At 37.2% G+C, this 47,180-nt stretch carries 52 protein-coding genes, 2 tRNA genes and 1 pseudogene; 50 read left to right on the top strand and 5 right to left on the bottom strand.

Features of this window, described 5'->3' with window-relative positions:
* Positions 1 to 139: 139 nt before the first annotated feature.
* Entirely contained in the window at positions 140 to 655 is a 516-nt protein-coding gene (locus TJ68_RS01330) for a DUF2529 family protein (RefSeq protein ID WP_040928316.1), read from the bottom strand.
* A gap of 114 nt (positions 656 to 769) precedes the next feature.
* Here TJ68_RS01330 and fsa point away from each other — a divergent pair, with 114 nt between their 5' ends.
* The 33 genes from fsa to yidC all read left to right on the top strand — a co-directional run bounded on the left by fsa (position 770) and on the right by yidC (position 29,438).
* Complete coding sequence (gene fsa / locus TJ68_RS01325; protein ID WP_040928315.1) at positions 770 to 1,411, top strand: fructose-6-phosphate aldolase; 642 nt, start codon at positions 770 to 772, stop codon at positions 1,409 to 1,411.
* Positions 1,412 to 1,437: 26 nt separating this feature from the next.
* Positions 1,438 to 2,697 carry a UDP-N-acetylglucosamine 1-carboxyvinyltransferase gene (locus TJ68_RS01320; RefSeq protein ID WP_040928313.1) on the top strand — a complete coding sequence of 420 codons (1,260 nt, stop codon included), beginning with the start codon at positions 1,438 to 1,440 and terminating at the stop codon, positions 2,695 to 2,697.
* An 81-nt stretch (positions 2,698 to 2,778) separates the two neighbouring features.
* Complete coding sequence (gene glpX, locus TJ68_RS01315) at positions 2,779 to 3,747, top strand: class II fructose-bisphosphatase (protein ID WP_040928312.1); 969 nt, start codon at positions 2,779 to 2,781, stop codon at positions 3,745 to 3,747.
* 168 nt (positions 3,748 to 3,915) lie between these two features.
* Positions 3,916 to 5,208, top strand: a complete 1,293-nt coding sequence (rho, locus tag TJ68_RS01310) for a transcription termination factor Rho (RefSeq protein ID WP_040928321.1) — start codon at positions 3,916 to 3,918, stop codon at positions 5,206 to 5,208.
* Between the two features lie 112 nt (positions 5,209 to 5,320).
* The gene (rpmE, locus tag TJ68_RS01305) at positions 5,321 to 5,545 is read left to right on the top strand and encodes a 50S ribosomal protein L31 (protein WP_040928311.1); all 225 of its coding nucleotides are present in this window, start codon (positions 5,321 to 5,323) and stop codon (positions 5,543 to 5,545) included.
* A 118-nt stretch (positions 5,546 to 5,663) separates the two neighbouring features.
* Positions 5,664 to 6,743, top strand: a complete 1,080-nt coding sequence (gene prfA, locus TJ68_RS01300; RefSeq protein WP_040928310.1) for a peptide chain release factor 1 — start codon at positions 5,664 to 5,666, stop codon at positions 6,741 to 6,743.
* Positions 6,730 to 7,569, top strand: coding sequence for a peptide chain release factor N(5)-glutamine methyltransferase (prmC, locus tag TJ68_RS01295; protein WP_040928309.1), 840 nt, complete (start codon positions 6,730 to 6,732; stop codon positions 7,567 to 7,569). The genes prfA and prmC overlap by 14 nt, the downstream gene beginning before the upstream one ends.
* Positions 7,569 to 8,624 carry an L-threonylcarbamoyladenylate synthase gene (locus TJ68_RS01290; RefSeq protein ID WP_040928308.1) on the top strand — a complete coding sequence of 352 codons (1,056 nt, stop codon included), beginning with the start codon at positions 7,569 to 7,571 and terminating at the stop codon, positions 8,622 to 8,624. Before prmC ends, TJ68_RS01290 begins: the two co-directional genes overlap by 1 nt.
* Positions 8,625 to 8,628: 4 nt before the next feature.
* Entirely contained in the window at positions 8,629 to 9,027 is a 399-nt protein-coding gene (locus TJ68_RS01285; protein WP_040928307.1) for an arsenate reductase/protein-tyrosine-phosphatase family protein, read from the top strand.
* Between the two features lie 61 nt (positions 9,028 to 9,088).
* Complete coding sequence (gene rpiB, locus TJ68_RS01280; RefSeq protein ID WP_040928306.1) at positions 9,089 to 9,517, top strand: ribose 5-phosphate isomerase B; 429 nt, start codon at positions 9,089 to 9,091, stop codon at positions 9,515 to 9,517.
* Positions 9,486 to 10,040 (top strand): TIGR01440 family protein, encoded by a 555-nt coding sequence (locus TJ68_RS01275; protein WP_040928305.1) that lies wholly within the window; start codon positions 9,486 to 9,488, stop codon positions 10,038 to 10,040. The genes rpiB and TJ68_RS01275 overlap by 32 nt, the downstream gene beginning before the upstream one ends.
* Positions 10,041 to 10,081: 41 nt before the next feature.
* A complete protein-coding gene (glyA, locus tag TJ68_RS01270) occupies positions 10,082 to 11,323 on the top strand; it encodes a serine hydroxymethyltransferase (RefSeq protein ID WP_040928304.1) in 1,242 nt (413 codons plus the stop codon).
* An 11-nt stretch (positions 11,324 to 11,334) separates the two neighbouring features.
* Positions 11,335 to 11,964: a uracil phosphoribosyltransferase gene (gene upp / locus TJ68_RS01265; RefSeq protein WP_040928303.1), complete on the top strand. Its 630-nt coding sequence runs from the start codon at positions 11,335 to 11,337 to the stop codon at positions 11,962 to 11,964.
* 14 nt (positions 11,965 to 11,978) lie between these two features.
* A complete protein-coding gene (gene wecB, locus TJ68_RS01260) occupies positions 11,979 to 13,115 on the top strand; it encodes a non-hydrolyzing UDP-N-acetylglucosamine 2-epimerase (protein ID WP_040928302.1) in 1,137 nt (378 codons plus the stop codon).
* A 112-nt stretch (positions 13,116 to 13,227) separates the two neighbouring features.
* Complete coding sequence (locus tag TJ68_RS01255; protein WP_040928301.1) at positions 13,228 to 13,581, top strand: ATP synthase subunit I; 354 nt, start codon at positions 13,228 to 13,230, stop codon at positions 13,579 to 13,581.
* A 13-nt stretch (positions 13,582 to 13,594) separates the two neighbouring features.
* The gene (gene atpB / locus TJ68_RS01250; RefSeq protein WP_040928300.1) at positions 13,595 to 14,326 is read left to right on the top strand and encodes a F0F1 ATP synthase subunit A; all 732 of its coding nucleotides are present in this window, start codon (positions 13,595 to 13,597) and stop codon (positions 14,324 to 14,326) included.
* Between the two features lie 48 nt (positions 14,327 to 14,374).
* Positions 14,375 to 14,590: a F0F1 ATP synthase subunit C gene (gene atpE / locus TJ68_RS01245; protein WP_040928299.1), complete on the top strand. Its 216-nt coding sequence runs from the start codon at positions 14,375 to 14,377 to the stop codon at positions 14,588 to 14,590.
* Between the two features lie 85 nt (positions 14,591 to 14,675).
* Positions 14,676 to 15,194, top strand: a complete 519-nt coding sequence (locus tag TJ68_RS01240; RefSeq protein WP_052327239.1) for a F0F1 ATP synthase subunit B — start codon at positions 14,676 to 14,678, stop codon at positions 15,192 to 15,194.
* Entirely contained in the window at positions 15,194 to 15,733 is a 540-nt protein-coding gene (atpH, locus tag TJ68_RS01235; protein ID WP_052327238.1) for an ATP synthase F1 subunit delta, read from the top strand. The genes TJ68_RS01240 and atpH overlap by 1 nt, the downstream gene beginning before the upstream one ends.
* Positions 15,734 to 15,747: 14 nt before the next feature.
* Positions 15,748 to 17,256, top strand: coding sequence for a F0F1 ATP synthase subunit alpha (gene atpA, locus TJ68_RS01230; protein ID WP_040928297.1), 1,509 nt, complete (start codon positions 15,748 to 15,750; stop codon positions 17,254 to 17,256).
* Between the two features lie 35 nt (positions 17,257 to 17,291).
* A complete protein-coding gene (gene atpG / locus TJ68_RS01225) occupies positions 17,292 to 18,164 on the top strand; it encodes an ATP synthase F1 subunit gamma (protein ID WP_040928296.1) in 873 nt (290 codons plus the stop codon).
* Positions 18,165 to 18,185: 21 nt separating this feature from the next.
* Positions 18,186 to 19,604 carry a F0F1 ATP synthase subunit beta gene (atpD, locus tag TJ68_RS01220; protein WP_040928295.1) on the top strand — a complete coding sequence of 473 codons (1,419 nt, stop codon included), beginning with the start codon at positions 18,186 to 18,188 and terminating at the stop codon, positions 19,602 to 19,604.
* An 18-nt stretch (positions 19,605 to 19,622) separates the two neighbouring features.
* Positions 19,623 to 20,030, top strand: a complete 408-nt coding sequence (locus tag TJ68_RS01215; protein ID WP_040928294.1) for a F0F1 ATP synthase subunit epsilon — start codon at positions 19,623 to 19,625, stop codon at positions 20,028 to 20,030.
* 47 nt (positions 20,031 to 20,077) lie between these two features.
* Positions 20,078 to 20,308: a DUF1146 domain-containing protein gene (locus TJ68_RS01210; protein WP_040928293.1), complete on the top strand. Its 231-nt coding sequence runs from the start codon at positions 20,078 to 20,080 to the stop codon at positions 20,306 to 20,308.
* A 64-nt stretch (positions 20,309 to 20,372) separates the two neighbouring features.
* The gene (gene murA, locus TJ68_RS01205; protein WP_040928292.1) at positions 20,373 to 21,650 is read left to right on the top strand and encodes a UDP-N-acetylglucosamine 1-carboxyvinyltransferase; all 1,278 of its coding nucleotides are present in this window, start codon (positions 20,373 to 20,375) and stop codon (positions 21,648 to 21,650) included.
* Between the two features lie 14 nt (positions 21,651 to 21,664).
* Positions 21,665 to 21,850, top strand: a complete 186-nt coding sequence (locus TJ68_RS01200) for a DNA-directed RNA polymerase subunit beta (protein WP_040928291.1) — start codon at positions 21,665 to 21,667, stop codon at positions 21,848 to 21,850.
* Positions 21,851 to 21,854: 4 nt separating this feature from the next.
* The gene (fabZ, locus tag TJ68_RS01195; protein WP_040928290.1) at positions 21,855 to 22,289 is read left to right on the top strand and encodes a 3-hydroxyacyl-ACP dehydratase FabZ; all 435 of its coding nucleotides are present in this window, start codon (positions 21,855 to 21,857) and stop codon (positions 22,287 to 22,289) included.
* A 480-nt stretch (positions 22,290 to 22,769) separates the two neighbouring features.
* Positions 22,770 to 23,417: a transglycosylase family protein gene (locus TJ68_RS08745; RefSeq protein WP_052327237.1), complete on the top strand. Its 648-nt coding sequence runs from the start codon at positions 22,770 to 22,772 to the stop codon at positions 23,415 to 23,417.
* Positions 23,418 to 23,536: 119 nt separating this feature from the next.
* Positions 23,537 to 25,132, top strand: a complete 1,596-nt coding sequence (locus TJ68_RS01185; RefSeq protein ID WP_040928289.1) for a M20/M25/M40 family metallo-hydrolase — start codon at positions 23,537 to 23,539, stop codon at positions 25,130 to 25,132.
* A gap of 13 nt (positions 25,133 to 25,145) precedes the next feature.
* Positions 25,146 to 25,934 carry a bifunctional hydroxymethylpyrimidine kinase/phosphomethylpyrimidine kinase gene (thiD, locus tag TJ68_RS01180; protein WP_040928288.1) on the top strand — a complete coding sequence of 263 codons (789 nt, stop codon included), beginning with the start codon at positions 25,146 to 25,148 and terminating at the stop codon, positions 25,932 to 25,934.
* 127 nt (positions 25,935 to 26,061) lie between these two features.
* Positions 26,062 to 26,391, top strand: coding sequence for an ArsR/SmtB family transcription factor (locus TJ68_RS01175; RefSeq protein WP_238316004.1), 330 nt, complete (start codon positions 26,062 to 26,064; stop codon positions 26,389 to 26,391).
* Entirely contained in the window at positions 26,388 to 28,475 is a 2,088-nt protein-coding gene (locus TJ68_RS01170; protein ID WP_040928286.1) for a heavy metal translocating P-type ATPase, read from the top strand. Before TJ68_RS01175 ends, TJ68_RS01170 begins: the two co-directional genes overlap by 4 nt.
* A gap of 96 nt (positions 28,476 to 28,571) precedes the next feature.
* Entirely contained in the window at positions 28,572 to 29,438 is an 867-nt protein-coding gene (gene yidC, locus TJ68_RS01165) for a membrane protein insertase YidC (RefSeq protein ID WP_040928285.1), read from the top strand.
* A gap of 42 nt (positions 29,439 to 29,480) precedes the next feature.
* On the opposite strand, the pseudogene cls reads toward yidC, so the two are convergent.
* Positions 29,481 to 30,967 (bottom strand): annotated as a pseudogene (gene cls, locus TJ68_RS01160) (cardiolipin synthase).
* 151 nt (positions 30,968 to 31,118) lie between these two features.
* Here cls and TJ68_RS08570 point away from each other — a divergent pair.
* Positions 31,119 to 31,268, top strand: coding sequence for an Lmo0850 family protein (locus tag TJ68_RS08570; protein WP_168161304.1), 150 nt, complete (start codon positions 31,119 to 31,121; stop codon positions 31,266 to 31,268).
* A gap of 33 nt (positions 31,269 to 31,301) precedes the next feature.
* Here the strand turns inward: TJ68_RS08570 and TJ68_RS01155 are convergent, their stop codons facing one another.
* Together TJ68_RS01155 and TJ68_RS08865 are read right to left on the bottom strand one after the other, a co-directional pair.
* Positions 31,302 to 32,225, bottom strand: coding sequence for an FtsW/RodA/SpoVE family cell cycle protein (locus tag TJ68_RS01155; RefSeq protein WP_420329220.1), 924 nt, complete (start codon positions 32,223 to 32,225; stop codon positions 31,302 to 31,304).
* 5 nt (positions 32,226 to 32,230) lie between these two features.
* Positions 32,231 to 32,503, bottom strand: coding sequence for a hypothetical protein (locus TJ68_RS08865; RefSeq protein WP_420329219.1), 273 nt, complete (start codon positions 32,501 to 32,503; stop codon positions 32,231 to 32,233).
* 134 nt (positions 32,504 to 32,637) lie between these two features.
* On the opposite strand from TJ68_RS08865, the gene TJ68_RS01150 reads away from it, so the two are divergent.
* The 14 genes from TJ68_RS01150 (at position 32,638) to TJ68_RS01085 (ending at position 45,042) form a co-directional block, all read left to right on the top strand.
* Positions 32,638 to 33,930 (top strand): UDP-N-acetylmuramoyl-tripeptide--D-alanyl-D-alanine ligase, encoded by a 1,293-nt coding sequence (locus TJ68_RS01150; protein WP_238316003.1) that lies wholly within the window; start codon positions 32,638 to 32,640, stop codon positions 33,928 to 33,930.
* Between the two features lie 85 nt (positions 33,931 to 34,015).
* A complete protein-coding gene (locus TJ68_RS01145) occupies positions 34,016 to 35,491 on the top strand; it encodes a DEAD/DEAH box helicase (protein WP_040928283.1) in 1,476 nt (491 codons plus the stop codon).
* An 80-nt stretch (positions 35,492 to 35,571) separates the two neighbouring features.
* Entirely contained in the window at positions 35,572 to 36,039 is a 468-nt protein-coding gene (locus TJ68_RS01140; protein ID WP_040928282.1) for a PH domain-containing protein, read from the top strand.
* On the top strand, positions 36,032 to 37,561 hold the full coding sequence (locus TJ68_RS01135; RefSeq protein ID WP_040928281.1) for a PH domain-containing protein: 1,530 nt from the start codon (positions 36,032 to 36,034) through the stop codon (positions 37,559 to 37,561). Before TJ68_RS01140 ends, TJ68_RS01135 begins: the two co-directional genes overlap by 8 nt.
* A complete protein-coding gene (locus tag TJ68_RS01130) occupies positions 37,545 to 38,054 on the top strand; it encodes a PH domain-containing protein (protein ID WP_040928280.1) in 510 nt (169 codons plus the stop codon). Before TJ68_RS01135 ends, TJ68_RS01130 begins: the two co-directional genes overlap by 17 nt.
* Entirely contained in the window at positions 38,047 to 38,391 is a 345-nt protein-coding gene (acpS, locus tag TJ68_RS01125; RefSeq protein ID WP_040928279.1) for a holo-ACP synthase, read from the top strand. Before TJ68_RS01130 ends, acpS begins: the two co-directional genes overlap by 8 nt.
* Positions 38,392 to 38,404: 13 nt before the next feature.
* Positions 38,405 to 39,547, top strand: coding sequence for an alanine racemase (gene alr / locus TJ68_RS01120; protein ID WP_040928278.1), 1,143 nt, complete (start codon positions 38,405 to 38,407; stop codon positions 39,545 to 39,547).
* A gap of 68 nt (positions 39,548 to 39,615) precedes the next feature.
* Entirely contained in the window at positions 39,616 to 39,801 is a 186-nt protein-coding gene (locus tag TJ68_RS08645) for a hypothetical protein (protein ID WP_040928277.1), read from the top strand.
* The gene (locus TJ68_RS01110) at positions 39,802 to 40,185 is read left to right on the top strand and encodes a type II toxin-antitoxin system PemK/MazF family toxin (RefSeq protein WP_040928276.1); all 384 of its coding nucleotides are present in this window, start codon (positions 39,802 to 39,804) and stop codon (positions 40,183 to 40,185) included. It abuts the gene before it with no gap.
* A gap of 36 nt (positions 40,186 to 40,221) precedes the next feature.
* Complete coding sequence (locus TJ68_RS01105) at positions 40,222 to 41,235, top strand: SpoIIE family protein phosphatase (protein ID WP_052327236.1); 1,014 nt, start codon at positions 40,222 to 40,224, stop codon at positions 41,233 to 41,235.
* Positions 41,236 to 41,305: 70 nt separating this feature from the next.
* Positions 41,306 to 41,638: an STAS domain-containing protein gene (locus tag TJ68_RS01100; RefSeq protein ID WP_040928275.1), complete on the top strand. Its 333-nt coding sequence runs from the start codon at positions 41,306 to 41,308 to the stop codon at positions 41,636 to 41,638.
* The gene (rsbW, locus tag TJ68_RS01095; RefSeq protein WP_040928274.1) at positions 41,631 to 42,098 is read left to right on the top strand and encodes an anti-sigma B factor RsbW; all 468 of its coding nucleotides are present in this window, start codon (positions 41,631 to 41,633) and stop codon (positions 42,096 to 42,098) included. The genes TJ68_RS01100 and rsbW overlap by 8 nt, the downstream gene beginning before the upstream one ends.
* Positions 42,079 to 42,861: an RNA polymerase sigma factor SigB gene (gene sigB / locus TJ68_RS01090; protein ID WP_040928273.1), complete on the top strand. Its 783-nt coding sequence runs from the start codon at positions 42,079 to 42,081 to the stop codon at positions 42,859 to 42,861. Before rsbW ends, sigB begins: the two co-directional genes overlap by 20 nt.
* Before the next feature lie 42 nt (positions 42,862 to 42,903).
* A complete protein-coding gene (locus TJ68_RS01085) occupies positions 42,904 to 45,042 on the top strand; it encodes a Tex family protein (protein ID WP_040928272.1) in 2,139 nt (712 codons plus the stop codon).
* Between the two features lie 43 nt (positions 45,043 to 45,085).
* On the opposite strand, the gene TJ68_RS01080 is transcribed toward TJ68_RS01085, so the two are convergent.
* On the bottom strand, positions 45,086 to 46,621 hold the full coding sequence (locus TJ68_RS01080) for a catalase (protein WP_052327235.1): 1,536 nt from the start codon (positions 46,619 to 46,621) through the stop codon (positions 45,086 to 45,088).
* Between the two features lie 237 nt (positions 46,622 to 46,858).
* Here TJ68_RS01080 and TJ68_RS01075 point away from each other — a divergent pair.
* Together TJ68_RS01075 and TJ68_RS01070 are read left to right on the top strand one after the other, a co-directional pair.
* Positions 46,859 to 46,944: transfer RNA gene (locus TJ68_RS01075), tRNA-Leu, on the top strand.
* Positions 46,945 to 47,101: 157 nt separating this feature from the next.
* Positions 47,102 to 47,175, top strand: a tRNA-Gly gene (locus TJ68_RS01070).
* Positions 47,176 to 47,180: the final 5 nt, after the last annotated feature.

The raw sequence follows: 47,180 nt of genomic DNA, 5'->3' as shown, positions 1-47,180 counted from the left end.
TTTTAACACAAAAGTGATTTGCGTAAAAACAGATCCTCGTACGTTTACACAAACGCTCTAATCGTTAAATTAACGAAGCACCCTTTAACGCAAAAGCGATTTGCGTAAAATAGTGACTCAAAATCTTAGTAAAACTAACCTACTCATACTTCGGATTCGTCATTTCTTCGATTAGAATATATAAATGATAATAGATGAATAAAAACGCCGTGCCATAAGGGTTTAATACGCGATCAAAATCCGGCATCGGTACGAGTTTTCGCTTCGATGATAAATCGATGAAGTGATGCTTTTCTTCAAGTTCCGCTTTATTGTCTTTATTCGTATTTGAAACTAGGACGTAGTCGATAAACTCTTCGTCGAGTTGATCGACGAATGCTTTTACTTCTTCTGTATATTCTTTTGTGATGATTAATAGACGGTCTGGTGTTGTGATATCTTCGATGGATTTTAATGGTTGAATCGACGGGATACGTTCTTCATTGTTTAAAAAATAATCTTCAAAAAACGTGGCTTCGTTAAATGTCTTTAATAATATGTTACCTTCAGACATCGCTGCTTGAGCGAGTAATCGTGCAGCGATTTCGATTTCTTCTTCTTGATTTTCTATCGTGTTAAACACATTTGTCATTTGTGTATGTAGTATTTTATCCATAGTAACTCCTTTAGTTATATCGTTTAATATATCGTATCATGTTGTATTCGTTGAAGAGAGAGAAATACTTATTTATAATGACAGTATATATGTGAAAAGGGGAACATAAAAGAGATGAAATATTTTATTGATACAGCGAATATGAATGAAATAGAAGAAATATATAAATGGGGCGTATTAAGTGGTGTAACGACAAATCCATCACTTGTCGCTAAAGAAAAAGATATATCGTTTCACGATCGTTTAGTTGAGATTTGTGAACTTGTCGATGGACCTGTGAGCGGTGAAGTTATTTCATTAGAAGCTGAAGGTATGATCGAAGAAGGACGCGAACTTGCTAAACTACATAAACATATCGTCGTTAAAATTCCGATGTGTGCTGAAGGTATGAAAGCTGTAAAAGTGTTATCTGGAGAAGGTATCAAAACGAACGTGACGTTAATTTTCAATACGGTACAAGCGTTAACAGCAGCGCGTGCTGGTGCGACGTATGTGTCACCGTTTATCGGTCGTTTAGACGACATCGGCTTAGACGGATTACAGCTGATTGAAGATATCCATGATATCTTCTTCATTCACGATATTAAAACAGAAATTATCGCTGCTTCGATTCGTAACGAAGGACATGTACACGGTGCTGCATTAAGAGGTGCGGACATCGCAACGATTCCATTTAAAGTGCTTAAAAAGTTAACGGATCATCCTTTAACAGATAAAGGAATCGAGCAATTTTTACAAGACTGGAATAACCAGTAAACCGAAGACACACAGGAGTGGAAGACATGGAACAAGTCATTCAAATAAACGGGGGTCACACACTTTCTGGTGAAGTGTATGTGAGCGGTGCTAAAAATAGCGCCGTCGCACTGATTCCAGCAACGTTAATGGCGAGTAGCGGTGAAGTGACGCTAAAAGGACTACCGGATATTTCTGACGTGAAAACGTTAGTAAGTATACTAGAAGATTTAAATATAAAAACGAAGTTATCAAATCACACACTTACAGTCGATGCGGAAGATGCTGTAAACGTTCCGCTAGCAGATGAAAAAGTAGAGTTATTACGTGCATCATATTATATGATGGGCGCGATGCTTGGACGCTTTAAAAAAGTGATCATTGGTCAACCAGGAGGATGCCATTTAGGACCTAGACCAATCGATCAACATATAAAAGGGTTTGAAGCACTCGGCGCGACAGTTACAAATGAACACGGTGCACTGCATATCGAAGCAGAAGAACTCGTCGGGACGAAGATTTTCTTTGATATCGTGAGTGTCGGAGCGACGATTAACGTAATGCTCGCAGCGACGATGGCAAAAGGGCGTACAGTTTTAGAGAACGTTGCGAGAGAACCAGAGATTATCGATGTGGCAACACTGTTAAATAAAATGGGCGCAAACATTCGCGGAGCTGGGACAGAGACGATTCGTATCGAAGGGGTTGAGCATTTAAATGGTGCGGCCCATACGATTATCCCAGACCGAATCGAAGCAGGATCATATATTTCACTCGCTGCCACAATTGGAGATGAAGTGAAAGTTAAAAACGTGATTCCAGAACATTTAGACGCGCTGTTTTCTAAACTAGAAGAAGCGGGTGTTGAACTTGAAATTGACGATGACGACGTCATCGTGAGACGACCTAAAGCATATAAGCCAATAGAAATTAAAACTCAAGTATATCCTGGATTTGCGACAGATCTACAACAACCGATTACACCATTGCTATTTTTAGCTGAAGATACGAGTAAAATTACTGAAACGATTTATCCAGCGCGTTTTAGACATATCGACGAACTACGTCGTATGAATGCGCACGTTGAAAATAGAGGCGGTTCGGTCTTTATTCATCCTTCAAAATTAAACGGTGCAGACGTATATGCATCGGATTTACGTGCAGGATTTTGTTTAGTCGTAGCTGGCTTAATGGCTGAAGGTACGACGAGAATTCATAACGTTCACCATATCATGCGTGGATATTCAAATATCATCAATAAATTACAACATTTAGGTGCTCATATCGAATTGATAGATAGAGAGTAAAATTACTCTCTATTTTATTTTAAACTGTTTATGATGGTGTGTTATAATTATCTATGATAAAAACCGAGGGGGAAACTATAGATGGAACGTAGTTTATCAATGGAATTAGTAAGAGTCACAGAAGCCGCAGCACTTGAAAGTGCAAAATGGGTCGGTAAAGGATTAAAAAACGAAGCGGATGACGCTGCAACGACAGCCATGCGCCACGTATTTGATACGATCCCAATGAACGGAACTGTTGTGATTGGAGAAGGCGAAATGGACGAAGCACCAATGTTATATATCGGTGAAGAGTTAGGAACAAAAGAAGGTCCAGATATTGATATCGCAGTAGACCCTCTCGAAGGTACGACAATCGTTGCTGAAGGTGGCTGGAATGCATTAACAGTTATTGCAATCGCAGATCGCGGTAACTTACTGCACGCACCAGACATGTACATGGACAAAATCGCAGTCGGTCCTGAAGCGAAAGGTCACGTCGACTTAGATGCGTCAGTAACAGAAAACGTTAAAGCAGTCGCAAAAGCAAAAAATAAATCAATCGAAGAAGTAACAGTTACATTACTTAAAAGAGATCGTAACCAACACATTATCGATGAAGTGCGTGAATTAGGTGCGCGTATTAAATTCGTTGAAAACGGAGACGTTGCAGCAGCAATTAACACTTGCTTTGACTACACTGGTGTCGATATTTTATTCGGTTCAGGTGGTGCACCGGAAGGTGTAATTGCCGCAGTTGGAATTAAAGCACTTGGTGGAGACTTCCAAGGACGTCTCATGCCTAAAGATGCTGAAGAAGAAGCACGTTGTAAATCGATGGGTGTGGATCCAAAAGAGAAGCTTTTATTAGAAGACTTAGTAAAAGGTGACGACGCAATCTTCGCTGCAACAGCAGTGACAGATGGTGAGTTAATGAAAGGTGTGCAGTTTAAAGGGGACTACGTAAATACGTCTAGCCTTGTCATGCGCGCTAAATCAGGAACTGTTCGTTTCATCGAAGGTAAACACTCAATGAAGAAAAAACCTAAAATGGTCGTTGAAGATAATTAATCGATATATTTTTTAAGTCTAAGATATTTTATCTTAGACTTTTTTTATTCGTTTTAATTTATAAGAATGTTACTGTATAATAATGACTGACTTAATAGACAACATTGAATTTTTAAATAGAAGAGAGTGTAACATATGTCAGAAGAAACTGAAAGAGTACATGAAGGCATGAAATATGAAACGTTTGACGCCTTATATAAAAATAATACGACGAAAGATTTAACAGCGAGAGCGAAAAGTTTAAACGTTCAAAACTATAGTAAATTAAACAAAAAAGAACTTGTTTTAGCAATATTAGAAGCTGAGATGGAACAAGACGGTAACTATTACATGGAAGGTATTTTAGATGATATCCAATCGGATGGTTACGGCTTTTTAAGAACGGTCAACTATTCTAAAGGTGAAAAAGACATTTATATTTCTGCGTCACAAATTCGTCGCTTCGAATTAAAAAAAGGTGACAAAGTTACTGGTAAAGTTAGAAAACCGAAAGACAAAGAAAATTATTATGGACTACTACAAGTCGACTTCGTAAACGATAATAACGCTGAAGAAATTAAAAAACGTCCCCACTTCCAAGCGTTAACTCCACTTTATCCTGATACAAAAATATCTTTAGAAACGAATTCAAAAGATTATTCGACGAGAATTATGGATTTAATTACGCCGATTGGATATGGGCAACGTGGTTTAATCGTCGCGCCACCTAAAGCGGGTAAAACATCGATGTTAAAAGAAATTGCGACGGCGATTACTAAAAATTCTCCAGATGCAAATCTTTTTATTCTTTTAATTGGTGAACGTCCAGAAGAAGTAACGGATATCGAGCGTTCTGTTGAAGAAGCTGAAGTCGTGTACTCGACGTTTGACGAGCATCCACAACATCACGTTAAAGTTGCAGAATTATTACTTGAGCGTTGTAAACGACTCGTTGAAATGGGCGAGGACGTTATCGTATTAATGGACTCTATTACGCGTCTTGCACGTGCGTATAACTTAGTCGTACCGCCTTCAGGGCGTACGTTATCTGGTGGACTAGACCCTGCGTCACTATTTAAGCCAAAAGCATTCTTTGGTGCAGCGAGAAATATTGAAGCGGGTGGTAGTTTAACGATATTAGCTACCGCACTTGTCGATACAGGTTCAAGAATGGATGACATGATCTACGAAGAGTTTAAAGGTACAGGTAACATGGAGTTACACTTAGACCGTAATTTAGCAGAACGTAGAATTTATCCAGCGATTGATATTAAACGTTCAAGTACGCGCCGTGAAGACTTATTATTAGAATCAAAAGAGCTCGAAGTTTTATGGCAACTTAGAAACTTATTTACAGACAAACACGACTTTACAGAGCGATTTATTAAGACAATTAAAGAGACGAAATCAAACGAAGACTTTTTTGAAGTGCTTCGTAAAAAGATGGTTGAATCGAGTAAAACAGGAAAACCATTTATGTAAATTGTAGTGTTGATTTTTTGAAATCATCCGTGTATAATATTTTAAGTATTAGAAAAGGGAAAACCCGAAATAACTCTGTTCCAGATGGTTCAGGGCAAAGGAGATGTGTTTTATGAAACAAGATATTCATCCAGCATATCACAGAGTAAATGTTATCTGTGGTTCATGTGGTACTGAATTTGAAACAGGCTCAACTTTAGAAGAAGATATTAAAGTAGAAGTGTGCTCTAACTGTCACCCATTCTACACTGGACGTCAACGTTTCGCAGCTGCGGACGGACGCGTAGAGCGCTTCAATAAGAAATTTGGTTTCAAATCTCAAAACAACGAAGAGTAATCGATATAAGAGCTACACAGATACGTTCTGTGTAGCTTTTTTTGTGCCGTAAATTACAAGGTAACGTACATAATTTATGATATAATTAACAAGAATCTAGAAGAAAAGGACGAAGGATATGTTTGATCAACTCGATATATTAGAAGATAGATACGAACAACTCAATGAACTGCTCAGTGATCCAGATGTAACTAGTGATCCGGATAAGTTAAGAGAGTATTCAAAAGAGCAAAGTGATTTATCAGAAAAAGTAGAAGTGTATAGAGAATATAAATCACATAAAGAAACGATTGCCGAGTCAAAAGAAATGTTAGAAGAGTCAGACGACCCGGAAATGAACGAATTACTAAAAGAAGAAATTAAAGAATCTGAAGCATTACTTCCTCAGCTTGAAGAAAAACTTAAGTTCTTACTCATTCCAAAAGACCCGAACGACGACAAAAACGTTGTTATGGAAATTCGCGGGGCAGCAGGAGGAGATGAAGCACAAATTTTTGCTGGAGATTTATTCCGTATGTATTCACGCTATGCGGAAACCCAAGGTTGGAAAATCGATGTCGTCGACAAAAGTGCTTCTGACCAAGGTGGTTTTAAAGAAATCAGTTTCGTAATTAACGGTCACGGTGCGTACTCAAAACTAAAATTTGAAAACGGCGCACACCGTGTTCAGCGCGTCCCTGAAACAGAATCAGGAGGTCGTATCCATACGTCAACAGCGACAGTAGCGGTTTTACCAGAGGTTGAAGAAGTTGAAGTTGAAATACGTAACGAAGACTTAAAAATCGATACGTACCGCTCAAGTGGTGCAGGTGGTCAGCACGTTAACACGACAGACTCTGCCGTACGTATTACACACTTACCGACAGGTTTAGTTGTAACGTCACAAGATGAAAAATCACAAATCAAAAACAGAGATAGCGCAATGAAAGTTATGCGCTCTAGAATTTACGATATGATGCAACAAGAAGCACAAGACGAATACAGTGAAAAGCGTAAACTCGCAGTCGGGACTGGTGACCGTTCTGAACGTATTCGTACGTATAACTATCCGCAAAACCGTGTGACAGATCACCGAATCGGTTTAACAATTAATAAACTCGATCAAATTATCGATGGTAACTTAGATGAAGTATTAGACTCACTCATGATTGAAGACCAAAAATCTCGATTAGAAGAGTTAAACAATGCCGAGTTTTAATATTGCTCTAAAAGAAGCGAAAGAATTATTGTCTGCAGCACGTAAAGAAACGCGCGCTGCAGACATATTATTAGACGATTTATTTTCAATGGATACGCTCAGCCTAATTTTAAACGGTCATAATGAAATGACAGATGATGATTACGAGCGATATATGGACGGCGTACAACGACTATTAAACGATGAACCTGTTCAATATATTACGAACACGCAATATTTTTACGGTAGAGATTTTTATGTAAACAGCGACACGTTAATCCCGAGAAATGAAACAGAAGAACTCGTCATGCACGTATTAAAAAACACCGATTCAGGCGTCGTTGCGGACATTGGGACAGGTACCGGAGTAATTGGTATTACACTCAAATTAGAACGTCCTGAATTAGACGTATACATATCCGATGTTTCAAAAGATGCTTTAGAAGTAGCGAAGAAAAATATAGAAAATCTTGAAGCGGACGTTAAAGTTTTAAACGGCGATTTATTTGAACCGTTCATCGAACAGGGGATTAAAGTCGACATACTCGTATCAAATCCACCGTATATTAGTGAAGACGAACTTGAAGATATGTCTTTGTCTGTCAAAAAGTATGAGCCAAAACTCGCGCTCTTCGCTGATGAACAGGGTCTGTATTTTTATCGTAAAATGATAGAGTCGTTAGACAAAATTTTAAACGATGGCGGGAAAGCATTTTTTGAAATTGGCTGGAAAGAAAAAAAGGACGTGCTTGCGCTCGTTGACACATATTGGCCGAACGCTAAGCGCGAAGTTATTCAAGATATAAATGGTAATGACCGCATTTTATATATAGAGTGGGTGAAGTAATGAATACAAAAGTATGGGAAATCACATCTGAAGACGTTAACGCACCACTTACAGAGGAAACAATTGAAAAATTGGACGAAATAAAACTCGCGTTTGAATACGGAGAAATCATCGCAATTCCAACAGAAACGGTATATGGTCTCGGTGCAAATGCGAAAGATCCAGAAGCGATTATTAAAATTTTCCAAGCGAAAAACCGGCCTGGAGATAATCCGTTAATCGTCCACGTGCATAGTTACGAACAAGTTGAGTCGTTCACGTCTTATATCGATGATAAAGTAAAAAAACTCATGGATACGTTTTGGCCTGGACCGATTTCTTTTATCTTACCTTTAAAAGATGGGGTCATCGCTTCAAATACAGTCGCTGAAATGGATAGTGTCGCGGTAAGAATGCCTTCACATCCAGTTGCACGAAAGATTTTAGAGTACACAAATATACCGATCGCTGCACCGAGTGCGAATTTAAGTGGTAAACCGTCTCCGACAGATGCAGAACACGTGCTTCATGACTTAAACGGTAAAATATTTGGTGTGGTCGTATCTGAGAAATCTGAAATTGGACTAGAAAGTACAGTGTTAGACTGCACACAGTTTCCGTATAAAGTCGCTCGTCCAGGACATATATCAATCGAAGAGTTAAGAGACGTATTAAAAGAAGAGGTTTTAGAACATAAAGATATGATGGAACGACCGATTTCTCCTGGTATGAAGTACAAACACTACGCACCACGTCAGCCGATGAGTGTCGTTGAAGGTGGCATTAACTCGAACACGAGACTTCGTGTACCTGAAGGTATAAAAAAGAATAAAGTTGGAGTCATCGCGCCAGAAACTGTCCGCCAATATATCGACAAAGACATGCAGTTTACGAGTCTTTGTCGAGACGAAGAAAGTTACCGTGAAGCGGCTAAAAACTTATACGCCGCACTGAGACATATGGACGCGTCGGATGTTGAAATCATCTATATATACGGATTTAAGCAAAATAGTGAAACAGAAGCACTGATGAACCGTATTTATAAAGCGACAGGTAGTACGATTATTAAAGGGTGATTGCATGATTATATTTGTATGTACAGGTAATACGTGCCGAAGTCCACTTGCTGAAAGTTACGCTAAAACAGTGACGGACAGAGAAGTTGAGTCGAGAGGTTTGTTTGTTACGTCAAATCAAGTCAGTCCGTATAGTGAGGAGATTATCCAAAGAGAAAATTATTCACCTTCTACGCTACCAAAACAGTTGACTTATGAGGACACGCTCGACAATACGCTACTCGTCATGACAAAAAGTCATTATATGCAAGTAAAAATGTTAAATGAGGATGCGGATGTTCATCTCTTAAGTGAGTATGCAGGTGAAAGCGGGGATGTCCTCGATCCATTTGGCGGTAATATGGATGATTACACACGTGTGTTTCATCAGATGAAACAGTATATCGATAAAATAAACTGGTAGTAACGAATGATTTTGAAACTGCATTTTAAGAATGTATAATAATATTTAGGAGATGATTTCAATGAAAGTGATTATCAGTTCAGACCACGGTGGATTCAACTTAAAGTCAGCCATCGTACAGCATTTAGAAGATAAAGGAATCGACGTTAAAGACGTCGGGCCATTCGATACAGATTCTGTCGATTACCCAGATTATGCAAAGCCGGTTGCCGAAGCTGTTCAAAACGGCGAATACGACCGCGGTATTTTAGTATGTGGAACAGGTATCGGAATGAATATCGCAGCGAATAAATATAAAGGTATTCGCGCAGCACTCGTTCACGACACGTTTTCTGCACACGCTACACGAGAGCATAACAACTCTAATATTTTATGTATGGGTGAACGTGTAATCGGAACTGGATTAGCGTTAGATATCGTTGATATTTGGTTAGAAACTGAATTTGAAGGTGGTAGACATGAGCGTAGAATTGAAAAAATTGAACAGTGAGCTTACAACGCTCATTCAAGAGTTAGAAGACGCTAATTTTTTCTTTTCAAATGCCTCACTCGTCATCGGATGTTCAACATCTGAAGTACAAGGAGAACATATCGGTAAACATAGTTCGATAGAAGTTGCGGAAGTGATTTTCAAAGCGTTCGAACCGGTCGTTGAACGATATGATATGGATGTATTTTTCCAAGGGTGTGAACATATTAACCGTGCACTGACTACTACTAAAAAAGCAGTCGAAAGAAATCATTTACAATCACAAATTGTAACTGTCGTTCCTGACAGAAGTGCGGGTGGAAGTTTAAGTGAATATGCGTTTAATCATTTAAAGGATAGTGTCGTAGTCGAGCACGTCGATGTCGATTTAGGCATTGATATCGGTCAAACACTAATTGGTATGCATATTAAACACGTACAAGTTCCTGTTCGAGTAAATACGAAAGCGCTCGGAGAAGCACAACTTACAATAGCGAAATCTCGTCCGAAATTAATCGGTGGAGAACGCGCGCATTATAACTAAATGAATTAATAAAATTTATATATTAAGGAGAGTTATCAAACATGTCTTACATTAAACAATCAGATGAAGCACTATACGAAGCGATTCAAAAGGAATTCGACCGTCAAAATGAAAATATTGAGCTAATCGCATCAGAAAACTTTGTTTCAGAAGCGGTATTAGAAGCTCAAGGTAGCGTGTTAACAAACAAATACGCAGAAGGTTACCCAGGTAAACGTTACTATGGAGGATGTGAGTACGTAGACGTTGCTGAAGATCTAGCGCGTGAACGTCTAAAAGAAATCTTCGGTGCAGAACACGCAAACGTACAACCACACTCTGGTTCACAAGCGAACATGGCAGTGTATTTCTCAGTGTTAAATCCTGGAGATACGATTTTAGGTATGAACTTATCTGACGGTGGTCACTTAACGCACGGTGCACCGGTAAACTTTAGTGGTAAATTATTTAACATCGTAAGTTACGGTGTATCTAAAGAAGATGAAGCAATTGACTACGATGAGTTACGTGAAATTGCGATTAAAGAACAACCTAAACTGATTATCGCTGGTGGTAGTGCATACGCGTTACAAATCGACTTTAAAAAGTTCAGAGAAATCGCAGATGAAGTCGGCGCATACTTAATGGTAGACATGGCACACATCGCTGGTTTAGTTGCAGCTGGTCTACATCCAAACCCAGTTGAGTATGCTGACTTTGTAACTTCAACAACACATAAAACATTACGTGGACCTCGTGGTGGAATTATTTTAACTAAAAAAGAACATGCGAGAAAGATCGATTCAAACATCTTCCCTGGTATTCAAGGTGGACCGTTAATGCACGTAATTGCAGCAAAAGCTGTTGCATTTAAAGAAGCATTACAACCTGAATTTAAAGCATATCAAGAGCAAGTGATTAAAAACGCAAAAGTGCTTGCTGAAAAATTACAAGAGAACGGTTTAAGAATCGTTTCAGGACGTACTGAAAACCACTTAGTGTTAGTAGATACAAAAGTATTCGGCTTAACAGGTAAACAAGCAGAAGAAGCGTTAGATAAAGTTGGTATTACAACGAATAAAAACACAATTCCATTCGAAACTGAATCACCATTTGTAACGAGTGGTTTACGTATGGGAACACCTGCAATGACAACGCGTGGATTTAAAGAAGCAGAAATGGAAGAAGTTGCAGACATTATCATTGAAACATTAACAAAAGAAAAGAACGGAGAAAGCTTAGACGGAATTCATGACAGAGTCGTTCAGTTAACTAGTAAATATCCGTTATATGACCACAAATAGGGAGAGAGACTATGACAAAAGTACGCGTAATGGATCATCCATTAATTCAGCATAAACTCGGATATATCCGAGACAAACATACGTCGACAAAAGAGTTTAGAGAACTCGTTGACGAAGTCGGAATGCTTATGGCATATGAAGTAACAAGAGAATTATCTCTAGAAGACGTTACTGTTGAAACGCCAATCGGCCCGACAACAGCAAAACGTTTAAGCGGGAAAAAGATTTGTCTCGTACCAATTTTACGTGCTGGTTTAGGAATGACTGAAGGAATCCATAAGCTAATTCCATCTGCGCGCGTTGGACATATCGGTTTATACCGTGATCCAGAAACGCTTGAAGCTGTGGAATACTATGCGAAGTTTCCAAGTGATATTGAAGAAAGAGATATTTTAGTCATTGACCCGATGCTTGCTACAGGAGCAAGCGCTGTTGAAGCAATTAGTGCGATTAAAAAACGTGGTGCAACTAAACTGACGTTCATCTGTTTAATTGCAGCGCCTGAAGGTGTAAAAGCTCTAGAAGAAGCACATCCAGATGTGGATATTTACATCGGTGCATTAGATGACTCACTCGATGAAAATAGTTATATCGTTCCAGGACTTGGTGACGCAGGAGATCGTCTATTCGGAACGAAATAATAAGGGGTAATCGTATGAAAAAGCGAATTATGGTCGTTTTTGGTACTCGACCAGAAGCGATTAAAATGGCTCCACTTGTGAATGCATTAAAAGAGTCAAATCATCTAGAGCCGGTCGTTGTCGTAACCGCACAACACCGCGAAATGTTAGATCAAGTACTCAGTGCATTTAACATTACTCCAGACTATGACTTAAATGTGATGAGAGCAGAGCAGACGCTCTCTCACATTACGAGTCAAGTATTAAAAGAGATGGAGTCGATTATACAAAAAGAAACTCCTGATATGGTTCTCGTCCACGGTGATACGACGACTACGTTTTCTGCTGCACTTGCAGCTTTTTATCAGAAAGTAAGTATCGGCCATGTCGAAGCAGGTTTACGTACGTACAATAAATTTGCGCCGTACCCTGAAGAGTTAAATCGACAATTGACGACGCGTTTAGCGGATTTACACTTTGCACCGACTATACGTGCAAAAGATAATTTACTTAAAGAACAAGTCGATGAAAGTACAATTTTTGTGACAGGTAATACAGTGATAGATGCTTTAAATACAACGGTAGATCCAAATTATAAAAGTGAATTATTGTCTCGATATAAAGATAAGAGAGTAATTCTACTTACAGCACATCGCAGAGAAAACTTAGGTGATCCGATGGTTCAAATTTTTAAAGCGATGAAACATATCGCTGATACACACCGCGACGTTGTGATTGTATATCCTGTTCATAAAAATCCGAAAATACGACAGTTAGCAGAACAATATTTACACCATGATCGTATCGAATTAATCGAACCTTTAGATGTAATGGACTTTCATAACTTTGCTGCGGCAAGTGAAATTATTCTCACAGATTCTGGCGGCATACAAGAAGAAGCACCATCACTAAATAAACCTGTACTCGTTTTAAGAGATGTCACAGAACGCCCAGAAGGTGTAGAAAGTGGTGTGCTTAAAATTGTTGGGACAGACTTTGAAAAAATCATCGATGAAACAAATAAGTTATTAAATAACCGAGAAATATACGATGAAATGACTCAGTTGAAAAATCCATATGGTGATGGTCAAGCGAGTCATCGAATCGTCGATATTATTTCACATTATTATGGTTTTATATTAGAAAAACCATCAGATTTTATGAACTCATAATATGTTATTAAAATAACAATAAATGCGTTGACACTTAGGCATGTAATAGGTACACTTTATAAGTGTGCAAACAATACATATATGCCTAAATCACACTTGAGGAAAATGTAAAATGACACTTTTTAAAGGATTTATGAACTTTTTCGCGAAGGCTTTTATTATCATCTTTGTAATAGAGTTCTTGTCATTATTCTTTTTTGATCGAATAATTGTCCAAAGTTTAATCGTTGGAACAATTATATCTGTATTTATGGCATTAAGTTGGTATTCCAACTACTATAAAGCATTGCACAGTCAGCAACGAATGATTACAACAGGAACTGTTACGCGTGTAATACTCGTATTATTAGCGTGCATTATCTGGTATAAATTTCAGGCTGAATTAAATATGATTGCGATTACTGTCGGTTTAATGTCGACTTACGTAATTATATTTGTGAATGCAGTAAGACATTTTAGAAAATGAAAGAGGTGAAGAAATGGATCACGGAACTCCGACTTATGAAGTGAACATCGGTGGCATTCCAATCGTTTTTGATTTAGCAACATGCTTTATGATTGTTGTCACGTGTTTAGTCGTGTTTTTCTTAATGTTTTTCCTTACAAGAAACTTAGCGATTAAGCCAACAGGTAAACCTCAACTCTTTGTTGAGTGGCTAATGAACTTTGTTAAGGGCATTATTTCAAGTAACATTGCTTGGCGTGAAGGTGCACGCTTTCACTTCTTTGCGCTTACATTAATTTCATTTATTTTCATGGCAAACTTTATCGGTATACCATTTACCTTTGTTTCGCCAGAGAATAACCTTTGGTGGAAATCACCAACAGCAGATCCAACTGTTACGTTAACACTTGCAGGTCTTATGATTGTCTTAACACACTACTATGGTGTGAAGATGAAAGGTATCAAAGAATACGCTAAAGACTACGCACGTCCAGTTTGGTTCTTAGTACCAATTAAAATTCTTGAGGAATTTACGTATAACTTAACACTTGGTTTACGTTTATACGGGAACATTTACGCCGGAGAAATCCTATTAACATTACTACTTGGTCTCGTAACGACTGGTGGAGTTTTAGGATTCGTTGGTGGTATCGTACCGATGATGGTATGGCAAGGATTTAAAACATTTATAGGTGCTTTACAAGCATTTATTTTCATCATGTTATCAATGGTATATCTCGCACATAAAATGCAAGATGACCATTAATATAAAAAATAAAAAAATAAACAAACATAATTTAGGAGGAAGTTTTTTATGGCTTTATTAGCAGCAGGTATCGCAGCTGGTCTTGCAGGACTTGGCGGTGCGTTAGGAATTGGTTTAGTTGTTTCAAAAACAGTTGAAGGTGTTGCGCGTCAACCAGAATCTCGTAGTTCATTAATGACAATCATGTTCATCGGTGTTGGGGTAGTTGAGGCGACTCCAATTATCGCGATTGTAATTGCATTCTTATTAATGTTCGCACTATAGATAATTAGAGGCGAAGTCTGTCTAGATTTCGCCGTTTCTTTTGTAACCTTAAGTATTGTGAACTTTCTTGAAAGGAGTGTACATAGTGGAACTATTAATATTAGGCGCTGCACCGTCGTCAATCCCAACGGCTTTTGGTACAGGTCTCGTTTTACTCGGGAGCTTCTTAGTACTACTTTTTGCTCTTTCATATTTCGTATGGGAACCAGTTAAAAAAGTAATGGACGACCGTGAAAAGTTAATTCACGACGACATCGAAAGCGCTGAAATTGCAAAACGAGAAGCAGAAGCGCTTCGTAAAAAGAACGAGGAAATTTTATCTCAAACTCAAGCTGAAGTTAGTGAAATGTTTGAAAAATCTCGTGAAGAAGCGAAAGTACAACAGCAGTCAATTATTGACGAAGCAACAATAAATGCAAAAAGACTTATGTCTGATGCACAAAAAGATATCGAGCAAGAAAAAGAAAAAGCAGTACGTGAAATCAACGACCAAGTCGCTGAGTTATCTGTTTTAATTGCTCAAAAAGTGATTGAAAAAGAATTGTCTCCACAAGATCAAAAGGATCTCATTGACAAGTACCTACAGGAAGCAGGGGATAGATAATGAGTTTAGCTAAACAGTATGCAAATGCCCTGTTTGACGTAGTAAATAAACATAACCAACTTGAAGAAGCACGTTTAGATTTAAATGAAGTATCTAAAGTAGTTTCAACAGTTGAGGATATTAACGAGTTTTTAATCAACCCGAAAATATCTAAAGAAACAAAATTAACGACAATTCGTGACAGCTTCAAGGGAACGAATGAGTATGTATTTAATATGTTACTCGTACTCACTGAGAAGAAACAATTTTCAATTGTGTCACGTATTCACGAAGAATTTACACATCTTTACAATGAACATTACAATCAAGCGAAAGTTGTTGTGGAATCTGTCTACGAATTAGAAGAAGAACAATTAGCTAAAATTGAAGAAATCTTCAAAGCGAAAACAGGTTATGACAAATTGCTGATTGAAAACAAAATAAACGAATCTTTAATCGGTGGATTTAGAGTACTAATCGGTTCGAAAGTTTATGATGAATCAGTCGTACTTCAATTAAGAAAAATTAAAGACCGTTTTAAAACAACGAAAAATATTTAAGGAGTGAAATTTCTATGGCAATCAAGGCTGAAGAAATTAGTGCTCTTCTCAGAAGTCAAATAGAAAACTATGAAGCTGACATGGAAGTATCAGATGTCGGTACAGTAACTGAAGTCGGTGACGGTATCGCAGTTGCTCATGGTTTAAACGATGCGATGGCAGGAGAGTTACTTGAGTTCTCTAACGGTGTGTTAGGATTAGCTCAAAACCTTGAAGAAGACGAAGTTGGTATCGTTATTCTTGGACCATATTATGATATTAAAGAAGGCGACGAAGTTAAACGTACTGGTAAAATCATGGAAGTACCAGTAGGTGAAGAACTTATCGGTCGTGTTGTAAACCCACTTGGACAACCAATCGATGGTAAAGGTCCAATTAGTACAACAAAAGCTCGTCCTGTAGAAAGTCCAGCTACAGGAGTAATGGATCGTAAGTCAGTATTCGAACCATTACAAACAGGAATTAAAGCGATTGACGCTTTAGTACCAATCGGACGTGGTCAACGTGAGTTAATCATCGGTGACCGTCAAACTGGTAAAACGACACTTGCAATCGACACGATTTTAAACCAGAAAAACGAAGATATGATTTGTATCTACGTAGCAATCGGTCAAAAAGAATCTACAGTACGTTCTACAGTTGAAACATTCCGTAAGCACGGTGCATTAGACTACACAATCGTAGTAAGTGCAGGTGCATCTGACCCAGCTCCATTATTATACATCGCGCCATATGCGGGTGTATCTATGGGTGAGGAGTTTATGTTCAACGGAAAACACGTATTAATCGTATACGATGACTTAACAAAACAAGCACAAGCTTACCGTGAAATGTCATTACTATTACGTCGTCCACCAGGCCGTGAAGCATTCCCAGGGGACGTATTCTACCTACACAGTCGTTTACTTGAGCGTGCAGCGAAATTAAATGACGATTTAGGTGGCGGTTCGATTACTGCGTTACCATTCGTTGAAACGCAAGCAGGAGACATCTCTGCATTCGTACCGACAAACGTAATCTCGATTACAGACGGTCAGATCTTCTTACAGTCTGACTTATTCTTCTCAGGTGTGCGTCCAGCGATCAACGCGGGTCTTTCAGTATCTCGTGTAGGTGGTTCAGCACAAATTAAAGCGATGAAGAAAGTAGCAGGTACACTTCGTTTAGACTTAGCTGCTTACCGTGAATTAGAAGCATTCGCTCAGTTCGGTTCTGATTTAGATAAAGCTACAGCTGCTAAATTAGAGCGCGGTAAACGTACGGTTGAAGTACTTAAACAAGGTGAAAACCAACCACTACCTGTTGAAGAGCAAGTAGTAATTCTTTACGCATTAGTAAACGGTTATTTAGATGATGTTGCAGTACAAGACATTACAAGATTCGAAAGTGAATTCTTAGAGTGGTTAAGTGCTAACAACAAAGAATTATTAAACGGTATCCGTGAAACATCAGAGCTTCCAGATCACGAAGCATTTGATGCAGCAATTAACGGATTCAAAAAGTTATTTAACAGTAGTAAATAATAAATAACACTATTTATATAAAGGATGGTGAAATCATGGCTTCATTAAGGGAGATAAAAGGTCGTATTAACTCAACTGAAAAGATGAGTCAGTTAACGAGTGCGATGAACATGGTCGCGAACTCAAAACTCGGTCGTTCAGAACAAAACACTAAAAACTTCCGTCCGTATATGGACCGAATGGAAGAAACAATCCAAGCAATTGGAGCAGGTGGAAATAACGTTCACCCGATGTTAACTGCACGTCCTGTTAAACGTGTTGGCTATATCGTAATCTCAAGTGATACAGGTAAAGCAGGTCCATACAACGCAAACGTTATTAAAGCAATAACAACTGAAATCAATGAACGCCATAACGGTAACCAAGACGAAATTTCACTTATGGTTCTCGGTAAAATGGGATACGACGTACTTAGATTACGTGGCTATAAGATAGATGACTACCGTCTAGGGTTACCAGATCAGCCATCATTTTCGGATGTGAAAAAAATAGCGGCGGCAGCAATTCGTCAATATGAAGATGAAGAAATCGATGAGCTTCATATTATCTATAACGAATTCATCTCTATCCTCGAGCAAAAAGTAACTGTAAGACAGTTACTTCCAATGTCAGAAGACGATTTAGAAACGAAAAATGAGTACACTCATCTCGCTTCTTATGAATTCGAACCAGATAAAGAAACGATTTTAAAAGAATTATTACCACAATACGCTGAAGCTATTATTTACGGTGCTTTACTTGAAGCAAAAACAAGTGAGCATGCTGCTCGTATGACAGCGATGAAAGCTGCTACGGACAACGCAAACGAATTGATTGGTGAGTTAACATTGTCTTACAACAGACTAAGACAAGCAGCGATTACACAAGAAATTACAGAAATTGTAAGTGGTGCACAAGCACAAGAATAATAATTTATAGGAGGAACTCAAATGGCTTTAGGACACGTGGTCCAAGTTATGGGACCTGTTGTAGATGTGCGTTTTGAAGAAGGTCAATTACCTGAGTTAATGAACGCACTTACAATAGATCATAAAGGTGAAACTGAAGAAGATTCAATTGCACTTACGTTAGAAGTTGCGCTTCACCGTGGAGACAACACAGTAAGAACAATTGCGATGAGTTCTACAGATGGTATTCAGCGTGGTATGGAAGTAGTAAACACTGGTCAACCTATTTCAGTACCTGTAGGTAATGCCACTTTAGGACGTGTATTCAACGTTTTAGGTGAAACGATTGACCTAAAAGGTCAGATTCCTGAATCTGAACTCAGAAACCCGATTCACCGAGACGCTCCAGAATTTGAGGATCTGTCAGTAGCGACAGAGATTTTAGAAACTGGTATTAAAGTAGTAGACTTATTAGCACCTTACACTAAAGGTGGTAAAATCGGATTATTCGGTGGTGCCGGAGTAGGTAAAACTGTATTAATCCAAGAATTAATTCATAACATCGCTCAAGAGCACGGTGGTATTTCGGTATTCGCTGGTGTTGGTGAGCGTACGCGTGAAGGAAACGACTTATACTTTGAAATGTCTGACTCAGGCGTTATCGATAAAACAGCGATGGTATTCGGGCAAATGAACGAGCCACCTGGTGCACGTATGCGTGTAGCATTAACAGGATTAACGATGGCTGAATACTTCCGTGATGTGGAAGGTCAAGACGTATTACTATTCATCGACAACATCTTCCGTTTCACACAAGCAGGTTCAGAGGTATCAGCACTTCTTGGACGTATTCCATCTGCCGTTGGATACCAACCGACATTATCTTCAGAGATGGGTCAGCTTCAAGAGCGTATTACATCAACAAACAAAGGATCAGTAACGTCTATTCAAGCGGTATTCGTACCAGCCGATGACTACACTGACCCAGCGCCAGCTCAAACGTTCGCACACTTAGACGCGACGACAAACTTAGAGCGTAAAATTTCAGAGATGGGTATTTACCCTGCGGTAGACCCACTTGCATCAACGTCACGTGCGTTATCTCCAGCAGTAGTTGGTGAAGAGCACTACAACGTTGCACGTGAAGTACAAGCAACATTACAAAAATACAGTGAGTTACAAGACATCATTGCGATTTTAGGTATGGATGAGTTATCAGAAGAGGATAAGGAAGTCGTTGCACGTGCGCGTCGTATCCAGTTCTTCTTAAGTCAAAACTTCCACGTTGCAGAACAATTCACAGGACAAAAAGGTTCGTACGTACCAGTCGCACAAACTGTTGAAGACTTCAAAGCAATCTTAGCAGGTAAATACGACCACGTACCAGAAGACGCGTTCAGACTTGTTGGAGATATGTCACAAGTTATTGAAAAAGCGCGTGAGATGGGTGCAGAAGTTTAATAACAGGAGGTTAGTTGTATGAGTACAATTGCATTAGATGTAGTTACTCCTAACGGTTCTGTTTTTACTGATGATAACTGCGAAATTGTCATCTTGGAATCAACACAAGGTGAACTTGGGGTCATGGCAGGCCACGTCCCAACAGTGACACCTTTAAAGATTGGTAGTGTAAAAGCTAAAATCGATGGACAGTTCGAATATTTAGCGATTACAGATGGATTTGCAGAAATTCGTGGCGACAAAGTTACAGTGTTAACTCAAGCTGCAGAATTCGCGGATGATATCGATACTGATCGTGCACTAGCTGCGCGTAAGAGAGCAGAAGAGCTTCTAAAACGTGCGCAAGAAGAAGAAATCGATGAAGTGCGTGCAGAACTTGCATTCCAAAGAGCAATTAACCGTTTGAATATTGCACAATTTAAATAAACAAAAAGTCTAAGGGAAACCTTAGACTTTTTTTAAGGGGTTTTTAAATGTTTTTATCTCAAATCGCATTGATGAAAATTATTTTACATATCGCATGTTCTATTTTTGCATTTTATATTTTAGACTGTTTAAAAGTAGATATGATTTTTAAAAAAGGTCATTCTGCTAAAATAAGAATGTTTTACATATTGCTCGCGATTCTTTTAGGAACGAGTATGTCGAATTTTATCATCGATATTTTTGTAGAAACACAAAACCTTCAGCTTCTATTTAGCTAAATGCTTTACACTATAAATAGAAGTCTATAGAATTAAATTAATGAGTATTATGTGGAGTGAGAATATGGATAAAATTATTGTTAAGGGTGGACGAAAGCTTGCTGGAAGTGTGAAAATAGAAGGCGCTAAAAACGCGGTTCTACCGATTTTAGCTGCGTCTCTCTTAGCATCAGAAGGAGAGTCAGTAATTACTAATGTTCCGAAGTTATCGGATTGTAAAACATTAGTTGAATTACTTAGCATTTTAAATGCAGATGTTAAAACTGAAAACGATAAAGTATACGTAGACGCAAGTTCAGATTTATCGATATCAGCACCTTATGAATTAGTGAGCAAAATGCGAGCTTCAATGCTCGTTATGGGGCCACTGCTTGGACGTTACGGTAAATGTGAAGTTGCGATGCCCGGAGGATGTGCGATTGGTAGTCGTCCGATTGAACAACATTTAAAAGGTTTTGAAAAAATGGGTGCCACGTTTACAACGTTAGACGGTTTCATTGAAGGTAGAGTAGATGGACGTCTTAAAGGTGCTAAAATACATCTAGATTTTCCAAGTGTCGGTGCCACACAAAACTTAATGATGGGTGCAGCACTTGCCGATGGTGTCACTCATATTGAAAATGCTGCAATGGAACCAGAAATTGTCGATTTACAAAACTATATTAACCGTATGGGTGGTAAAGTAACTGGAGCAGGAACTGGACATATTAAAATTACAGGTGTCGATCAGCTATACGGCACAAAACACCAAGTCATTCCTGACCGAATTGAAGCAGGAACATTTATGATAGCTGCTGCGATTACAAGAAGCCATATTTTAATTCAAAATATCGTCATTGAGCACTTAAGTGCAGTCGTGTCTAAATTAGAAGAAATCGGTGTTCAAATTATTGAAGACGGGGATAACGTCCGAGTAAATGCAACGGAACCGTTACAGCCAACAGACATTAAAACATTACCACATCCCGGATTCCCGACAGATATGCAAAGTCAGATGATGGCATTACTATTAACGATTGAAGGTACGAGTATCGTTACTGAAACGATTTTTGAAAATCGCTTTATGCACGTCAGAGAATTTAATACGATGAATGCAGATATTTCACTGCAAGATAATCATGCTGTAATCCACGGTGGTAAAGAACTTCATGGTGCTCGTGTAAAAGCGACAGATTTACGTGCAGCAGCAGCTCTTATATTAGCAGGACTTGTTGCTGAAGGAGAAACAACGGTGACAGAGCTTCGTCATTTAGACCGAGGATATGTAGATTTTCATAAAAAATTAAAAGCTCTCGGAGCAGATATCGAGCGCATTACAGAAGCTGAACTCGAACACGTTTAATTTAGAGGTGAGTTATGAAAGAGACATCTAAAATTGTACATCGAAAAATTCCGATGATTGTACGTATACTACTCTATTTATACATCGCAATTTTACTCGTCGTCATCGGTCTAATGATTGGATATGGCATATTAGGGAACCCGTTTGAAGTGTTTAGAATTGAAACGTGGCAGCATATAAAAGATCTAATGAGAGGATAAAGATATGTTAACTTATGACCAAATTAAAGCGATTATTCCGCATCGCCCACCATTTTTATTAATCGATCGTATCGTTGAAATTACCCCAGGTGAAAAATGTGTCGGTATTAAACAAGTGTCTGGAAACGAACCATTCTTCCAAGGACACTTCCCAGAATACGCAGTGATGCCTGGAGTGTTAATCGTAGAAGCACTCGCACAAACTGGTGCGGTTGCTTTATTACAAGAAGAACAATTTAAAGGAAAACTTGCATTTTTTGCAGGTATCGATAAGTGTCGCTTTAAACACCAAGTGACACCTGGAGATACTTTAGAATTAACAGTAGAAATTACACGTGTTAAAGGGCCAATCGGTAAAGGTAAAGCCGTTGCTAAAGTCGGAGACAAAGTAGCGTGTCAATGTGAAATTACATTTGCAATCGGAGATCCAGCTGAGTAAAGCTGGATTTTTTTATACTAACTTTGATGAAAAAATGGCGTATTTTAAAAACTGTATGAAATTAAGATTTAAAATTTAAAAATTACAGAGGTTCACTATATAAATTTAAAAAATCGAGATTTGTTGAAAATAATATTTCGCTGTATATTGTGTTTAAGAAAGGAGACACATACATTTCTAGTTCAAATATGAATGGACTAATTCTCTCAAACTTGTCTGATAAAGCTGTAAACTAAATTTTTTAAGATTCTTTTCATACTCACACACACTCACTCGCCTTAAGATTTCTACGCTGCGTAAGAGAAATCTTAAGGCGTTTTTTTTTATGTTATCTGACAACGTTAATGATAGACATCTGATTGTAATGATTTTGTAAAAATAAAGTAAAAGCTTTATATAGCTGTAACCTATGAAATGCTTTAATTTGATAGTATTGTATCTAGTTGAAAAAAGAGACAATTTTTTGGGGGCATATATATAATGAAACGTACAATTTTTGCATTAGGATCAGTTGCGATATTAGCGAGTGGTATGGGGCTTTCTACGCAAGCTAAGGCAGATGAACCAACAGCAAAATCAAGCGAAATAGTTGCTGAAATCGCACAAGAATATAAATCATCAGTTCAATCATTTACAGCTGAGAAAAAAGTAGAAAAAGAAATTGCACTTAAAGAAGAACTAAAAGCAAGCGAATTAAAAGCTGAGAAAAAAGCTAAGAAAAAAGCAAAAGACAAAGCAAATGAAGAAAAAAGCGTTGAAGTAGCATATGAAGATGCTGAAACGAATGAAACAAATTATAACAATGAACAAGAAGAGGCATATGAAGAAACGTATGATGATACATATGACAATTCTAACGCGCATGCATCAGCACCTGTTCAACAAGCGTCTAACGATGGTTTAAACTGGGCAGGACTTGCAGCGTGTGAATCTGGTGGGAATCCAAACATTGTAGATGCATCAGGAACATATCACGGCCTATATCAATTTGACGCTGCTACATGGCAAGCAATGGGTGGAACAGGCGTTGCATCACAAGCTTCTGCTGAAGAACAAACGATGCGTGCACAAATGTTATACGCTCAACGTGGTGCACAACCTTGGCCAACATGTGGTGCTTACTTATAATTACTTGACCGATTAAGATTATTCTTAATCGGTTTTTTTATTTTAAATAAAAACGCTATCAAAAGACGTCAAAAAGTTGTAGTCTTATATATAGAACAAAGTAATGGAGGAATTTAACGATGAACGGTTTATGGCAAACAGAAGAGAGCCGTGTAGAGTTATTAAAAACACTCGTTAAACATGATTCAATCACACATTCAACAGGAGAGAAAAGCTTCCCGGACTTAATAAAGAGTGAATTACTCAAACTCGATTATTTTAATGCACATAGTAATCACATATATTTTGCACATACTGAAGACGATCGACGTGCTGTACTTGCACATTACGCTGGTAGTGAAAATAAGGATACTGTCGTTTTAATTAGTCACTTCGACACAGTCGGTATCGATGACTTTGGAGAATATAAACAACATGCATTTGATATGGATAAAATAACAGATATTTTTAAATCTGATCATACGTACTTAAATGATGATGCCGTTGCTGATATTAAAACGGGACACTATTATTTTGGTCGTGGTAGTATGGATATGAAACCAGGTCTCGTGCTCCATATGTCTTTAATCGAAAAAGCAGCGCTTGAAAACTGGGACGTAAACTTATTACTCGTTACAGTGCCTGATGAAGAAGTTGGCTCTAAAGGAATGTTAGCAGCAGTTAAAAAAATCAATGAAATCCGAAAAGAAAAAGATTTAAATATCGTACTTCACTTAAATAGTGAGCCGACATTCCAACAAGCACCTGGTAACAATACGCACTACGTATATACTGGAACGATTGGAAAGTTAATGCCTGCAGTGTACGTTTACGGTAAAGAAACGCACGTCGGTAATGCGATGAACGGTTTAAGCTCGAATTACATTATGAGCTTCATCAATAAAAATATGGAATACAACAATTCGTTTATAGAGCGCTATGAGGATGAAGAAACACCGTTACCTGTTTCATTGATGATGCGTGATTTAAAGGCGCATTACGACGTTCAGACGCCGTTTAGAACGGTCAGTTTATATAACTTATTTATATTTAAACAAAATGCGAGTGAGATATTTAACACGTTTAACACGATTGTCAAAGACTCGGTGGATGAAGTAAATGAAGTCATTCAAACGTTTGACGATGGTATTTATAAAGAGGAAACTGTAAATGTAAACGTCTGTACGTATGAAGAGTTACTTCAACAAGCGATCGATAAATTTGGGGAAGATAAAGTCAGTGAACTACTAGAAAGTGTTTCAAACAATCAAGATGATCATTTACAATGTATCGAAGCAATCGACAAAATTATGATGTTAATGCGTCATTTAGGGCCAACAGTCGTCACGTTTTTCACTCCGCCTTATTATCCAGCAACGAACAGTTCAGAAGATATACTCGTTCAAAATATCGTCGAAACGATAAAAGAAACGAGTGACACATTGAATCGTAACGTTGAACAAGTACATTTCTTTAACGGTATTTGTGACTTAAGTTACGTGAAATATGCGACGAGTTATGAAAGTGACAGAGTATTTAGCTTAAACACTCCAACGTTTAATAAGACGTATATGATACCATTTGAAGATATTAAAGAAATATCAGCACCTGTATTAAACTGCGGTCCGATCGGTAAAGATGCACATAAAGTCACAGAGAGATTACTAAAACCGAGTGCGTTTAAAGAGTTACCTGTCATATTAGAGACAGTGATTAAACAATATTTTGTGAAGTAAAGGAGGAGTTACAATGACATTACCAATTGTGCTTACTGTGTCGAGCTATGATCCGACAGGAGGGTCTGGTGTGAATGCAGATTTAAAGACGTTTCAAAATTTAGGAGTGTACGGAATGTCTGCAATTACAAGTTTAACGGCACAAAACTCGAGTGGTATAAAAGATGTACTAGAAATACCAGATGACTTTTTAGAAGAGCAGCTTAAAAGTATATTTGATGACACAATTCCATTTGCAATGAAATCTGGAATGATCACGAGCATACCGATGATTGAAATGCTCACACAATATGTTAAACAGTATCATATACCGTTCGTCGTTGATCCGTACATTTTTACACGCGACGGGCAACGTATTATTTCAGAAGAGACGACGAGTGTGTTAAAACAACAATTACTTCATCATGCTGCAGTCGTGACACCGAATATAAACGAAGCAAAATCGTTAACAGGCATCGATATTGAGACTGAAAAAGATATCGAAACAGCAGCGAAAATCTTTTTAAGAGAAATCGGTGTAAAAGCAGTAATTATTAACGATAGTAATATGACCGGTGAAGCATGTGATTATTTATATACGAAGACGACATCGTTAAAACTTACTGAAGAAATCGTTCAAACAAAAAATAAGCGTGGAAGCGGCAGTACGTTTTCAGCGGTCATCACTGCAGAAATCGCAAAAGGGAATAGTTTAGAAGACGCGTTTAGAAAAGCGAAGCGATACGTCACTGCAGGTTTAAAAAATAGTTTAGATATCGGTAAAAAGAATGGTCCACTGAATCATTTTATCGATATCGAATAGTAAGCATTAGAAATGAGAGTCTCATTTGACTCTCATTTTTTTAATTAAACAATCAACAAAATAATTGAATGTTATATAAAAATCAGTTATACTATATTCAAATAAATAATTGAATGAGGGATTTGTTGTGATACATAGTGACAAAGTAAATGAAGTAAAAAAAGAATTAACCGAGTTACCAATCGATCAGATGGTTTCGTTTTTAAAAGCAATCGCAAATGAAAATCGAACGAAAATCGTTACTGCTCTATGTAGTGAGAAAGAGCTATGTGTATGCGATATTGCGTCTATTTTAGATATAACAATCGCAAATGCATCGAGTCATTTAAGAAAACTACATAAAGAAGGAGTCATAAAAGAGAGAAAGTCAGGGAAGCATGTGTATTATAGTTTAGATGATGACCATGTCCGTACCATTATTGAAACGACAGTTACACATATGGAGGAATTATTATGAGTGAGAAAACATATCGAATACAAAACCTCTCATGTGCGAACTGTGCAAAAACATACGAAGAAAATTTAAATCATTTAAACAGTGTCGAAGAAGCAAAAGTCGATTTTAACAGTGCAAAGATTTACATCACTGGAGATGCGACAATTGAAGAGTTAGAGCAAGCAGGTGCTTTTGACAACATCAAAGTAAGGGACGTGCAAGATTTAACCGTCACGCACGAAAAGTTTTGGAAAAAGAAAGAAAATTATCCGGTATATATATCTGCAGTTTTATTAATTGTCACTGTACTCGCTTCTTATTTTTCAGGACAAGACAGTCACTTATTTACGATTGGATATTTACTCTCAATCATCATCGGTGGATATTCGTTATTTATCGCAGGGCTTAAAAATTTAGTGCGCTTAAAGTTTGATATGAATACGTTAATGACAATAGCAGTCATTGGGGCATCACTCATTGGTGAGTGGTTTGAAGCGGCGACTGTTGTGATTCTATTTGCTGTTAGTGAAGCACTTGAACGCTACTCTATGGATAAAGCGAGAGCGTCGATTAAACATTTAATGGAACTCGCACCAAGTGAAGCAATTATCGTTAAAGATGGTATAGAAGTTATAAAAGATGTAAAAGACATTCTAGTCGGTGACGTCATGCGCGTAAAACCAGGACAAAAGTTTGCGATGGACGGAATAGTAATTAAAGGAAGCTCGACAGTAAATCAGGCATCGATCACTGGTGAAAGTAAATCGGTAGACAAAGTAAATGGTGACGAAGTATTTGCGGGTACGTTAAACGAAGAAGGTGTATTAGAAGTTGAAGTGACGAAGTTAATTGAAGATACGGAGTTATCTAAAGTCATTCATCTCGTTGAAAAAGCACAATCTGAACGTGCGTCTTCAGAAGCACTCGTCGATAGATTTGCAAAATATTATACACCGATTATTATACTCATTTCGTTACTCGTCATGTTCGCTCCACCACTTCTATTCAACACACCATGGCACGATTCGTTATATCAAGGGCTCGCGGTTCTTATTATCGGTTGTCCGTGTGCACTTGTAATATCAACTCCTGTCGCTATTGTTACAGCGATAGGGAACGCTGCACGTCACGGGGTGTTAATAAAAGGTGGTATCTATTTAGAAGAAACTGCTCGAATTGATGCGATTGCGTTTGATAAAACCGGCACGTTAACAATCGGTCAGCCTGTCGTTACAGATTTAGTAATGTTTAAAGACAATGCTTTAATAAAAGCTGCAGCGCTTGAGAAAAACTCTCAACATCCAATCGCAGTAGCAATATTAAATGAAGCGGATAAAGAACATTTAGAGTATCGTAATCTTAAAGTTGATGATTTTCAGTCGATTACAGGTAAAGGTGTAAAAGGAGTCATCGATAACCAAGACTATTATATTGGAAGTCCGAAGTTATTTAAGGAATTAGGGTTCGAAATAGATGACACAGTATCACAACTACAAGCTGAAGGTAAAACGGTAATTATTTGTGGAAGTGACAAGATTGAAGTGATTATCGGTGTAGCGGATGATTTAAGAAGTGAATCGATATCAGTATTAGATGATCTTAAGTCATTAAACATTAAAACGATGATGTTAACAGGAGATAATCATAAAACCGCTCAAATCATTGCAGACAAATGTCATATCGATGAAGTGAAGGCAGAACTCATGCCAGCAGATAAACTTAAAATCATTAATGAAGAACAAAAGAAACAAAAAATTATGATGGTCGGTGACGGTGTGAACGATGCACCTGCACTTGCTTCAGCAAATGTTGGAATCGCGATGGGCAGAGGAACAGATACAGCACTAGAAACAGCAGATATCGCATTGATGTCGGATAATTTAAATAAAATTCCTTACATCATTCGTTTAAGTAAAAAGACGTTAACAATTATAAAACAAAATATTACATTTTCATTAGGGATTAAACTAATTGCATTATTACTTGTGATTCCAGGATGGTTAACTTTATGGATTGCGATATTCTCAGATATCGGAGCGACTTTAATCGTTACTCTGAATAGTATGCGATTAATGAAAAAAAGTAGATTAAATATTTCTGAGTAGATTCAAATATATCGCCTATTTTCCTCATGTTTTATCTGTAAATGTGGTTGTAAGTATGGTACAATCACTCTTGTATATAAAATTAGAGGTGAAATTATGGCTAAAAAATGGCTGTTACCGTTAACGATGGGCCTCGTCTTGTTTTTAGCAGGGTGTGACTACTCGAAACCTGAAAACAGAGATGGTTTTTTCTTTAATACATTTGTTCAACCAATGGATAACTTACTTCATTGGCTTGGAGATCACTTAAACCATAATTATGGTCTTGCGATTATCGTATTAACGTTAATCGTGCGCTTAATCATCTTCCCATTCATGATGAAAACATACAAAAATCAAATGTTGATGCGTGAGAAGATGAAGATTGTTAAACCAGAAATGGAAGACATTCAGCGCCGTATGAAAGTTGCGACGACGCAAGAAGAAAAAATGGCTGTTCAACAAGAGATGATGGCGTTATATAAAAAACACGATATTAACCCATTAAATATTGGATGTCTACCAATCTTAATTCAAATGCCGATCGTTATGGCGTTATTCTTCGCATTAAAATATCCATCAGAGGGTGGTATTACTCAATATCCAGACTTCTTATGGATGAACTTAACAGAGCCGAGTGCGATTATGATTGCGATCGCAGTACTCGTATACGCGGTTCAAGCATATGTGTCGATGATGTTCTTACCAGAAGAACAAAAAAAGCAAATGCGACTACTTATGTTTATTTCTCCACTGATGATTCTGTGGATTTCGGTGATTTCACCATCTGCCTTACCATTATACTGGGCAGTAGGTGGTGCGTTCTTAATCCTTCAAACGATTATCGGTAACTTATATTACCGTAAAAAGGTCGATGAAGAAATGGCACCAATTTTAGCAGCACATGAAAAAGAACTTGCTGAAAAAGAAAGAAAATCACAAGGTGCAAAAGTATTACCGAATAAAAACAAAAAGAAGAAATAACAAAAACTCCGTTTAGCTATACTATAGCTAAACGGAGCTTTTTTATAATATAGGCGCGATTAAATTTGCGATTGCTTCTTTAAATTTAATCCACTTACTTCTAGATTGATAGACTTCTTTAGAAAGTATGCGTGAATGTAGCGCATCTCTTTCAAATTGAAGTCTATTTTTTATCGCTTCTTTTTCATCGAATATAAACGCGTTGACTTCGAAGTTTAGTGCGTAACTTCTGTTATCCATATTACATGATCCAATCGATACGACTTCGTCATCGATTATCATTACTTTTTGATGTAGGAAACCACGCTCATAAATGTAGACGTTTGCTCCAATCATCGCAAGCTCTCCAACGTTATGATACGTGCCCCAATATACGAATGGATGGTCTGGAAACGGTGGTATCATAATGTTAACTTCGACTCCTGACAAGAGTGCGATTTTAATCGCTTCTTTCATCGATTGGTCAGGTATAAAGTACGGTGACTGAATATAAATTGACTTTTTAGCCGAGTTAATCATTTTTAAGTATCCGTATTTAATTTGCTCCCATTCTTCATCTGGACCACTTGCTGCGATTTGCATCGTCGTCTCTCCAACGACGGGAATTTCTGGGAAGTAACGTGGATGGTGTTTTAAATTGTCACGCGTTGCGTGAGAGTTCCAATCGAGCATAAAACGTAATTGAAGAGATTTTACAGCATTTCCTTGAACACGTATATGCGTATCTCTCCAGTAACCGAACTTTTTACTTAAACCGATATATTCTTCTCCGACATTTGTACCTCCCGTATATGCAATTTTACCGTCTATAACGACGTTTTTACGGTGATTACGGTTATTCATACGAGGGTTTATAAGAGAGAGGCGGCTTGGGAAGAATGCTTCAACTTTTCCGCCATTATCACGTAACTCTTTAAAGTTTCTAAGTTTTAAAGTACGAGACCCCATATCATCATATAAAATTTTAACATCGATCCCTTCTTTTTGCTTTTTAAGTAGGGCATCATAAATTCTTTGGCCAAGTGAATCTAATCTAAAAATATAAAACTGAAAGTGAATATGGTCTTTTGCATTTTCTATATCGTGTATCATCTGATCAAAAAACTCTGTCGTTTCATAAAATGTCTCTACTTTGTTATTAGACGTTATGAATGACTGATTATTGTTTAATAACATATGGATCAGTTTACGATGTTTTTTTGCTTCTTCTGACGGAAGTATTAGCTTGTCCATCTTAATATCTTCGAGCTGCTCTGTAACGAGTGATTCTAGACCAATTTTATCTTCTTCGGATATTTTAAAATTTCTTTATTATATATCGTACGACCGAATAAGACGTATAAAATAAATCCGATAATTGGCATGAAGAAGAGGACAAATAGCCACGCCCAAACACTTTGAGCATTTTTACGCTCCCAAAAAATCATACCGATGGCGAGTACAAAGTTAATGAGTAAAATGATAAATGTAAAAATCGTTGCATAAGAAAGTGATGAGAAAAAATCAGCAACGGATTGAGAAATATTCATTAATATACTGAAATAATGCAATTTTAAAAATCCTCTCATAAATTTTTAATGTATTCGTGACAAATATGTAAAAAGTTTTTTGAATATCTATAGTAATATTACCACAGTGTCTGTATAATTATAATTAACTCGATAGGAAGGGAGAGTCATTATGAAACAAAATGACACATCCAAACTAAAAGATGCGGTTCGAGTATTGAAAGAACTTGGCATCAAAGTATCTGTTGCCCCTTCAAGACTAGAAATTATGAATCGTATTTCGAAAGTAGAACAGTTAAGATTAAACGAGAATAATATTTAAAAACGCAAACAGCTCACTGAGCTGCTTGCGTTTTTATTTGTTAAATCGAGCTTCTTTTTTACCAGATACTTCATAAAAATAAATACTTAGTACAATACCAATTCCGACCATGTTTGCCCATAAACCACTACCACCGTAACTTAAAAATGGTAACGGTAATCCAGTAATTGGTACGAGTTGAATCGTCATTCCGATATTTTGGAATATATGGAAAAACAGTAACGATAAAAATCCGATTATAAAATATCCACCGAAACTGTCGTGTGTTAACAGTGAGATTCTAAATAGTCGTAGTAATAATGAGAGTAATACGATGACGACAAAAGTCGTTCCAATAAAACCGAACTCTTCACCGACGATTGTAAATATAAAGTCCGTGTGGTTTTCAGGAATATAAATTATACCGTCCTTATACCCACGACCAGTAATTCCACCTGATCCGATTGAAATGAGTGAGTTCATCAGCTGGAAACCACTGTCAGAAACGTATTTTTCTGGTTGTAGCCAAGAGTATATTCTATCGAACTGATACGCGTGTACTCCAAGCTTATCGATTAAATCTGGTCGATATAAAATCCCAAGTATCAGTGACACACCGACTGTCGTAACGACAAATACGACCGGTAAAATGAGCCACCAACTAATTCCAGATATGAGAACCATTCCAAAGAATATCGCAACCATGACGAGCGTTGTTCCTAAGTCGTTTTGTAATAGTACTAACAACATTGGTAATGCGGAAACAACTGCCATTTTACCGAGTAATTTAACGTCTAATGATAAGTCATCTTCTATCTTATATTTGTTATGTTGGCTGATGACGTATGCAAGTGCCATAATATATATGATTTTCATAAATTCAGAAGGCTGAACACTAAAGAAACCGAACTGATACCAGCTTTTTGCACCGTTAATAATAGGGGTAATACTTTCAAATGGAGAAAAGTGTAGAAACACTAAACTCAAAATACCAAAGCATATATGCCCCAAATATAATCTTTATAAAAATGGAACGGAATGAGCATTAAAATAAATGCAATTAAAAATCCAAATAAGTAAAATAATAATTGTCGTTGAGCGAAATTTGTTGAATACTGTTCGCTCGTCATCGCACTGCTAATAATGAATATGCTAATCGCTGCGAGCATAATAAGTATAAAAATAAGTGTCCAATCAATACGAGATAATATATTTAAACTTTGACGGGAATACTTTTTTTGATTCAATAGCTTCACCTAAATCTGTGGTAATCTAATATGTAGGACTCGTGTCCGTCTAATAATTATAACAGTATTTTATTAAAATTATAGGAATGAATATCATGATATCATTAACAATTAAAAAAATCTCCGAACTATGCGGAGGTAAGTTGAACGATAAAGCAAAAGAAATTGAAAATACAGAGATTCACGGAGTCTCAATCGATACGAGAACGATTGAAACAAATAATATGTTTGCACCGTTCGTCGGTGAAAATGTCGATGGACATGATTTTATATTGAATGCGATTGAATCAGGTGCATGTGTTTCTTTATCTGAAAAAGAAAATGTTGATGCACCACTAATTATAGTAAAGGACGTTCAAAAAGCACTTGGCGACATCGCAAGAGGATATTTAAACACGTTAAATACAAAAGTCGTTGCGATTACTGGGTCTAACGGTAAGACGACGACAAAAGATATGATAGAATGTGTATTAGCACCTCATTTTAACGTTCAAAAAACGATTGGAAATTACAACAATGAAATTGGAATGCCACTGACGATTTTTAACACGAAAGCCGATACGGATATTTTGATACTAGAAATGGGAATGGATAATCTCGGAGACATCCATTATCTATCATCTATTGCTCGTCCTGACATTGCGATTTTAACGAATGTTGGAGAATCTCACATTGAAAAGTTAGGGTCTAAAGAAAACATCGCAAAAGGGAAGTATGAAATTGTCGATGATTTAAAAGACGACGGGTTATTTATCTACTCTAATGACTATGTCGAACTTGAAAAACTTGTTAATAAAGATACACCTTATGAACAGGTTACAGTCGGTTTAACTGATAAAAATGACCTCGTCGTAAAAAACATTAAAGAAGATAAAAACGGTGTGAGTTTTATACTAAATGGACTTGAGTATTCAATCCCGTCACTTGGTAAGCATAACGCCGTTAACTCGAGTTTTGCGATCGCTCTTAGCAAGCATTTTAATATTAGTGAATCGGATGTAAAGAAAAGTTTAGAACAGTTAACAATCACAAATATGCGTATGGAACAGCATATCGATGAGACTGGTGCTTTAATTATTAACGATGCGTATAACGCAAGTCCTTCATCGATGAAAAGTGCAATTGATACAGTACGTCACTTAGATTATAAAAATAAAGTACTCGTTTTAGGAGATATATTAGAACTCGGTAGTTATAGCAACCAACTTCATGAGTCTGTTGGAGCATATATAAATGAGGATAACAACTTTACGCATATTTTCACTTATGGTGAACATGCGAAAACGATTCATGATACGATTCAAAAAGAAAATACACAACATTTCGAGTCGATAGAACAGTTAAAAGATACTTTGAATTCGTTAAAAGATGAAAATACAGTCGTACTATTAAAAGCATCTCGAGGTATGAAACTCGAAAGACTAATCAGTGAATAGTTGTTGTACAATGATGTTTAAAATGATAGCATTAAGTAGTTATGCATTATGAGATAATAGTTAAGAGTCAAAGGAGACTATACATTTGAAATTTTTTGAAGCACTAGGTGTAAGTGATGAAACAATACTTGCACTTGAAGAAATGGGGTTTGAAACTCCAACTCCGATTCAAGAGGAGAGTATTCCTTTCGCATTAGAAGGAAAAGACATATTAGGACAAGCACAAACAGGTACAGGAAAAACTGGAGCGTTCGGTATTCCACTCGTTGAAACAATCGAGCGTGGACAAGGAACGCAAGCGTTAATTTTAGCGCCGACAAGAGAACTTGCGATGCAAGTGAGCGAGCAGCTAAAGCATTTCTCTAAATATAAAAAGTTAAAAGTATCTGTTATTTTCGGAGGCGTATCAATCGAACGCCAAATTTCAGAGTTAAAAAGACACCCTGAAATCATCGTCGGGACTCCAGGACGAGTCATCGACCATATTAAACGTCGTACGTTAAAACTAAAACACATCACTAAATTCGTATTAGACGAAGCGGATGAAATGATGAACATGGGCTTTATCGACGATGTTAAGTTTATAATGGACCGTTTACCTGAGGGTGATCGTCAAACGTTACTATTCAGTGCAACGATGCCTAAAGCGATTCAAGAACTCGTCACACGTTTTATGGATGAACCGAAAATCGTAAAAACGATGAATCAAAACCAATCTGATCCACAAATCGAAGAGTATTATACGATTGTGAAAGAGTTAGAAAAACTCGACGTATTCGTCGACTTTTTAGACGTTCATCGCCCGAAACTTGCGATCGTATTTGGTCGTACGAAACGTCGTGTAGATGAACTGACGAGTGCATTAATCGCTAAAGGATATTTAGCAGAAGGACTTCACGGAGATATTACTCAGTCAAAACGACTCGAAGTGTTAAAGAAGTTTAAAAATGACGCACTACAAATTTTAGTTGCAACAGACGTTGCTGCACGTGGACTCGACATTACAGGTGTTACACACGTGTATAACTTTGATATTCCTCAAGACGCTGAAAGTTACACGCATCGTATCGGTCGTACAGGACGTGCTGGTGAGAGTGGTGTCGCGTTAACGTTTGTTAACCCAATCGAAATGGGGTACCTACGTTTAATTGAAGAGACGAAAGGTAAACCGATTCGTCCGCTACGTCCGCCATTTAAAGAAGAAGTAAAAGCGGCGCAAGCAGAAGTCATGATCGATAAAGTAAGAAAATACGAAGGAAAAGAAATTGACGAAGAAGTATACGAATTATCTAGAAAATTAGTCGAAACGTTCGATCCTTTAGATATTATTACTGCTTTTGTGAGTGAATATGTCAACGAAAAAGAAGACGACGCGATTCAATTATCATTTGAAAAGCCTCTACCAAGACGCGCAACAGCAAAACAGTCTGGTGGAAAACGTCGTGACTATAATCGCGGTAAAAAAGGTGATAGAAACAACCGTCGTAAACCGCAAAAACGTGACAACCGCAACCGTGACAGATCGAATCATAAGAAAACATTTAAACAATTTATGAAGTAGTTTAGAGCGCCGTCTGGCGCTTTTTTTAATTTATATTAAAAAATAACTCATGTATAATAGATTAAAAAAGGAGTGTTCGCATGGAATCTGTCGATAAAAATCTACGTCCGTATATGCAACTTAGAGCAGTGCTCGACGGATTAGTTATCTTTTTACTTCCGACGATTTATATCGTCGTGTCTTATATATTAGATTTTCATTTTAAATTATCATTAATCATTTATGTCGTACTGATTTTACTTTATGTCGTATTCCGTGTTTTATTACGTCCGATTTTATATACGAGAATTACAAAAATCGGTGTATATGATGACTATTTAATCGTTAAAAAAGGCTTTTTCTTTATAGAAACGGTATTGTATCCGATTGAACGTGTACAAATCGTTGAATTAGAAAAAGGATTTATTGCAAGACGATTTAATCTCGCAAAAATAGAATTAACAAATGCTGCATATACCGTTCGTTTACCAGAAATTGAAACGGTTCGGGCCGAGAAACTAAAAGATACGATTATCACGCGTTTAAAAGAGGTGGATAGTGATGTCTAACGTTCATAAATTACATCCTGTATCTTATGTTTTAACTATAATCGATGTATTTAAAAGATATTGGTACGTATTCATATTGACTATTTACAACCTCGTGACGAGTAAATTACAAGAAGGTGTACTAACAGATAACGCTTTTGGAATCATCTTAATGATCATCAGTATCTTTTTAATTATTACCGGTATCATTGAAAAGTGGACAGTGCGTTATTGGTTTGAAGCAGACAAGGTCATTTATAAATCTGGGCTGTTCGTTAAGAATGAACGTGAGTTAAGTATCGATCGTATTCAAAGTATCGATATTACTCAACCAATACTCGCTCGACTATTTAACGTCGCAGTTGTGCACATTAAAAGCCCAGCTGAAAGTATTTCCCTACCTGGTGTGAAATACGATATGGCAGAGTCGATTCGAACATATGTGTATCAGCAAAAAGAAGATGAAAACTCTTCTCAAGTACATGAAGAAGTCGAAAATGAATCGTATGAAACTAACAAGAGTACAGATTTTAAATTAAATGAAGCAGAAGTCGTCTACGAAATTTCGCCAAAAGAAATGCTATTGCTTATCGCAACGAGTGGAGGGCTAGGAATGTTTTTAGCAGCTGTAGCTGGGGGACTTGGGTACTTCGGGTTTGATAAGATTATTGTAAATGCAATTGAATCACTCCAAGGACTCGTGGGATCGTTATTTATACCGATTCTAATTGCGATAGGAATTGTCATTTTATTTATTGGAATAATTATCGGTGGCATCATCATATTTGCCAGATACTACGGTTACCAAATTAAAAAGCATAAAGAAGACTTTATTATTCAGTACGGTTTACTCGAGAGAAAAACAATTACGATTAATAAGAAACGCATTCAAAATATTTCTGTAAGAGAAGACGGATTATTTGAGCGTCTATTTAAAATTCATGCGTTATATGTCGGAATTACGAGCAACGACTTTTCTGATGAAGACGTTGGAGACGTTGTGTTGACTCCTGTTATTAGACAAAGAGAGAGTTATAAATTTTTAAATGAACATTTTAGTGAGTATAATATCAAACGACCTGAACCGAGTGTTCCGATTAGGGCATATAGGAGATATTTCCAAGTCTCGCTCTTTGTACTTTTTATGGTCTTTTCAATCACGAGTGGTATTCTTTACTACTATGATCAAATGATCGCATTATATATCGTACTTCTAGTCGGTGTGTTTATAATAGTTTTAACTATTATTAGTGGCATATATTCAGCTAAAAATAGCGGTGTTCGTATCGAAAATGGAGATTTAAATATGTTAACGACGTCTTCATTTAAACGCAGTCATTACATTTTTAAACGCAGTAAAATTATCGACTGCGCGATTCGCCAAACGATATTTACAGAGCATGCAAACCTCGGAACTATTGAAGTGAAAACAGCGTCTGGTCTTATACCTACAACGGTTGACGTAAAACATTTAGAGTATAAAGAAGCAAGTGAAATATTCGACTATGTGAGAAAGGGAGTTCAGAATGGAGAAAGTATCTAGAAAAGCGATTAACTACTGGAGAATTCAAGCTGTATTCGGACTTCTAGTCGCACTCGTCGTTATTATCATTTGTGGTGTTCTAGCATATTTCTTTGACTTTCTACACATTCCAGCGATGATTGTCGGAGGAATTGCGGGACTTTATCTTCTATATGAAGTGATCTATAAAATGTGGGTTCATCCGAGTTTATTTTATAAGTATTTTGAATTTAAATTTACAGATGAAGTACTCATCGTTAACGATGGTATATTTAACCGTAAGCACACGGTCATCCCACTTTTTAGAATCCAAAATGTAGACGTAACAGAAGGTCCAATCATGAGTAAATTCGGGTTAAAAGGCATTAGTATCTCGACTGCAGGTGGGGGTACGTACCTCCCTGAATTAGAAAAGGACCGTGCCGATGAAATTCGTACGATGATTAGAAGTATCGTAAAAGCAAACCGAAAAAGAGAAAAAGCAATTCTTAAAGAGGATGAAGTACATGATTAATGGTCTCGGCACAGATATTATCGAAATTGAACGTATTCAATCAGTGAATAAAGACAACCGTTTGGCACGTCGTATTTTAAGCGATGAAGAACTCGCAAAGTATGATTCAATTAAAAATACCGAGCGAAAACTTGAGTATTTAGCCGGGCGCTTTGCAGGGAAAGAAGCATACGCAAAGGCAGTTGGAACAGGGATAGGCACTTTAAACTTTAAACATATTGAGATTTTAAACGACGATGATGGAAAACCGTATATAGTAAATACAAATTCACTGATTTCAATATCCCACTCTAAACAATACGCGACAGCGACTGTCATTATAATGAGTGATAATTAAGGAGAGTATAATTATGGAAAATAGATTTTATCGAGATGCATACGTTGAAGTCGATTTAGATCGAATATACCGTAACTATTTAGAAGTTCAGCGACTACACGAAGATAAGACATTTATTGCTGTTGTGAAATCTAATGCATACGGACATGGTGCTGTAAGAGTAAGTCAATTTTTAGAAGAAAAAGGGGTAGACTTTTTTGCGGTTGGAACACTCGATGAAGCGATTGAACTAAGAATGCACGGTATAAAATCTAAAATACTCATTCTTGGAATCATCAACCCAGAACATATAAATAAAGCGATCCAGCATCGCATCGCGCTCACAGCTCCAAATTTAGAGTGGCTTGAAGCGGCATTAAAACATAATACCGGTGAGTATGACAAAAACGTATGGATTCATATTAAAGTGAATAGCCATATGAACCGTTACGGTACAGATGATGTAGAAGAAATTAAAGAGATGATCAAAAAAATAGAAGCGTCAGATCACTTTGTATATGAAGGTATTTTTTCTCATCTTGCACTTGCTGCATCGACGTCTTATGGTGCACAAAAAGAAATTGACAAATTTAAAACAATTGTAGAATCAGTAAAACGTCCACAATTTGTACACGTATTAAATTCAGCGGGTTCATTACTGTTTAATAGTGATTTTACAAATGCAGTCCGAGTAGGAATTTCATTATATGGCTATTATCCAAGCTTAATGGTCAAAGAGAAATCACAAATTCCACTTAACCCTGCGTTACGACTGATCACACACGTTGTCGATACGCACGACTTAAAGAAAAACGACTTTGTCGGTTACGATGAGACATTTATCGTCGATAGCGATACGAAAATTGCGACGATTCCGATCGGATACGGCGATGGCTTATTAAGAAAACATACAGGATATACTGTAAAAGTGAACGAAAAAAACCATCCATTTGTCGGCCGTATTTGTATGGATGCTGCGATGATTGAAGTAGATGCTAAAGTAGGTGATGAAGTCATCGTTATTGATAACCATTACGATAGTCCACAATCACTTGAGCGCTTTAGTGCACACGTCGGCACAATACCGTATGAATCGACAAATTTACTAACGAGACGATTACCACGCGTATACAAACAATCTGGCGAAATGGACGTATCCAATGAAATCTTAAAATAATTCAGAGAATGTTACTTATTATGTTAAAATATAAGTAATGTTATAGGTGATAAAGGGAGAGGATTATTGTGAGTTCATATATGTTAGACAAATCAATACAACAGTCTATGAAAGACGGTTATCTAGAGATGTCTGAACTTAACTTAATAATCGCTAGAGAAGGTTTTCATCTTGAATGTGAGGTAGAACATATTTACTCCCAAAAGCTTCAAAATGAACAAAATAAAAACAATAACAAAAGAGATGGTGAGTAGATGAAACGTGGAGAAGTATACCTAGCTGATCTTTCTCCAGTTCAAGGCTCTGAACAGGGCGGTAAACGCCCTGTTGTTATTATTCAAAATGATACGGGGAACAAGTTTTCACCGACGTTAATCGTTGCAGCGATAACGGGTAAAATTGATAAAGCGAAAATACCGACACACGTCGAAGTAAATGCTGAAAAGTATAACTTTAAGACCGACTCGGTAATATTGCTAGAGCAAATTCGAACGATAGATAAGACTAGGTTACAAGAAAAACTTACATATTTAGATGATGAGAAGATGAAAGAAGTAGATAAGGCGATTCAAATCAGCCTTGGTCTAGACGATGATTCAAACAAAAAGCAAAAGAAGAAACATCGTAAATCGAAGTAAGCATTACATACATATTAATGAATAGGAGGAGCACTATTGACCTACATTGACAAACTTGCAAAAGAATACGAAACGATACTACAACTATTTATTTATGAAAATGCAGTAGATGAGGCAATCGCACGATGCCAAACGTTCAGTCAAAATGTCATTGAAATAGACACTTCTCCTGAAGAAATCGTATCTTTACATATTCAAATGCTCAATCATTTACATATTAACGACGGTGAAGAAATAAAAAAGTCGTTAGAAATTCTTGAAGAAGTCATGATATCATTCGGATTTACGTACCGTGATTATCGAGCAATGCTCGATCAAATTAATCATCATGATCAAGAATTAGAAGTCGCTGCAAGTGTTCAGCGCACGATGTTAAAGTCGGAAATTCCAATCATCGATAACTCACAGCTCGGTGCGATTAGTGTCGCTGCAGGAAAAGTAAACGGAGATTACTTTAACATATTAAAACAGTATGACGATAAAGTAGGTATCGCAGTTGCAGATGTCATCGGGTCAGGTATCCCTGCATCTATTGCGATGGCGATGTTAAAGTTCTCATTAGAACTCTCACATTTAACGTATAGTCCTCACCGCGTGTTAGAAAAAATCAACGACTTAGTCGAACAAAACATCAATAAAAATATGTTTATTACGATGTTTTATGCCGTTTATGATTATAAAAATTTTGAACTTACATACGCAAGTGCTGGTCACGAGCCCGCATTAATATATCGATATGAAGACGACATTTTTGAAACACTCGATACGAGAGACCTTGTCCTCGGTGTGATGCATGGCGTTTCCTATAAAGAAAGTACAGTTTCACTTAATGATAAAGATATGATTTTCATCTACACTGATGGAGTCTCAGAATTAAGAAAACACGACGGTACATTTATAGATATGGAAGACGTTAAAAATATGATTCGTGATAATCGCGACGAACATCCGCAAGATATCGTCCGAAATCTCTATCAGCATCTTACTCGTATGCAAGATCAGACTCGAAAAGATGATTTAACGTGTATTTTAATTAAGACGCTACATTAACGTTTATTAAAAAATCAAAACGGGTATCGTATTACTATATATTTGTCTGAAATGGAGTAGGATTACTGTTATGAATATTAAAATTGAAGTAAAAGAGGCACAAGAAGTATTTTTTGTGAAAGTCGGAGGAGAACTCGACATTTATACAGTGCCCGAATTAAAGAAAGTATTTAACCCGATTGTCTCAGAAGGCTCTCATAACTTACACGTCGATTTAAGTGACCTTACATATATGGATTCAACAGGACTTGGCCTTTTTGTTGGAACACTCAAAGATTTAAATCAGTTTAATAATGAGTTAAGAATTTCAGGTGCAAACGATCGTGTTATGAAATTATTTGAAATAACAGGACTAAGCGACTTGATTCAAATCACGCAATCGGGAGCGAATGTAGATGAGTAAAAATTATGAATATATAGAAATGAAAATACCTGCAAAACCAAAATACGTAGGGCTCGTTCGCCTAACGTTATCTGGTATTTTAAATAGCGCTGGCGCGACATACGAAGAAATTGAAGATACGAAGATTGCTGTTAGTGAAGCGGTAACGAACGCAGTGAAGCATGCATATTCTGATAGTGATAATGAAATTACAATCGGATTTGCGGTATCAGCGGGTCGTGTTGAAATTATCGTTCAAGATTCTGGAAAAAGTTTTGACTATGAAACGGTAAAAAAAGAACTTGGACCGTACAAAGAGTCTGATTCTGTAAGTTTTTTAAGAGAAGGAGGACTTGGGCTTTTCCTAATTGAGACACTAATGGATGATGTGAACGTTAGACGTACACAAGGCGTGACAATTAGTATGGTGAAGTACATTGGTGAAGGTCAGGTGCAAAAAGATGGAGCAATCACAAACTAGAAAAGAACTTTCACGTGATGAAATTAATCGCTTAATTACTGAATATCAAGAAACTGGAAGCGATGAAGCACAGACGCGTTTAGTTTATCATTATGAAAAACTCATCGAGTCACTCGCATATCGATATTCAAAAGGGCAATCGCATCACGAAGACCTCGTACAAGTCGGTATGATTGGATTGCTCGGTGCAATTAAACGATTCGATTTATCTTTTGAGCGTAAATTCGAAGCATTTCTAGTACCGACAGTTCTCGGAGAAATCAAACGTTATTTAAGAGATAAAACGTGGAGTGTTCATGTCCCGAGGCGTATTAAAGAGCTTGGTCCAAAAATCAAACGTTCTACAGATGAGTTAACGAATGAGCTAGAGCGATCACCATCTGTTAAAGAAATCGCAGAATATATCGGTGCAACAGAAGAAGAAGTACTCGAAGCGATGGAGATGGGACAAAGTTACAATGCGTTAAGTGTGGATCACTCGATTGACGCAGATAACGAAGGTTCATCTGTGACGTTACTCGACGTAATGGGTGAGGAAGATGATAATTATGCTCAAACCGAGGAACGTTTACTCATAGAAAAGTTATTACCGATTTTATCTGAACGAGAACAACAGATTATACGATATACATTTTTAGAATCTCTAAGTCAAAAAGAGACTGGCGAAAAAATCGGTTTAAGCCAAATGCATGTATCAAGATTACAACGTGCAGCACTTAAAAAGTTGAGAGATTCTGTTAAAAATACTGATATAGATATTTAAGCCTAATCATAATGATTAGGTTTTATTGTTTAGGAGGACATTATGAACGAAGCATTAGTTAAAGAGTTATCGAGTAAATTAAAAATTAAATCAGAGTATGTATTAAACGTACTCAATATGTTAGAAGAAAATGCGACGGTGCCTTTTATCGCACGTTATAGAAAAGAACAAACTGGCGGTCTCGATGAAGTTTCAATTAAGCAAATTTCTGATGAGTACAACTATCTAGAAGAATTAGAAAAAAGAAAAGAAGATGTCATTCGTTTAATCGACGAACAAGGACTACTCACTGAGGATCTAAAAAATCAAATATTTCGACAAACATCTCAAGCACGTGTTGAAGATTTATATCGTCCGTTTAGACAGAAGAAGAAAACACGCGCAACAGAGGCAAAACGTAAAGGGTTAGAGCCACTTGCTGAAATGATTTATAAACAAGATGTTGATCCTAAAGATATTTATAAAGAGGCAGAACAATATATTAACGAAGAAGTGAAAACTGTAGAAGACGCTGTTGCTGGGGCAAAAGATATAATCGCAGAAATAATTTCGGATAACCCACAACACCGTATGTACATACTAAGCGTCATTCAAAATCACTCAGAAATTACATCAACTGAGAAAAAGGAACACGATGACAAAACGCAAATTTTTGAAATGTATTATGACTATAGTGAACGCGTAAAGACAATACCATCCCACCGTATACTTGCAATGAATCGTGGAGAGAAAGAAGATGTGTTACGCATCGGTTTCAAACATGATGACGATAAAATTACCAGTTATTTATATCGCCAAGAATTAAAAGAAAAAAGTAAGACCAAAGAATTGATAGAAGAAACAATCGATGATAGCTTAAAACGTTTAATCTTACCAAGTTTAGAACGTGAAATACGTAATGAGTTAACGAAAAAAGGAGAAACGCATGCGGTAAATATTTTCGAAGAAAACTTAAAAAGTTTACTTCTACAGCCACCACTTAAAAATCATACGATTTTAGGTGTTGACCCAGCGTTTCGAACAGGGTGTAAGCTCGCAGTTATCGATTCAAACGGTAAGTTCTTAGAGAAGAATGTTATTTATCCGCACAGCTCTAAAAACACGGATAAAAGCGAAGTGATTTTTAAAAATATTATTGAAAAAAATAAAGTCACATTAATTGCAATCGGTAACGGAACAGCATCGAGAGAAACTGAAGAATTCGTTGCGAACTTTTTAAAGAAGTATGAAATAGAAGTGCCGTTTATTATCGTAAATGAAGCGGGGGCTTCTGTGTATTCAGCGTCGGACGTTGCACGTGAAGAATTTCCAGATTTTGAAGTTGAAGAAAGAAGTGCGGTATCAATTGCACGTCGTATTCAAGATCCACTTGCTGAACTTGTAAAAATCGACCCGAAATCATTAGGAATTGGACAATATCAACACGATATTAATCAAAAGTTCTTAAATGAGTCGCTAGATTTTGTAGTTGAAACAGCAGTAAACCAAGTTGGTGTAGATGTAAACACTGCGTCTTATAGATTACTTGAGCATGTTTCTGGATTAAACAAAACAATTTCAAAAAATATTGTAGAGTATAGAGAAACTGAAGGGATTACGAAACGATCAGACCTTAAAAAAGTAAAAAGACTAGGACCGAAAACGTTTGAGCAAGCTGTCGGATTTTTAAGAATCGTCGGTGGAGAAGAAGCACTCGACCAAACACCAATTCACCCGGAGCAATATAAAAACACATATGCATTACTAAAAACAGTCGGGGCATCGATCGATGAGCTCGGTGAAGAGAGTATTAAGGAAAAGTTAAATACACTCGATAAACGTAAATATAGTGAAGAAAATGATATTGGACTTCCGACATTAAACGATATTATCGATAGTTTAATTGCGCCTTTAAGAGACATCCGAGATAAGTACGACACACCGATTTTAAAAAGTGACGTGTTAGAACTTTCGGATTTAAAAGAAGGTATGAAGCTATCTGGAACAGTAAGAAATGTTACAGACTTCGGAGCATTCGTTGATATCGGAGTCGGTCAAGATGGTCTTGTCCATATTTCACAACTAGCCAATCGATATGTAAAACACCCACTCGACGTTGTGAGTAGTGGAGATATCGTTGAAGTCTCTGTTTTATCAGTAGATGAAAAGAAAAATAGAATATCATTAACGATGAAAAAGTAATTAAAAAGAGTGAAGCTTTTGCTTCACTCTTTAGTTATTTATTTTAGTCTTTTTTAACTTGCACTGGTTTACCTTCGAATGGGTGATCTCCATTTACTAGGTCAACATCGTTGATGTCAATGCCGAGTGCCTCTGCGACACCTTTACCGTATTCTTCGTCTGCTTGGTAACAGTTGAAGATGTGACGCTTTTTAATGTGCTCTTCAACGCCTGCCATTTCAATTGCAGTGTTTTTGAAGATTGTTTGTTTACCTTCTTCAGATTGAAGACGGAATAATTTACCTGGTTGCTCGTAGTAGTTATCGTCGTCTTCACGGAAGTCGTACTCATATACTTGACCGAGCTCTAAGTTTAATTCAGGTTGTTTTGCATCTTTTTGTGAATTGTGTGCACCGTAACTATTTGGATAATAGTTGATATGTGAACCTAAGTTACCGTCAACTCTCATCGCACCGTCACGGCTGAATGGGCATACGTTAGCTGCACCTTTTGGTGAGTTTACCGGAATTTGGTGATGGTTTACACCTAAGCGGTAACGCTGAGTGTCTCCGTATGAGAATAAACGACCTTGTAACATTTTGTCTGGTGAGAATCCAAGACCAGGAATGATGTTTGTTGGTGCAAACGCTGCTTGTTCTACTTCTGCAAAGTAGTTGTCAGGGTTTTTATTTAACTCGAACTCACCAACTTCGATTAATGGGAATTCACCTTTATACCATACTTTTGTTAAATCGAACGGGTTGTGGTAATGATTTCTTGCTTGCTCTTCAGTCATTACTTGGATGAACATTTTCCATTTAGGGAAGTCTCCATCTTCAATCGCGTTGTATAGGTCACGTTGTGAAGATTCACGGTCTTTACCGACAACATCTACTGCTTCTTCAGCAGTGTAGTTACGAATACCTTGTTGTGTTCTAAAGTGGAATTTCACCCATACACGTTCGTTATCTTCGTTAATCATCGCGTAAGTGTGTGATCCGAATCCATGCATATGACGGAAGTCTGACGGGATACCACGGTCAGTCATAAGAATTGTCACTTGGTGTAATGCTTCAGGTAGTGACGTCCAGAAATCCCACTGAGAATTCGGGTTATTCATGTTTGTACGTGGATCACGTTTAACGACGTGGTTTAAGCTTGGGAATAATTTAGGGTCGCGGAAGAAGAATACAGGTGTGTTGTTACCAACTAAGTCCCAGTTACCTTCTTCAGTGTAGAACTTAAGTGCAAATCCGCGAATATCACGTTCAGCGTCAGCTGCACCGCGTTCACCAGCTACAGTTGAGAAACGAGCGAACATTTCAGTTTTCTTACCAACTTCTGAGAAAATCTTTGCTTTAGTATATTTAGTAATATCATTTGTTACTGTGAATGTACCGTAAGCACCAGATCCTTTAGCGTGCATACGACGCTCTGGAATTACTTCGCGGTCGAAGTGTGCCATCATATCTAAGAAATAAGGATCTTGCATAACGATTGGACCACGTGGGCCAACTGTCATTGTGTTCTCACGATCACCTACAGGGTTACCGAATAGAGTCGTTAACTTTTCTTCTTCAGGGTTATAGTGTTTTGACATAATAAACCTCCAAAATTAAATTAGAATAATTCTAAATAAAGTATAGCATAATGATTTTCATGGTGCAAATATCAAAGTGGATTTAATACCTTCATTATATATAACAAAAATAAATTATGCATATTATATGTTTATAAAGATAATATTGAAAAAGAATCATGAGCGACTAAGAAGTTTTAAAACAGTTGTTGACATGACCCATAATAGCTCTTATAATAGATAACGTTATCTCATTAAGCGGTTGTGGCGGAATCGGCAGACGCGCTAGGTTGAGGGCCTAGTGGGAGTTAAATCCCGTGGAGGTTCAAGTCCTCTCAGCCGCATATACATTTTTACTTGCATTAAGTTAAGCGATCATGTATAATAATTAAGCGTTAACCAAATTGAAGGTTGCGCAGAGAAAATAAAAATAAAAACTTTTAACTTTTCTATTGACTTAGTTTTTCAACTCTGTATAATAGTAAGAGTTGAAACAAAAACGCGGGTGTAGTTTAGTGGTAAAACCTCAGACTTCCAATCTGATGTCGGGAGTTCGATTCTCCTCACCCGCTCCATTATA

The sequence above is a fragment of the Nosocomiicoccus massiliensis genome (genome assembly GCF_000438455.1).
In the GTDB taxonomy this organism is placed as follows: Bacteria; Bacillota; Bacilli; order Staphylococcales; family Salinicoccaceae; genus Nosocomiicoccus; species Nosocomiicoccus massiliensis.
The sequence above is the reverse complement of the archived record's forward strand: the minus strand, read 5'-3'. Positions and strand labels throughout refer to the sequence as shown.

Bases quoted from the DNA above. Each gene is read 5' to 3' on its own strand.
- TJ68_RS01330 (WP_040928316.1), bottom strand. From the start codon at position 655: ATGGATAAAATACTACATACACAAATGACAAATGTGTTTAACACGATA.
- fsa (WP_040928315.1), top strand. From the start codon at position 770: ATGAAATATTTTATTGATACAGCGAATATGAATGAAATAGAAGAAATA.
- TJ68_RS01320 (WP_040928313.1), top strand. From the start codon at position 1,438: ATGGAACAAGTCATTCAAATAAACGGGGGTCACACACTTTCTGGTGAA.
- glpX (WP_040928312.1), top strand. From the start codon at position 2,779: ATGGAACGTAGTTTATCAATGGAATTAGTAAGAGTCACAGAAGCCGCA.
- rho (WP_040928321.1), top strand. From the start codon at position 3,916: ATGAAATATGAAACGTTTGACGCCTTATATAAAAATAATACGACGAAA.
- rpmE (WP_040928311.1), top strand. From the start codon at position 5,321: ATGAAACAAGATATTCATCCAGCATATCACAGAGTAAATGTTATCTGT.
- prfA (WP_040928310.1), top strand. From the start codon at position 5,664: ATGTTTGATCAACTCGATATATTAGAAGATAGATACGAACAACTCAAT.
- prmC (WP_040928309.1), top strand. From the start codon at position 6,730: ATGCCGAGTTTTAATATTGCTCTAAAAGAAGCGAAAGAATTATTGTCT.
- TJ68_RS01290 (WP_040928308.1), top strand. From the start codon at position 7,569: ATGAATACAAAAGTATGGGAAATCACATCTGAAGACGTTAACGCACCA.
- TJ68_RS01285 (WP_040928307.1), top strand. From the start codon at position 8,629: ATGATTATATTTGTATGTACAGGTAATACGTGCCGAAGTCCACTTGCT.
- rpiB (WP_040928306.1), top strand. From the start codon at position 9,089: ATGAAAGTGATTATCAGTTCAGACCACGGTGGATTCAACTTAAAGTCA.
- TJ68_RS01275 (WP_040928305.1), top strand. From the start codon at position 9,486: ATGAGCGTAGAATTGAAAAAATTGAACAGTGAGCTTACAACGCTCATT.
- glyA (WP_040928304.1), top strand. From the start codon at position 10,082: ATGTCTTACATTAAACAATCAGATGAAGCACTATACGAAGCGATTCAA.
- upp (WP_040928303.1), top strand. From the start codon at position 11,335: ATGACAAAAGTACGCGTAATGGATCATCCATTAATTCAGCATAAACTC.
- wecB (WP_040928302.1), top strand. From the start codon at position 11,979: ATGAAAAAGCGAATTATGGTCGTTTTTGGTACTCGACCAGAAGCGATT.
- TJ68_RS01255 (WP_040928301.1), top strand. From the start codon at position 13,228: ATGACACTTTTTAAAGGATTTATGAACTTTTTCGCGAAGGCTTTTATT.
- atpB (WP_040928300.1), top strand. From the start codon at position 13,595: ATGGATCACGGAACTCCGACTTATGAAGTGAACATCGGTGGCATTCCA.
- atpE (WP_040928299.1), top strand. From the start codon at position 14,375: ATGGCTTTATTAGCAGCAGGTATCGCAGCTGGTCTTGCAGGACTTGGC.
- atpH (WP_052327238.1), top strand. From the start codon at position 15,194: ATGAGTTTAGCTAAACAGTATGCAAATGCCCTGTTTGACGTAGTAAAT.
- atpA (WP_040928297.1), top strand. From the start codon at position 15,748: ATGGCAATCAAGGCTGAAGAAATTAGTGCTCTTCTCAGAAGTCAAATA.
- atpG (WP_040928296.1), top strand. From the start codon at position 17,292: ATGGCTTCATTAAGGGAGATAAAAGGTCGTATTAACTCAACTGAAAAG.
- atpD (WP_040928295.1), top strand. From the start codon at position 18,186: ATGGCTTTAGGACACGTGGTCCAAGTTATGGGACCTGTTGTAGATGTG.
- TJ68_RS01215 (WP_040928294.1), top strand. From the start codon at position 19,623: ATGAGTACAATTGCATTAGATGTAGTTACTCCTAACGGTTCTGTTTTT.
- TJ68_RS01210 (WP_040928293.1), top strand. From the start codon at position 20,078: ATGTTTTTATCTCAAATCGCATTGATGAAAATTATTTTACATATCGCA.
- murA (WP_040928292.1), top strand. From the start codon at position 20,373: ATGGATAAAATTATTGTTAAGGGTGGACGAAAGCTTGCTGGAAGTGTG.
- TJ68_RS01200 (WP_040928291.1), top strand. From the start codon at position 21,665: ATGAAAGAGACATCTAAAATTGTACATCGAAAAATTCCGATGATTGTA.
- fabZ (WP_040928290.1), top strand. From the start codon at position 21,855: ATGTTAACTTATGACCAAATTAAAGCGATTATTCCGCATCGCCCACCA.
- TJ68_RS08745 (WP_052327237.1), top strand. From the start codon at position 22,770: ATGAAACGTACAATTTTTGCATTAGGATCAGTTGCGATATTAGCGAGT.
- TJ68_RS01185 (WP_040928289.1), top strand. From the start codon at position 23,537: ATGAACGGTTTATGGCAAACAGAAGAGAGCCGTGTAGAGTTATTAAAA.
- thiD (WP_040928288.1), top strand. From the start codon at position 25,146: ATGACATTACCAATTGTGCTTACTGTGTCGAGCTATGATCCGACAGGA.
- TJ68_RS01170 (WP_040928286.1), top strand. From the start codon at position 26,388: ATGAGTGAGAAAACATATCGAATACAAAACCTCTCATGTGCGAACTGT.
- yidC (WP_040928285.1), top strand. From the start codon at position 28,572: ATGGCTAAAAAATGGCTGTTACCGTTAACGATGGGCCTCGTCTTGTTT.
- TJ68_RS08570 (WP_168161304.1), top strand. From the start codon at position 31,119: ATGAAACAAAATGACACATCCAAACTAAAAGATGCGGTTCGAGTATTG.
- TJ68_RS01140 (WP_040928282.1), top strand. From the start codon at position 35,572: ATGGAATCTGTCGATAAAAATCTACGTCCGTATATGCAACTTAGAGCA.
- TJ68_RS01135 (WP_040928281.1), top strand. From the start codon at position 36,032: ATGTCTAACGTTCATAAATTACATCCTGTATCTTATGTTTTAACTATA.
- TJ68_RS01130 (WP_040928280.1), top strand. From the start codon at position 37,545: ATGGAGAAAGTATCTAGAAAAGCGATTAACTACTGGAGAATTCAAGCT.
- acpS (WP_040928279.1), top strand. From the start codon at position 38,047: ATGATTAATGGTCTCGGCACAGATATTATCGAAATTGAACGTATTCAA.
- alr (WP_040928278.1), top strand. From the start codon at position 38,405: ATGGAAAATAGATTTTATCGAGATGCATACGTTGAAGTCGATTTAGAT.
- TJ68_RS01110 (WP_040928276.1), top strand. From the start codon at position 39,802: ATGAAACGTGGAGAAGTATACCTAGCTGATCTTTCTCCAGTTCAAGGC.
- TJ68_RS01100 (WP_040928275.1), top strand. From the start codon at position 41,306: ATGAATATTAAAATTGAAGTAAAAGAGGCACAAGAAGTATTTTTTGTG.
- rsbW (WP_040928274.1), top strand. From the start codon at position 41,631: ATGAGTAAAAATTATGAATATATAGAAATGAAAATACCTGCAAAACCA.
- sigB (WP_040928273.1), top strand. From the start codon at position 42,079: ATGGAGCAATCACAAACTAGAAAAGAACTTTCACGTGATGAAATTAAT.
- TJ68_RS01085 (WP_040928272.1), top strand. From the start codon at position 42,904: ATGAACGAAGCATTAGTTAAAGAGTTATCGAGTAAATTAAAAATTAAA.
- TJ68_RS01080 (WP_052327235.1), bottom strand. From the start codon at position 46,621: ATGTCAAAACACTATAACCCTGAAGAAGAAAAGTTAACGACTCTATTC.